This window comes from Nonomuraea sp. NPDC052116, from assembly GCF_040680035.1.
GTDB lineage: Bacteria > Actinomycetota > Actinomycetes > Streptosporangiales > Streptosporangiaceae > Nonomuraea > Nonomuraea angiospora_A.
Window position 1 is genome coordinate 1 of the sequence record NZ_JBFAWA010000018.1, and the last position, 57,235, is coordinate 57,235.

Annotated in this window: 45 protein-coding genes (1 of these 45 cut by a window edge); 19 read left to right on the forward strand and 26 right to left on the reverse strand. The window is 71.7% G+C overall.

Annotated features, from left to right (window positions below; genetic code table 11):
* Positions 1-1,346: thioesterase domain-containing protein (locus AB0L65_RS31065; protein WP_364252220.1), on the forward strand; the 1,346-nt coding region annotated here is incomplete at its 5' end.
* Positions 1,347-1,416: 70 nt separating this feature from the next.
* Here the strand turns inward: AB0L65_RS31065 and AB0L65_RS31070 are convergent.
* Positions 1,417-2,286 carry a TetR/AcrR family transcriptional regulator gene (locus AB0L65_RS31070; protein WP_364252223.1) on the reverse strand — a complete coding sequence of 290 codons (870 nt, stop codon included), beginning with the start codon at positions 2,284-2,286 and terminating at the stop codon, positions 1,417-1,419.
* Positions 2,287-2,575: 289 nt separating this feature from the next.
* Between AB0L65_RS31070 and AB0L65_RS31075 the strand changes: the two genes are divergently transcribed.
* Positions 2,576-4,096 (forward strand): MFS transporter, encoded by a 1,521-nt coding sequence (locus tag AB0L65_RS31075; protein ID WP_364252226.1) that lies wholly within the window; start codon positions 2,576-2,578, stop codon positions 4,094-4,096.
* Positions 4,097-4,323: 227 nt separating this feature from the next.
* Entirely contained in the window at positions 4,324-5,163 is an 840-nt protein-coding gene (locus AB0L65_RS31080) for a class I SAM-dependent methyltransferase (protein WP_364252229.1), read from the forward strand.
* 9 nt (positions 5,164-5,172) lie between these two features.
* Here the strand turns inward: AB0L65_RS31080 and AB0L65_RS31085 are convergent, their stop codons facing one another.
* Positions 5,173-8,016, reverse strand: a complete 2,844-nt coding sequence (locus AB0L65_RS31085; RefSeq protein ID WP_364252232.1) for an AAA family ATPase — start codon at positions 8,014-8,016, stop codon at positions 5,173-5,175.
* 1,456 nt (positions 8,017-9,472) lie between these two features.
* Between AB0L65_RS31085 and AB0L65_RS31090 the strand changes: the two genes are divergently transcribed.
* The 4 genes from AB0L65_RS31090 (at position 9,473) to AB0L65_RS31105 (ending at position 12,518) form a co-directional block, all read left to right on the forward strand.
* Positions 9,473-10,981, forward strand: coding sequence for an AMP-binding protein (locus AB0L65_RS31090; RefSeq protein ID WP_364252235.1), 1,509 nt, complete (start codon positions 9,473-9,475; stop codon positions 10,979-10,981).
* Between the two features lie 191 nt (positions 10,982-11,172).
* A complete protein-coding gene (locus AB0L65_RS31095) occupies positions 11,173-11,337 on the forward strand; it encodes a hypothetical protein (protein WP_364252238.1) in 165 nt (54 codons plus the stop codon).
* A gap of 141 nt (positions 11,338-11,478) precedes the next feature.
* Entirely contained in the window at positions 11,479-11,910 is a 432-nt protein-coding gene (locus AB0L65_RS31100; RefSeq protein ID WP_364252241.1) for a hypothetical protein, read from the forward strand.
* Positions 11,907-12,518, forward strand: coding sequence for a TetR family transcriptional regulator (locus AB0L65_RS31105; protein ID WP_364252244.1), 612 nt, complete (start codon positions 11,907-11,909; stop codon positions 12,516-12,518). Before AB0L65_RS31100 ends, AB0L65_RS31105 begins: the two co-directional genes overlap by 4 nt.
* A gap of 20 nt (positions 12,519-12,538) precedes the next feature.
* Here the strand turns inward: AB0L65_RS31105 and AB0L65_RS31110 are convergent, their stop codons facing one another.
* Both AB0L65_RS31110 and AB0L65_RS31115 read right to left on the reverse strand, forming a co-directional pair.
* On the reverse strand, positions 12,539-12,865 hold the full coding sequence (locus AB0L65_RS31110) for an AzlD domain-containing protein (protein ID WP_364252247.1): 327 nt from the start codon (positions 12,863-12,865) through the stop codon (positions 12,539-12,541).
* On the reverse strand, positions 12,858-13,577 hold the full coding sequence (locus AB0L65_RS31115) for an AzlC family ABC transporter permease (RefSeq protein WP_364252250.1): 720 nt from the start codon (positions 13,575-13,577) through the stop codon (positions 12,858-12,860). The genes AB0L65_RS31110 and AB0L65_RS31115 overlap by 8 nt, the downstream gene beginning before the upstream one ends.
* A 103-nt stretch (positions 13,578-13,680) precedes the next feature.
* On the opposite strand from AB0L65_RS31115, the gene AB0L65_RS31120 reads away from it, so the two are divergent.
* Positions 13,681-14,121, forward strand: a complete 441-nt coding sequence (locus AB0L65_RS31120; protein WP_364252253.1) for an Lrp/AsnC family transcriptional regulator — start codon at positions 13,681-13,683, stop codon at positions 14,119-14,121.
* Between the two features lie 3 nt (positions 14,122-14,124).
* Here the strand turns inward: AB0L65_RS31120 and AB0L65_RS31125 are convergent, their stop codons facing one another.
* Complete coding sequence (locus AB0L65_RS31125) at positions 14,125-14,952, reverse strand: aldo/keto reductase (RefSeq protein WP_364252256.1); 828 nt, start codon at positions 14,950-14,952, stop codon at positions 14,125-14,127.
* Positions 14,953-15,029: 77 nt separating this feature from the next.
* Between AB0L65_RS31125 and AB0L65_RS31130 the strand changes: the two genes are divergently transcribed.
* A complete protein-coding gene (locus AB0L65_RS31130) occupies positions 15,030-15,524 on the forward strand; it encodes a MarR family transcriptional regulator (protein WP_364252259.1) in 495 nt (164 codons plus the stop codon).
* 1 nt (position 15,525) lies between these two features.
* On the opposite strand, the gene AB0L65_RS31135 is transcribed toward AB0L65_RS31130, so the two are convergent.
* Complete coding sequence (locus AB0L65_RS31135; protein WP_364252262.1) at positions 15,526-15,978, reverse strand: helix-turn-helix domain-containing protein; 453 nt, start codon at positions 15,976-15,978, stop codon at positions 15,526-15,528.
* Between the two features lie 100 nt (positions 15,979-16,078).
* Between AB0L65_RS31135 and AB0L65_RS31140 the strand changes: the two genes are divergently transcribed.
* Entirely contained in the window at positions 16,079-17,437 is a 1,359-nt protein-coding gene (locus AB0L65_RS31140; protein WP_364252265.1) for an MFS transporter, read from the forward strand.
* The gene (locus AB0L65_RS31145; RefSeq protein ID WP_364252268.1) at positions 17,434-17,898 is read left to right on the forward strand and encodes a pyridoxamine 5'-phosphate oxidase family protein; all 465 of its coding nucleotides are present in this window, start codon (positions 17,434-17,436) and stop codon (positions 17,896-17,898) included. The genes AB0L65_RS31140 and AB0L65_RS31145 overlap by 4 nt, the downstream gene beginning before the upstream one ends.
* Before the next feature lie 9 nt (positions 17,899-17,907).
* Here AB0L65_RS31145 and AB0L65_RS31150 read toward each other — a convergent pair whose 3' ends face one another.
* The gene (locus tag AB0L65_RS31150; protein WP_364252271.1) at positions 17,908-18,921 is read right to left on the reverse strand and encodes an NAD(P)-dependent alcohol dehydrogenase; all 1,014 of its coding nucleotides are present in this window, start codon (positions 18,919-18,921) and stop codon (positions 17,908-17,910) included.
* Positions 18,922-19,036: 115 nt separating this feature from the next.
* On the opposite strand from AB0L65_RS31150, the gene AB0L65_RS31155 reads away from it, so the two are divergent.
* Positions 19,037-19,825 (forward strand): helix-turn-helix transcriptional regulator, encoded by a 789-nt coding sequence (locus tag AB0L65_RS31155; protein WP_355212710.1) that lies wholly within the window; start codon positions 19,037-19,039, stop codon positions 19,823-19,825.
* A gap of 2 nt (positions 19,826-19,827) precedes the next feature.
* Here the strand turns inward: AB0L65_RS31155 and AB0L65_RS31160 are convergent, their stop codons facing one another.
* Positions 19,828-23,082 carry a fibronectin type III domain-containing protein gene (locus tag AB0L65_RS31160; RefSeq protein ID WP_364252274.1) on the reverse strand — a complete coding sequence of 1,085 codons (3,255 nt, stop codon included), beginning with the start codon at positions 23,080-23,082 and terminating at the stop codon, positions 19,828-19,830.
* A gap of 125 nt (positions 23,083-23,207) precedes the next feature.
* Here AB0L65_RS31160 and AB0L65_RS31165 point away from each other — a divergent pair, with 125 nt between their 5' ends.
* Both AB0L65_RS31165 and AB0L65_RS31170 read left to right on the forward strand, forming a co-directional pair.
* Positions 23,208-23,369, forward strand: a complete 162-nt coding sequence (locus AB0L65_RS31165; RefSeq protein ID WP_364252277.1) for a hypothetical protein — start codon at positions 23,208-23,210, stop codon at positions 23,367-23,369.
* Complete coding sequence (locus tag AB0L65_RS31170) at positions 23,366-24,043, forward strand: hypothetical protein (RefSeq protein ID WP_364252280.1); 678 nt, start codon at positions 23,366-23,368, stop codon at positions 24,041-24,043. Before AB0L65_RS31165 ends, AB0L65_RS31170 begins: the two co-directional genes overlap by 4 nt.
* Positions 24,044-24,053: 10 nt before the next feature.
* On the opposite strand, the gene AB0L65_RS31175 is transcribed toward AB0L65_RS31170, so the two are convergent.
* Complete coding sequence (locus AB0L65_RS31175) at positions 24,054-26,816, reverse strand: poly(A) polymerase (RefSeq protein WP_364252283.1); 2,763 nt, start codon at positions 26,814-26,816, stop codon at positions 24,054-24,056.
* Positions 26,816-28,561 (reverse strand): RNA ligase family protein, encoded by a 1,746-nt coding sequence (locus tag AB0L65_RS31180; protein ID WP_364252286.1) that lies wholly within the window; start codon positions 28,559-28,561, stop codon positions 26,816-26,818. Before AB0L65_RS31180 ends, AB0L65_RS31175 begins: the two co-directional genes overlap by 1 nt.
* A 239-nt stretch (positions 28,562-28,800) precedes the next feature.
* On the opposite strand from AB0L65_RS31180, the gene AB0L65_RS31185 reads away from it, so the two are divergent.
* Both AB0L65_RS31185 and AB0L65_RS31190 read left to right on the forward strand, forming a co-directional pair.
* Positions 28,801-29,742 carry a glycoside hydrolase family 11 protein gene (locus tag AB0L65_RS31185; protein WP_364252289.1) on the forward strand — a complete coding sequence of 314 codons (942 nt, stop codon included), beginning with the start codon at positions 28,801-28,803 and terminating at the stop codon, positions 29,740-29,742.
* 124 nt (positions 29,743-29,866) lie between these two features.
* Positions 29,867-32,662 (forward strand): BTAD domain-containing putative transcriptional regulator, encoded by a 2,796-nt coding sequence (locus AB0L65_RS31190; protein WP_364252292.1) that lies wholly within the window; start codon positions 29,867-29,869, stop codon positions 32,660-32,662.
* An 8-nt stretch (positions 32,663-32,670) separates the two neighbouring features.
* Here the strand turns inward: AB0L65_RS31190 and AB0L65_RS31195 are convergent, their stop codons facing one another.
* Entirely contained in the window at positions 32,671-35,325 is a 2,655-nt protein-coding gene (locus AB0L65_RS31195; protein ID WP_364252295.1) for a SpoIIE family protein phosphatase, read from the reverse strand.
* A gap of 208 nt (positions 35,326-35,533) precedes the next feature.
* Here AB0L65_RS31195 and AB0L65_RS31200 point away from each other — a divergent pair, with 208 nt between their 5' ends.
* A complete protein-coding gene (locus AB0L65_RS31200; RefSeq protein WP_364252298.1) occupies positions 35,534-38,359 on the forward strand; it encodes a BTAD domain-containing putative transcriptional regulator in 2,826 nt (941 codons plus the stop codon).
* Positions 38,360-38,387: 28 nt separating this feature from the next.
* Here AB0L65_RS31200 and AB0L65_RS31205 read toward each other — a convergent pair whose 3' ends face one another.
* The 12 genes from AB0L65_RS31205 to AB0L65_RS31260 all read right to left on the reverse strand — a co-directional run bounded on the left by AB0L65_RS31205 (position 38,388) and on the right by AB0L65_RS31260 (position 50,633).
* Entirely contained in the window at positions 38,388-40,691 is a 2,304-nt protein-coding gene (locus AB0L65_RS31205; protein ID WP_364252301.1) for a penicillin acylase family protein, read from the reverse strand.
* An 8-nt stretch (positions 40,692-40,699) separates the two neighbouring features.
* A complete protein-coding gene (locus AB0L65_RS31210; protein WP_364252304.1) occupies positions 40,700-42,913 on the reverse strand; it encodes an FtsX-like permease family protein in 2,214 nt (737 codons plus the stop codon).
* Positions 42,910-43,602: an ABC transporter ATP-binding protein gene (locus AB0L65_RS31215; RefSeq protein WP_364252307.1), complete on the reverse strand. Its 693-nt coding sequence runs from the start codon at positions 43,600-43,602 to the stop codon at positions 42,910-42,912. The genes AB0L65_RS31210 and AB0L65_RS31215 overlap by 4 nt, the downstream gene beginning before the upstream one ends.
* The gene (locus AB0L65_RS31220; RefSeq protein WP_350733046.1) at positions 43,599-44,126 is read right to left on the reverse strand and encodes a PadR family transcriptional regulator; all 528 of its coding nucleotides are present in this window, start codon (positions 44,124-44,126) and stop codon (positions 43,599-43,601) included. Before AB0L65_RS31220 ends, AB0L65_RS31215 begins: the two co-directional genes overlap by 4 nt.
* A 79-nt stretch (positions 44,127-44,205) precedes the next feature.
* Positions 44,206-44,910 carry a GNAT family N-acetyltransferase gene (locus tag AB0L65_RS31225; RefSeq protein WP_364252310.1) on the reverse strand — a complete coding sequence of 235 codons (705 nt, stop codon included), beginning with the start codon at positions 44,908-44,910 and terminating at the stop codon, positions 44,206-44,208.
* A 13-nt stretch (positions 44,911-44,923) separates the two neighbouring features.
* Positions 44,924-45,868: an NAD(P)H-binding protein gene (locus AB0L65_RS31230; protein WP_364252313.1), complete on the reverse strand. Its 945-nt coding sequence runs from the start codon at positions 45,866-45,868 to the stop codon at positions 44,924-44,926.
* A 115-nt stretch (positions 45,869-45,983) separates the two neighbouring features.
* A complete protein-coding gene (locus AB0L65_RS31235; protein ID WP_364252316.1) occupies positions 45,984-47,279 on the reverse strand; it encodes a hypothetical protein in 1,296 nt (431 codons plus the stop codon).
* Between the two features lie 75 nt (positions 47,280-47,354).
* On the reverse strand, positions 47,355-48,131 hold the full coding sequence (locus tag AB0L65_RS31240; RefSeq protein ID WP_364252319.1) for an SDR family oxidoreductase: 777 nt from the start codon (positions 48,129-48,131) through the stop codon (positions 47,355-47,357).
* A gap of 38 nt (positions 48,132-48,169) precedes the next feature.
* Complete coding sequence (locus AB0L65_RS31245; RefSeq protein WP_364252322.1) at positions 48,170-48,607, reverse strand: carboxymuconolactone decarboxylase family protein; 438 nt, start codon at positions 48,605-48,607, stop codon at positions 48,170-48,172.
* A gap of 86 nt (positions 48,608-48,693) precedes the next feature.
* On the reverse strand, positions 48,694-49,173 hold the full coding sequence (locus tag AB0L65_RS31250; protein WP_364252325.1) for an Rrf2 family transcriptional regulator: 480 nt from the start codon (positions 49,171-49,173) through the stop codon (positions 48,694-48,696).
* Positions 49,174-49,327: 154 nt separating this feature from the next.
* Complete coding sequence (locus AB0L65_RS31255; protein WP_350733037.1) at positions 49,328-49,645, reverse strand: carboxymuconolactone decarboxylase family protein; 318 nt, start codon at positions 49,643-49,645, stop codon at positions 49,328-49,330.
* Between the two features lie 100 nt (positions 49,646-49,745).
* Complete coding sequence (locus tag AB0L65_RS31260) at positions 49,746-50,633, reverse strand: helix-turn-helix transcriptional regulator (protein ID WP_364252328.1); 888 nt, start codon at positions 50,631-50,633, stop codon at positions 49,746-49,748.
* 188 nt (positions 50,634-50,821) lie between these two features.
* Between AB0L65_RS31260 and AB0L65_RS31265 the strand changes: the two genes are divergently transcribed.
* Complete coding sequence (locus AB0L65_RS31265; RefSeq protein WP_350733034.1) at positions 50,822-51,802, forward strand: aldo/keto reductase; 981 nt, start codon at positions 50,822-50,824, stop codon at positions 51,800-51,802.
* Positions 51,803-51,818: 16 nt separating this feature from the next.
* Here AB0L65_RS31265 and AB0L65_RS31270 read toward each other — a convergent pair whose 3' ends face one another.
* A complete protein-coding gene (locus AB0L65_RS31270; RefSeq protein WP_364252331.1) occupies positions 51,819-52,967 on the reverse strand; it encodes an aminotransferase class V-fold PLP-dependent enzyme in 1,149 nt (382 codons plus the stop codon).
* Between the two features lie 82 nt (positions 52,968-53,049).
* Between AB0L65_RS31270 and AB0L65_RS31275 the strand changes: the two genes are divergently transcribed.
* Complete coding sequence (locus tag AB0L65_RS31275) at positions 53,050-54,453, forward strand: PLP-dependent aminotransferase family protein (protein WP_364252334.1); 1,404 nt, start codon at positions 53,050-53,052, stop codon at positions 54,451-54,453.
* Here the strand turns inward: AB0L65_RS31275 and AB0L65_RS31280 are convergent.
* The gene (locus AB0L65_RS31280; protein ID WP_364252337.1) at positions 54,443-56,473 is read right to left on the reverse strand and encodes a S8 family serine peptidase; all 2,031 of its coding nucleotides are present in this window, start codon (positions 56,471-56,473) and stop codon (positions 54,443-54,445) included. The two genes, AB0L65_RS31275 and AB0L65_RS31280, sit on opposite strands and share 11 nt — an antisense overlap.
* Before the next feature lie 138 nt (positions 56,474-56,611).
* Positions 56,612-57,235 carry the 3' portion of a phospholipase A2 gene (locus AB0L65_RS31285; protein WP_364252340.1) on the reverse strand. The gene runs 1,008 nt beyond the window's last position, so only the last 624 of its 1,632 coding nucleotides appear in the window; its start codon lies beyond the right edge, outside the window; its stop codon occupies positions 56,612-56,614.

A 57,235-nucleotide genomic window follows, 5' to 3' on the forward strand; every position in this document is an offset into this window, starting at 1 on the left:
AACTCCTCGACACCGCCCTCACCACACCCCAACCCCACCTCCTGCCCCTCCCCATCAACACCCACACCCTCAGCAACCGCCACGACGGCGTCCCGCCCATCCTGCGCGGGCTCGTCCGGGCCCCCGCCCGCCGCACCGCCCAAGCCGGGCAGGCCGTGGCCGACGGGTCGGCGGTGCAGCGGCGGCTGGCCGGGCTGTCGCCGGCCGAGCAGGTCGAGGAGCTGACCCTGATGGTGCGCGAGTGCGCGGCGAAGGTGATCGGCTACAGCGAGCCGGAGGCGATCCGGGCGGAGCAGAACTTCCTCGAAGCGGGCTTCGACTCGCTGACCGCGATGGAGCTGCGCAACGTACTGAACAAGGCGACCGGCGTGCGGATGCCTGCGACGGCGGTCTTCGACTACGGCACCGCCGCGGCGCTGGCCCGGCACCTCGCGGAGGAGATCGCGATCGACAACGGCGCCGGCTGGGACTCCGGTCCGGCGGAGCCGGACGGGGGCGGATCGCTCAGCTCGCTGGTGCGCGCCGCGGCTCCCGCCGGGAAGCTGCAGGAGGGGCTGGACCTGCTGGAGGCGGCGGCGCGGCTGCGGCCGGTGTTCCGGACGCTGGACGAGCTGGACCGCGCGTACCCGCCGCTGGCCCTGGCCTCGGGGCCGGCGCGGCCGAAGCTGTTCTGCTTCAGCACGCCGATGGCGCTGGGCGGCGCGGCCCAGTTCGCCCGGCTGGCCGTGCACTTCCAGGGAGTACGCGACCTGTACGCGCTCCAGGTGCCCGGATACGCCCCGGACGACAGCCTTCCGGACAACGCGGACGTCGTGGTGCGCATGTGGGCGGAATCCATCCGGGAGGCGGCCGGCGACGACCCGTTCGTGGTGATGGGCTACTGCGGCGGCGGCAACTTCGCGCACGCGGCCGTCTCGTACCTGGAGCGGAACGGGGTGCGCCCGGAGGGCCTCGTCCTGCTGGACACGTTCCTGCCGGACAGCGACGTCATCGACGAGCTCGGCGGCCAGATGCTGGAGGGGATGTTCGACCGGGCGGAGGTGTACGGGCCCTTCAGCGACACGAGGATGACGGCCATGGGGCGCTACTACCGGCTCTTCAGGGAGACGGTGGTGGAGGACATCGAGACCCCCGTGCTCTTCCTCAGACCGGACACCCCCCTGCCCTCCGGGCCCGACGGCGAGCGGTCCAGGGAAGGCAACTGGCGGGCTTCCTGGCACCTGAAGCACGACCTGTGCGAGGTCCGCGGCGACCACCTCACGATGCTGGAGGGCGAGGCGGGGTCCATCGCGAAGGCCGTCGAGGAATGGCTGAAGCCGTCCGGCGGGCGTTCGAACGGCGCGTGAGCGGCGAACCACGCACATGCCGAGGGGAGCGCCGTCAGTGATCCTCGGCCGAGGGCTGACCAGAGCGGGGTCACCGGTGAGGGGGAGCGGGCGACTCCCCCTCCAGGAACCGGGCGATGCCGTCCAGCAGGCGCTGGAGGCTGAACTCGAAGATCTCCTCCAGGTCCGTGAGGACCTCCGGGCTGTTGCGCAGCGCGGCCTGCCGCGGATAGCGGTCGGCGCCCAGCTCCTCGAGGATCGCGGGCACCTTCACCGATCGCCACTGGCTGAGCGAGATCCCGCCGCCCCGCCGTTCGGAGGCGATCTCGCTCACCCGCAGCAGGGCGAGCCCTTGCGCGATGCCGCTCACGCCCAGATAGATCCGATGGGTCATGACGGGGTCCAGGCCGAGGCCGTCGAACGCGCCCAGGCCGCGTTCGAAGCGGGCGAGCAGGCTGGGGACGAGCGGCGGCTTCACCGTCGCGATGACCTCGAGGACCCACGGGTACGTCGAGTACAGCGCCCACTCCCACCGCGCCGCGGCCTCCAGCTCGGCCCGCCAGCCTCGGAAGGCGTGGGGTTCGGTGTCTCCGCCTTCGCTGAACACCGCCTCGACCATGAGGTCGATCAGCGCGTCCTTCCCGTCGATGTAGTTGTACAGCGACATCACCTTGACGCCGAGCACGTTCGCGACGTGCCGCATCGACATGCTCTCCAGGCCCTCGGCGTTGGCGATCCGGATGGCGCTCCACACGATCCGCTCCCGGGACAGGCCGGCGTCGGTCCGCTGAGAATCGGCGCGCCCGCCGGTGACGGGCCGTGCGGGACGGGGCGGCGAAGGCCGCTCGTCCTTCTTCTCCCGCCAGGCTCCCTGGCCGGTCCGCGCGTCGAGGCGGGCCCGGTAGGCGCGGGCCTGGCACGAGCGCGAGCAGTAGCGGGGCTTGCGCCCGCGGGCAGGCACCGTGAGCTCTTTCCCGCACTGGACACACGTCAGCATGGTCGCCTGATTTCATCACGATCTTCCATTGTGATGAAATTATATCACGCGCCTGATGTGACGAAAAAAGAGGTGGAGCGGTTGTGACGAAAATATCTTTCAAGAATGGGCGTGAGTCAGGAGGTAATCGTGAGCAGCCATGACATGGAGCACCAGCATGTCGTGGCAGTCAATGTTTACTTGACAAGACCCTTTGGCAAGCTGACATATGGTGTACTGTAAATGTTACGTACACAGTATGAGAGGGGTGGGAATGGATATCGCCGAAAGAGGCGCCAAAGCGGGGTGGCGGGAGTGGACCGGCCTGGCGATCCTCATGCTGCCCGTACTGCTCATCTCCATCACGGTGACGGTGCTGTTCTTCGCGCTCCCGTCACTGACCGCCGAGCTGGAACCGAGCGGCACACAGCAGCTGTGGATCGTCGACATCTATGCCTTCCTGCTGGCCGGGCTGCTCATTCCGATGGGCAATCTGGGTGACCGGATCGGCCGCCGGCGGTTACTCCTGGTGGGCGCGGTGGTGTTCGGCCTCACGTCGGCCATCGCGGCGTACGCGCCCAGTGCCGAGCTGCTCATTGTGGCGCGTGGCCTGCAGGGGGCCGCCGCGGCGACGCTGATGCCGCCGACCCTCGCCCTCATCCGGGTGCTGTTCACCGACGGCCGCCAGCTCCACATGGCCATCGCCATTTGGGCCGCGATCTTCACCCTCGGCAGCGTGGCCGGGCCGATCGTCGGCGGGTGGCTGCTGGAGAGCTTCTGGTGGGGAGCGGTCTTCCTGATCAGCGTGCCGATCATGATCCTGTTACTCGCGCTCGGCCCGCTCCTGCCGGAATACCGCGACCCCAACCCCGGGAAGTTCGACATCCTCAGCGCGGTCCTCGTGCTGCTCGCCGCCCTGCCGATCGTCTACGCGGTGAAGATGGTCGCCGAGCAGAACTTCTCCGTGACGATGTGGATCAGCGCCGTGATCGGGCTGGTGTTCCTGAGCCTGTTCCTGCAGAGGCAGCGCAAGCTGCCCGACCCCATGCTGGACCTGGCGCTCTTCCGCCGGCACGCGTTCACCGTGTCCCTGATCACCGCCACCCTCGCGGTGTTCGCCCTCGTCGGGACGTTCTATTTCATCACGCAATATCTGATGTCGGTGCTCGGGATGCGGCCGATTGTGGCCGGGCTGATGACCGTGCCGACGGCCGTCAGCTCGGCGGCCGGCTCGGTGCTCGGGGCGGCGCTCACCAAATGGTTCCGGCCCGGCACCATCATGGGCTCCGGCATGGTCTTCGGGGCGATCGGCTTCCTGCTGATCTCCCAGCTGAGCACGGACGTCAACCTGCCGCTGCTGTTCAGCGGGCTGTTCCTGCTGGGCTGGGGGATCGGGTCGGTGCAGGCGCTGGCCTCCACCATGGTGGTCGCCACGGCGCCGCCCGAGAAGGCGGGATCCGCCTCGGGGCTGTTCGAGTCCTCCACCGAGTTCGGGCAGGCGCTCGGCGCCGCCATCCTCGGCAGCATCGGGGTGGCCGTCTACCGCAGCACCCTCGCCGCGCAGCTGCCGCCCGGCGTCCCGCCCGACGCCGCCGCGGTGGCGCACGAGACCCTCGGCGGCGCGCTGTCGGTCGCCGCCGAGCTCCCTCGGGCGGTGGGCGCGGCCCTGGCCTCCGTGGCCCGCGACGCCTATGTAGACGGAATGCAGATCGCCGCTTTCGCCGGCGCGGTCATCATGCTAGTAATGGGGATTCTCGCGTTCATCAAGTTGCGCGAGGCGCAAAATCCTTCGTGATGCGTCCGGGGCGCGACGTAAATGGGTGAGGCCGATGTACGGAAGACCGGACCAGAAAAGGGGGGATAGCACCATTGAGTACATGAGAGAATCCGGGCACTCTTCGAGGTATAGACAAGAGTCTTCGCGAGACGAACGCGATTGATCCTCGGTGCGTTCGCGTCGGCAGGCATCGGTGCGGTGCCACGACCGCGGGCCACCCTTATTGTCGGAGGGAAGTCGGAGACATGTACGACCAGAGCAGTCATACCTTTTTGAATGTGACGGGCTATGGCGTGGCACATGCAGCCGACCACCCGGCCGACGATTTCCGGGAGAACAGCCGGGACGACTATCGGACGACCGTCGAGCAGACCGCCGCGTTTCTCGCCGCCGAGGCGGGGATCGACGGTTCGAGCACGGTGCTCGAGGTGGGCGACGACTGTGAATGCCTGCTGGTCCACCTGGCCCAGTGGTTCGGCTGCCGAGGCGAGGGGATCTTCGAGAGCGAGGAGTACGTCAGGTTCGCCCAGGATCTGTGCACCAACCAGCGGCAACGGCTGGACGTCGGCTTCCGGCGGGCGTCGGTGCTGCGGCTTCCGTACGAGCCCGGCAGTTTCAGCCACGTCGTCAGCCACGGCGCGCTGCACAAGGCGCCGGACATGCCGCGCAGCTATGCGGAGATCCGCCGCGTGCTGCGCAGCGGCGGCATCTTCGCCTTCAGTGATTTCTACCGGCCGCGGACGAGAATCAGCGAGCGCACCCGGACCGAGGTCTACGAAAAGTTCGGGTGGAACGACGGCTACACGCTTCTCGAATACCATTCCGCGCTGGCGGAGGCCGGCTTTGAAATCAGTTCGGTGGTCAATGTGACCGGCTTCCTCAGGCGGACGTTCCAGGGAAACGCGGAGGCGGCCCGGGCGCGGGCCGGACAGATGGCCGACGCCGCGGCCCGGGACAAGATGCTCGCCTTCTCCGCGTCCTGCGAAGAAGTGCAGGCCGCCATCGACCGGGGGGAGGTCGGCTGGGCCATCGTCGTCGTCCGCAAACGGGACGCACCCGAAGGGGAAATCCCGCCTGATGAATGAAACCGGCCGTCACCCGGGCACGGACGCCGAGCCGGGTAGGTGCCGGGAATTCTCCGCGACGAGCACGTTTCCGTTCGAGGAGCCGAGCTCTTTCGACGAGAACAGACGCGGAAGGTCGTTCCGGCCGTTCACCCCGAGTTTGCGATATATGCGCGTGAGGTGCTGCTCCACCGTACTGATGGTGATATGAGCTCTCGTCGCGATCTCCCGGTTCGTGTAGCCGAGCGCCGCCATCGAGGCGACCCGATATTCGGCGGGGCTCAGGGCGTTCTGGTCGTTCCCGGCGGCCATCGCGCCGAATTCGCTGTCGAAGGCGTTCGCCACCGACCTGCGCAGGGGCTCGGCATGGCAACGCTGGCCGACCCGGTCCGCCTGCTGGCCGATGAGCCGGGCCTTGTCCGTCTCGCCCAGGGCGGCCAGGGAGTGGCTGAGGCGTGCCAGCGCGTGCGCCAGCTCCATCTTGTGGCCGGAGTCCTGGAGCATGTCGACGGCCTTGCGCAGCAGCGGCGGCCGGCGTCCGACCTCCTCGGCGGAGGCCAGCACCATCAGCGCGAACCCCCGGATCCGGGGACTGTGACCGTGCGGCGTGGCGTGGTGCAGTTCGAGGAACTTCCGGGCGCGGGCGTTGTTCTTCAGCACGACCGAGACCCCGGCCGCCCCGAGGCGCCACGGGACGAGCAGCGGCGTGTCTACCTCCCAGGACCGCATCAGCGTGCCGCACTTCAGGAAGTCGCTGAGGCCCGCGTGCGCCTGGCCGACCGAGGTTCTGTAGTGGCCCCGCGCGAAGAGGTAGTGCAGCCCGTACCGGGTCTGGTAAACGGTTTCAGGCAGGGGATGGCGGAGGTACTGTTCGGCCTTCTGATACTCGCCCATCTCGGTGTGGGCCTCGATGAGGCTGGCCAGCGGGAGCGCCGCGAGCACGCCCAGGCTCCTGGGGGGCAGGGTGCGCAGGGAGAGCTCACCCCATTCGACGGCCTCCAGCATCTCTCCCTTGTGCTCGGCGATGTGCGCGCGGAAGGCCGCGAGCACGCTCAGCCACGTGGGCGAGTTGCGCCGCTCCGCCACCGCGTACAGGTTCTCGACGAGGGAGGCCGCCTCGTGGGTGCGGTCCGAATAGACGAAGCAGAACAGGGCCGCCTCGACCAGCTCGATGTTGCAGCCTTCGAGCTGGACGGAGTGCAGGACCTTCTCCGCCGTCCGCAGGGCCGCCTCGGTCTCGCCGTCGCGCAGGTTGGCGGCGAGCGCGGAGATCGTCCGCGCGTACGAATGGGCCGGGTGCCGTTCGCTGCCCTCGCGTAGGGGGGAGGGCTTGTGCGTCCCCCGCAACCGGTGCAGGACCGGGGGGTGCGTGCCGGCCAGCCAGTGGTCGGCCGCGAGGCGCCACGCGTGGGCTCCGTCCGCCTCCTGGCCATCGCCCTGCTCGGCCTGCTCCAGCAGCGCGAACATCTCCTCGGCCTCGTCGTACTGGCCGTGCCAGAGCATGCACGTGAGCAGCCAGTGCACGTCCCTGGCGGGCAGCAGGCCGTCCCGCGCGGCCTGCACGAGCATCGGGAGGTGCATGGTGGCGGTGGAGGGGTTGATCCGCCAGGTGGCCTTGGCCAGCGCCAGGGTGACCTGGATCCGTTCGTCGGGCCCGGAGCACAGGTCCGCCGCGTACCGGAGATACCGCACGGCGAGCTCGTACTCGTCGGTGGCCAGCGCCTGGTCGGCGGCCTCCCGCAGCACGTCCAGGGCCCAGGGTTCGTGCTTGGCGCCGGCGGCGACGAGGTGGTCGGCGATCACGGTGGGCTGTACGCCGGTCGCGTGCAGCAGCTGGGCGGCGCGTGCGTAAAGCTCTTTGAGGAGGTCCGGTTCCATGGAGTCCAGGACGGCCTCCCTGGCGGCGGGGTGGCGGAAGCCGTCCACGCCAAGCAGGCCGATCTCCGCCAGCCATTCCAGGGTGCGGACCACGGCCGGCTGCTTGATGTGCAGCATCTCGGCCAGCAGCGGGGGAGAGGCCGACGCGTCCAGCACCGCGGTGGCGCGCAGGACCCGTAGGGGGGTGCTGCCGATGCGGTTCAGCAGCGTGCGGACGGATCCGGAGAAGCCGTCGTCGATCACCAGGCCGGTCCCGTCGCCGCCCGCGTTCTCCCGGTCCTCGATCAGCGAGCGCACCAGGAGGGCGTTTCCGCCGCTGACCTCGTGGATCGCCTCCGCCAGCGGATCGTCCGGCTCGGTCCCGAGGCGGACCTGCGCGATCCGGGAAATGGTGCCCGACGAGTACGGCGCCACTTTGATGCGGCGGCACTGCGGATGGTGCATGAGATCGCTCTGAATTCTGAGCGGCACCCCGTCCGGCCCTTCGTTCACCGTGAAGACCATGAAGACGTTCGCGGAATGGAGCCGGTTTATGAAATGCAGGAGAATGTCCAGCGAAACCGAATCCGCGTATTGCACGTCCTCGATGGTTATCAATACCGCGCCGCGCCGCGCGTGGTTGGTGATGATCTCCCACAGGCCGTGCGTGACGCCGATCCAATTGAGGTCTTCCGGCCGGATGCCGCGCGGTCCCGCGTTGAATACGGCCTCCTGCAACAGTTTCAACGCGGGGGGCATCTCACCCAGTGCGGCACTCAGGCTCTGCGAAACCTGGTGGATGACGCCCAGTGAGATGTTCTGCTCGTTCCGTAGGCAGATGGCGCTCAGATGAGTGGCGCCCGACCGCACCGCCGAATCGGCGAAGGCGTGCAGCACCCGGCTCTTGTCGAACCCCGGAGGGCCGGTTATCATCGCAATTCTTCCCCAACCATGCTCACTCTCCGCGAGCATGGTACTGAGGAGGGTGATTTCTGATTCGCGTTCGGCGAACTGCATCGACTCTCCTTCACCTGTTTGGTCGTAGAGGAAGCTCAGTCAGGAAGCGGACCGGGAGCAGTCCAGGGATCTTCGATTGCCGACTTCGTCACGTTCGAGCCGAGGTTTTCGGCGTGGCGTGGAAGACGCCCGGCCCCTCTCGCCCGCGGGCGGTGAAGGTGTGGCCGGCCGCTCGGAGGCGGCGCGGTGGCCGTGCTTCGGCGTGGCGGCGGGTGACGGCGGTCTGCCGAGCCACGACCGCAGGTCCTCGCGTGAGCCGGCCCCGGACCGGGACGGCTCGACATTCGCGCAGCTCGAAGCGCGGGCGGAGCCTGTCAGGATCCGCCCGCCGGGTCCGGGTGACGGACGTCCGAGGCACGACATGGTGCCCGCGCTCGAGTCGCGGGATACGGCCGGACCCCCGCCGGGGCGGGAGTCGCCCGGCGTGCGGTCCGCCGCTTCCGGGAAGCGGTCGGCGCGCACGACAAGGCCGCCACCGCCGGCGGCCGAGCCGGGGCGGTGGTCCGGTAGCTGGACGGCGTCCGCCGGGGGGCGGTCGCCATGGGTGAGAACGGAAAGGATTCCCTGCCCCCTTTGAAGTCGATGACCCGCGGCCACGCTACGACCGGGCGGCAGAACGCCATCCGGCGGCGCGACCGCCCGGCAGGGAAAACAGGGCCGGCGACGCGGGGACGGGTTTCCCGTGGTTCACCGCGATTTCACTGACAATCCGATAAAGATTGAGTGCGACAGCGCCTTTCGCGCTCTCGCCTGCGCCCGTGAATTCCTGTAACATGTGCGGCCACGTCTCCATCATGCGTATCAGCGGCTTGCGTGGTCGGTGTGCTGCGAAAACACACCGTCCGGCAGACCTTGCACCCCGACCGAATCGCAAACGGGCGCCAAACCGTCACGGTAATGTTGTGCGCCGGTCCGAGTCAAGGAAAGGCCGCCTTGACGGCACTGCCCCGGACGGGCGTGGATCACTGTAGTCCGGAATGCCAATAGCCGTAAACCGACGGCCGCATGATTCTCCGCCGCAACGGTGCTCAACTGGGGCGATGAAGCCCATCTCTTTTCGGGCGGCCGTTTTCTGGAACGTACCAAATAGGACGGCGGTAATCCGCCGCAACCGCTCCTCTTGCGACGTTGTCGCATCTGGAATCTCCGGAAACCCTCGCAGGTGAACAGTCCTCCTGCCCCCGAGGTTGTGAACATTGCACAGAATTCCAAGATCATCTATGGCGTGAGTTGGCCGCCCTGGTCGCGGGCCGGGAGGGCCGGCGGGATCCGCCGCTGCTGGGGGCCTACGCGGCCCCAGGGCCCCTAGATAGGGGTGGTATAGGGGGTCAGCTCGCCGGGGCCCGAGCGTAGCTTCGGAATCGGCCTGGCCGGCTTCCGGTTGCACGCGCATGCGTCCCGGCTGCCGGAGAATTTCCTTTCCCCGGCTCGGGGCTGGAGGCACATATTGAACGGGTTGATTTCCACGGCGTATTCTCCGCGGCCGCGGCTCATTCACGAACTGCTGGACGAGGCGGCCGCCATGAATCCGGACGGGATCGCGGTGCGCGACGCCCGCGGCGGCTGGAGCTATCGGCGGGTCGTCGAGCTCAGCCGCGCTTTCGCCGCCTGGCTGGCGGCCACGGGCGTCGAACCCGGCGACCGGATCATCGTGCAGCTGCCCAACCTGCGCGAGACCGTCCCCATCCTCTACGGCGCGTCGCGGCACGGTGTCGTCTTCGTGCCCCTGAACCCCGGGATGAAGGCGTACCACCTGCGGTCCGTCATGGAGGACTCCGAGCCCAAGCTGGTCATCGGGGCCGGCGAGGCGCTGCGGGAGACCGCCGACGTGCCCGTCCACGGGATCGACGAGCTCTGGAGGGAGGTGGAGGCGTTCGCCGGACGCCCCGTCCCGGGCGGGCCGGCCGAAGTCCGGCCGCAGGACGTCGCGGTCCTGATGTACACCTCCGGCAGCACGGCGGCGCCCAAGGCGGTGGTGGGCCCGCACGCGCAGGTGACGTTCGCGGCGTCGGCCATCAACGCCGTGCTCGGCTACCGTCCGGGTGACGTCGTCTTCTGCCGGTCGCCGATGTCGTTCGACTACGGCCTCTACCAGATCTTCCTGTCCGCCCTCGGGCACGCGGAGCTGGTGCTGGCGGGTGAAGGGTCCGACCTGGCGCTGCTGAGCCAGCTGCAGGAGTGCGGCGCGACCGTCGTGCCGATGGTGCCCTCGCTGGGCGCCATGCTCACGACCCTGGGCAGGCGGGCCCCCGGCTCCGTGCCCACCGTGCGGATGTTCACCAGCACCGGCGCCGCGCTGCCGGCCTCGACCATCGAGGGCCTGCGCGAGTGCTTCCCCGGCGCCCGGGTGGTGCGGATGTACGGGGTCACCGAGTGCAAACGGGTCACCATCATGGAACCGGAGCTGGAGCGGGAGCGCCCCGACTCGGTCGGCCGCCCCCTGCCCGGCACCCGCGTGCTGATCCTCGGCGACGACGGCTCGCCGCTGCCCGCCGGTGAGACCGGGGAGATCGTGGTGGCCGGGCCCAACGTGATGGCGGGATACTGGCGCGCCCCCGAACTGACCGCCCGCGTCTACCGCCGCGACGCGGCCACCGGCGAGACCCGCCTGCACACCGGCGACTACGGTTTCCTCGACGAGGACGGCTACCTCTACTTCGAGGGCCGGCGCGACGACATGTTCAAGCGCAAGGGCACCCGGATGAGCACCATCGAGATCGAGGCCGCCGCGATGGACATCCCGGGCGTCCGGGCCGCCGCGGTCGTGCCTCCCGGCGAGCGGCACGATCTCGCGATCATCGTCGAGGGCGACCTCGCCCCTCACGTCGTCCTGCGCGAGCTGGCGCACCGCCTGGAGGCCGCGAAGGTGCCCGCGATCTGCCGAATCCTGCCCTTCTTCCCCCTCACCCTCAACGGCAAGAACGAGCGCAAGGACCTCGTGCGGTTCCTTGAGGAGACGCCCTGAGGCGTCCTCGGAGGGCGGGGAGGGCTCGGGCCTGGGGAAGGCTTTGCCTCCTGCCGGGAGACGCCGCGGGACGCTCCCGCTAGCGTGAGAAGTGCTTCATGCGCCGTACTGGCGCTTCCCGGGAGCCCCGTGTCGACGCTCCGTCAGCCCGCATCAGCCGGGCCGTTCATCACCTCACGGAGTGATCTCTGATGCTCGAACGCCTGCTCGTCGCCGCCACCCTGGTGGCGTCCGCGCTCATCGGTTCGGTCTCGCTCTCCGCCCCATCGACCGGTACGGCCGACGCCGCCACGGTGGCGCAGGCCCCGGCCGCGATCCCGCCCGCCCCGGTCCCTCCGGATGACGACGACGGGTAGGAGGTCTGCCGCCGCACCGGCATCCGTCGCCCCGCGAGGCAGGTCCTCGCGGGGCGATCCCGTCCTCCGGCCCGGGGTTGTGCAGAGTTTGTGTACCACGTAAGCTTACGTGGTACACAAACTCCGGACCGGGAGGTCTCCGTGACCACGATCGCCATCGCACTCCCTCTCCTCTGGCTGGCCTGGCTGGCCCTGACCGAGTGGGTGCCGATGTTCCCGCTCAACGACCTGAAGACCGGCAATCTGCGGCCACGGCTGCTCGCCGCGTCGATCAACTACCCGTTCCCGCTGCTCATCGCCGCCGGCATCGCCCTGCGCCAGCCATGGTCGCTGATCGCCGCGTCGGCGTTATGCGGGCTGATCCTGGCCGGGCACCTGGCCAATTGGTGGCTGCCGTACTTCGGGCTGAGCTCCGCCGCCCAGCGGCAGGTCTACGAGCGCGACTACGCCCGCACCCTCAAGATCCTGCCTGCGGACGGGCACGCGGTCGTCCCCGACGTCCAGCACATGATCGTCGGACTGCTCAGTCTGGCCATGCTCGGCACCACATTGGCTGTCACACTGGCCGCATGAGCACCAAGCCACCACGCGGCCGGGGCGGGCGGCCGCCCCAGCTGACCACCGAGCAGATCGTCACCGCGGCCATCGCCCTCCTCGACGAGGAGGGCCTGGACGCGGTGACCATGCGGGGCATCGGCGCCCGCCTCGGGGTGGCCGCGATGTCGCTGTACCGGCATGTGCCCAACCGCGACGCCATTCTGGCCGCGATCGTCAATCGCCTGTTCGCCACCGCGCTCGCCGGGTTCGACCCCGGCCCGACGTGGACGGATGCGGTGACGCGGTTCGCCGTGGCGTACCGGCGCATGCTGCTCGACCACCCGCACGCCGTGCCGCTGCTGGCCACCTACCCGGTCGACGTCGAAAGCGCCCTGCCGCTGCTGGCGGGTGTGCTCGACCGCTTCACCGCCGCCGGCATCGAGCAGGACGAATCCCTGATCGTCATCCAGTCCGTCGGCGTCTACGTGCTCGGCCACGCCCTCGCCCAGGTGGGCACGCCGCCCGGCTCCGACGCCCCCGCTCCTCCGCCCGGCCCCGCCGCCCTCGACTTCTACGAACGGTGGTTCACCACGGGGCTGGACGCCATCGTCACGGGCTTCGGACAGCGGCTCCGTCCTCAGTAAGGACCTCAACGCCCTCTGACTCAGAAGGCGTTGACGAGGACGACGTAGGCCGCGGTGCCGATCCCGACGCTCAGGATCGTCCGGCGGCCGAACGCGAGATGGACGCCCGCCGTGACCGCGACCGCGAGCAGCGCGTACAGCGTCGCGCGCGGCTCGGCGACGATGGTGCCGTGCAGGGCGGTCACGGCGAGGATGGCGAGGATGCCGACCGGCATCCACGCCGACAGCTGCCGCACGATCGCCGAGCCGCGCAGCGTGCGCAGCACCGCGAAGGGGACGGCGCGCAGCGCGAGGGTGATGGCGAAGACGATCGCGAGGACGGCGGCGAGGTAGGCGGTGCTAGGCATCGGCGGTCTCCGGGGCGGATCGGCGGGCGGTGAGCGCGTGCCGGACCAGCAGCAGCGCCACGAACAGCAGCAGCGCCGTGAACATGGCGACCCCCGGGGTGAGGACGAGCGCGACGGCCACGCTCGCCCCCGCCAGCAGCACCGAGGGGATCTCCCGGCGGGAGCGGAACGCGTCCAGGGTGAGCACGGTGAACAGGGCGCACAGGGCGAACTCCAGGCCCTTGATCGGCGCGGGCAGAGCCACGCCGACGGCCACGCCGACCAGGCCGCCGCCGACCCAGTAGGTCTGGCAGGCGAGCTGCATCGCCAGCAGCCGGGGTGCCGAGCGCTCCGCCGCGGGAAGCGAGGCGTTGACGGCGTAGGCCTCGTCGATCATCGCGTAGACGGCGTACGCCTTGGCCAGCCGGTTCCTGACCAGGTGGAGCGGGAAGGAGAAGGCGTAGAAGACGTGCCGGAAGTTGACCACCAGGACGGTCAGCGCGACGGCGGCGAGCGGCGTGACGCTCGCCATCATGCCCACCAGCAGCAGCTCGAGCGATCCGGCGAACGCGGCCAACGACAGGGCGGGGGCCAGCCACCAGGAAAGCCCGGCCTGGATGACCAGCAGGCCGAGGGCGATCCCCAGCGGGAAGATCCCCAGCCCCGCGGAGAAGGAGTCGCGTACCCCCGCGATGATCTGCTCCTTCCGGGTCATCGGGGGTGGAGCGGTCATCTGGGGCGAAACTACATCTTGCACCCCTCCATGGTCTCGCAGAACGCGCGACATGTGGTTGCGAATATTGCTCCCGGAGGCCCTGACGGTGCAATCTTCTCCCATGGATGCGACCGACCGAGCAATCATCGCCGAGCTGGAACGGGACGGGCGGCTGACGAACGTGGAGCTGGCCCAGCGGGTCGGGCTCACCCCCGGCCCGTGCCTGCGGCGCGTCCAGCGGCTGGAGGCCGAGGGCGTCATCCGCGGTTACCGGGCGGTCATCGATCCCACCGCCGTGGGCCGGTCGTTCGAGGTCCTGGTCGACCTCACCCTCGACGCCCAGGACGCGGAGACCGTCGAGCGCTTCGAGCAGACCCTGGCGCGGGCCCCGGAGGTCATCGAGCTGCGGCGGCTGTTCGGCAGCCCCGACTACTTCGTCCGCGTGGCCGTCGCCGACCTGGCCGCCTACGAGACCTTCCTCAGCACGTACGTCATGACCATCCCGCGGATCAGGAACGTCACCTCGCACTTCACGATGAAGAACGTCAAACCGGCCCCCTAGGCCCTATGACGCCTGGTCCAGCCGGGCGAACTGCTCGTCGGTCAGCGTGAGACCCGCCGCCGCGACGTTCTCCTCCAGGTGCGCCACGGAGGTCGTGCCGGGGATGGGGAGCATGGCCGGCGAGCGGCGCAGCAGCCAGGCCAGGGCGGTCTGGGCCGGGGTCGCCCCGATCTCGGCCGCCACGGTGGCCACGGGGCCGCCCGCCTTGGCGTGGTCGCCGACGGCGATCGGGAAGAACGGGACGAACGCGATCCCGTGCTCGCCGGCGTATTCCACGACCTTCTCGTGGGTGCGGTCGGTGAGGTTGTAGAGGTTCTGGACGGCGGCGACGGGGGCGATCCCGCGCGCCTCCTCCAGCTGGTCCACCGTCACCTCCGACAGGCCGAGGTGGCGGATCTTGCCCTCCTCCCGCAGTTGCGCCAGGGCGCCGACCTGGTCGGCGAGCGGGACCTGGGGGTCGACGCGGTGCAGGTAGTACAGGTCGATCACGTCGCGGCGCAGGCGGCGCAGGCTCAGCTCGGCCTGCTGGCGCAGGTACTCGGGGCGCCCCAGCGGGATCCACTCCTCGACGCTCGGCCGGGTCACGCCGCCCTTCGTGGCGATCACGACGTCGTCGGCGTAGGGGTGCAGGGCTTCGGCGATGAGCTCCTCGTTCGCGCCCAGCGCGTAGGCGTCGGAGGTGTCGATGTGCCGTACGCCGAGTTCGACCGCGCGGCGCAGGACGGCCAGGGGGCCCTGCCGGTCGGCGGGCGCCTCCCAGATCGTGCCGTCGGCCGACAGCCGCATGGCGCCGAAACCGATGCTGCCCACTTCCAAGTCGCCGATTTTCATGATTTCTCCCTAAGGTTGAGCGTTCAAGTGTGGACGCTACACCTCAAAGGTTGAGAGTTCAAGCTAGGATGGGCGGCGTGGAGACACGGTGGCTCGACGACGACGAGCAGGGGACCTGGCGGGCGTATCTGTGGACGACCCGGTTGCTCGGCGACGCCCTCGACCGGCAGCTGCAGCACGACGCCGGGATGCCGTACACGTACTACATGATCCTGGCGACGCTCTCGGAGGTCCCCGAGCGGCGCATGTCGATGACCGACCTGGCCGCGCAGGTCTACTCCTCGCTCAGCCGCCTGTCCCACGCGGTGGCGCGGCTGGAGGAGCGCGGCTGGGTGCGGCGGTCACCGCACCCGGACAACCGGCGGGTGACCATGGCCGAGCTGACCGACGACGGCTTCGCCGCACTCGCGCAGGCGGCGCCCGCGCACGTGGAGGAGGTGCGCAGGCGCCTGTTCGACCCGCTCACCGGCGAGCAGGTGGCCCAGTTGCACGGCATCCTGCGGGCGCTGTGGAAGGGGCTCGATCCCGAGCCGGGCGGGGCGTATCCCGGGGTCTTCGGCCCCGAGGCGTAAATCAGCGCGCTGCGGGGGCTTGGAGCAGGCGCTCCTCCTCGGCGGTCCGGTCGTCGTACGCGGTGCGGGCGTCGGAGATCTCCCGCTGGTGCTCCTCGGTCCAGACGACCAGCGACTTGATCACCTCGTGCAGCGAGAAGCCGAGCGCGGTCAGCTCGTACTCCACCCGCGGCGGCACCACCGGATAGACGGTGCGGGTCACGAGTCCGTCGCGCTCCAGCTGGCGCAGCGTCACGGTGAGCATGCGCTGGCTGACCCCGTCGATGGCGCGGCGCAGCTCGGAGAAGCGCATCGTACGGCGGTCGAGCAGGGCGATGACCAGCAGCGACCACTTGTCCGCGACGCGGTCGAGGATCTTCCGCACGTCGCAGTCGGCCCGGGTGTCCCACTGGATGACCTGGTCGTCCATGGTTCCCGTGCAGTAACCGAGTGCCTTTGAAGTGCCGTCTTCCATTGCTTCCCCATGGTCACGCAAGATTCCTTTGTTACGAAAAAGAACCATAGGAGTCGTACCTGTGTCCACAACCACGCACTCTTCTTCGCCGTCGTTGCGCATGACTCCCAAGGCCTGGGGGATGCTGTTCGTCCTGTGCGGCGCGATCTTCCTCGAGGGGATCAACGTCGCGATGCTCAACGTGGCCCTGCCCGCCATCCGGGCCGACCTCGGGCTGTCCACGGGTGAGCTGCAGTGGGTGATCAGCGCCTACGTCCTGGGTTACGGCGGGTTCATGCTGGTCGGCGGCCGGGCGGCCGACCTGTTCGGCCGCCGGCGGATGTTCCTGGCCTGGCTGGCGATCTTCCTCGTCGTCTCCGCCCTGGGCGGGCTGGCCAGTGAGGGCTGGATGCTCATCGCCGCCCGTTTCGTGGCGGGCGTCGCCGCCGCGGTCATGACCCCCGCCGGGTTGTCCATCATCACCACGAGCTTCGAGGAGGGGCCGCGGCGCAACCAGGCGCTCCTGGTGTACTCGGGCACCGCCGCCGGAGGTTTCTCCCTCGGGCTGGTGCTCGGCGGTCTGCTCGCCGCCGTGGACTGGCGCTGGGTGCTGTTCGCGCCGGCGGTGCTGGCCCTGATCATCCTGGTCCTGGCGGTGCCGCTGATCCCCGCCAGTCCCATGGAACGTTCCCAGGAGCGCAGGCTGGACGTGGCGGGCGCGGTGACCATCACCGCCGCCATCATGCTGCTGGTGCTCGGTGTCGAGCGCGCCGCCCACGTGGGCGCCGGGTGGACCGCCGGCGCGCTGGTCACCGGGCTGGCCCTGGTCGCGCTCTTCCTCGTGATCGAACGCCGCTCCGCCGCGCCGCTGGTGCGCCTGGGCATCTTCCGCTCCGCGCCGCTCGTCCGCGCCAACCTCGCGGGGCTGCTGTTCTCCGGGGCCTTCTTCGGCTTCCAGTTCATCGCCGTTCTGTATCTCCAGGAGGTGCGCGGCTGGACCTCGCTGCAGACCAGCCTGGCCATGCTCGCGGTCGGCGCGGACGCCGTCCTCGCCCCGACCCTGACCCCGCGGCTGGTCAACCGGTTCGGCAACGCGAGGGTCATCCTGGCCGGGCTGCTGTTCGCCGTGCTCTCGTACGTGTTGTTCCTGCCCATCGGCATGGACACCGTCTACCTGGCGATGTTCCCCACCATGATCATCCTGGGGGTGGCGTTCGCCCTGGCGTACGGTCCGCTCACCATCGTCGCCACCGACGGCGTGGACGAGAGCGAGCAGGGCCTGGCCGGCGGGCTGCTCTACACCTCCTTCCAGTTCGGCGCGGCGCTCGGGCTGGCGGCCAGCACCACGGTGATCGTGGCCGTGGCGGACGCGGGGGACCTGCTCGGCGCCTACCGCACCGCGCTTGCCGTGCCGATCGCCGCCGCGGCCCTGGCCGTCGTGGTCAGCGCTTTCGGCCTGCGGAAGGGAGCCGCGCGATGACGTCGTTCGCGGAGATCGAGGCCGAGTTCAACGCCATTGTGGGCGCCACCGTGTACGCCACCATGGTCACCGTGGACGCCCGCAACCGCCCGCGCACCCGGGTGCTCATCCCCATCTGGGAGAACGTGGACGGGCGGCCGCTGGGCTGGCTGGCCACCTACCGGACCCCGGTCAAGGCGGCCCACCTGGCCGGCAACCCGCACACCTCGTTCTCGTACTGGAAGCCCGGCAACAACTCGGTCGCCGTCGACGCCGTGGCCGCGTGGGTGGACGACCTGGACGTGCGGCGGCGCGTGTGGGATCTCTACCGCGCCACCAGCCCCCGGGGCGCCGGGTACGACCTGGGCAGCTTCTGGCGCTCGCCGGCCGACCCCAAGCTGCACGTCCTGCGCCTCGACCCCTTCCGCGTCCAGGTCATCCGCGGCATGGACCTGCGCAGCCGCATCTGGACGGCCGGCTGAGCGGGCGGGTCAGGCGTGGCTGACGATCACCTTGCCGAAGCCGCCGCCTGACCCGCAGTAGGCGAAGGCGTCGGGCACCTGCTCGAACGGGAACACCCGGTCGATCACCGGGCGCAGCCGGTGCGCCTCGACGGCCCGGTTCAGCTCGAGGAAGTGGGCCCGGCTGCCGGTGGCGATCCGGCGCAGCACCGAACCGGCCATGAACAGGGTGGCGGGGTCGACGGGTGCGGCTCCTTCGGCGCCGGAGAGCCAGTAGCCGACGAAGGCGACCTCGCCGCCGGCCGCGACGGACCGCAGCGACTGCTCCAGCGGCCCCGTCGCGTCGACGACGCGATCGGCTCCCCGGCCGTCGGTCAGCGCGTGCACCTCCTTCCACCAGGCCGGGTTCTCCCGGTAGTTGATCACCTCGTCCGCTCCGAGAGCCCTCAGCCGCTCGGCCTTGGCGGGGCCGGACGTGGTCACGATCACTCTGGCTCCGGCCAGCTTGGCGAAGAGCAGCACGAACAGCGACACGGCGCCCGACCCGAGCGTCAGCACGGTCGTGCCGGCGTGCGGGGCGCCGCCGGAGGTCAGGGAGTTCCACGCGGTCACCGCCGCCAGCGGCAGCGCCGCGGCCTCCTCGTACGACAGGTGCTCGGGGATGGGCACGACGCCGTCCTCGCTCAGCAGCGCGTACTCGGTCAGCACGCCGTCGATCATGGTGCCGAGCTGGGCGGCGTCCTCGCGCCGGAACGGGCCGTCCAGCCAGCGCGGGAAGACGGTGGCCGCCACCCGGTCACCTGGCCTGACCCGGGTGACGTCCGCGCCGACCGCCACGACCTCGCCCACTCCCTCGCAGCCGGGCACCACGCCGGGGGTCACCGGCAGCGGATAGTCTCCGGACAGCACGCGCAGGTCGCGGAACCCGAGGGAGTTCGCGCGGATCCTGACCACGACCTGCCCGCGCCCGGGTTCGGGCTCGTCGCGGTCGTGCAGCGTCAGCCCGTCGAGGCCGCGTCCGGGCACGAGGCGGTAGCTCTTCATCTGATGTCCTCTCCGGTTCCGCATGAGTGGGGACGATCGTGCGGGGCGGCCAGGGTGGCCGGCAATTCCCCGGGGGGAATCGCGGGCCCGCACGGCGACCGGATAGAACAGAGCGGTGAGCAGCACAACCATGGAGAACGGCGTCGGCACGGAGCTGAGACGCTGGCGCGGGCTTCGCCGGGTCAGCCAGCTCGAACTGGCCACGCTGGCCGGCACGACCCAGCGCCATCTGAGCTTCATCGAGAGCGGCCGTTCCCGGCCGGGGCGCGCGATCGTGATCCGGCTGGCCGAGTCGCTCGGGCTGTCGCTGCGGGAGCGCAACGACCTGCTCACCGCGGCCGGCTACGCGCCGGTGTTCGCCGAGTCGGGCCTGGAGGAGTCGGCGCTGCGGCCGGTCCGCGCCGCGCTCGAACAGATCCTGTACGGTCACCTGCCGTATCCGGCCCTCGTCATCGCGCCGTACGGCCGGGTGGTGGCGGCGAACGACGCCGTCGAGGTGTTCACCGAGGGCGCGGCGCCCGAGCTGCTCGAACCGCCGGTCAACATGCTGCGGCTCATGCTCCATCCGGACGGGATGGCCCCCAGGGTGCGCAACCTGGGCGAATGGGGCCGGCACATCATCGAGAACCTCCGTGCCCGAGCCCGCCGGAGCCCGGACCCGCGCCTGGAGGACTTCGCCGCCGAACTGGCCGGCTACGTCCCCCAGGCGCCGGTCGGGCCCGAGCATCTCGGTTTCTCCGTCCCCATGAGGCTGGCCTCGGCGGACGGGGAGCTACGCCTGATCACCACGCTGACCTCGTTCGCGACGGCGACCGACGTCACGCTCGCCGAGCTGCACCTGGAGGCGTTCCTGCCCGCCGACCAGGCCACCGCCGAACTGCTCCGGCGCCGGGCCGAGCGTTGAGGTCAGCTCACCGAAAGGCGGTCGACGTTGGGGCCGCCGTTCGACGTGGTGGCGGTGGCTCTGATCTTGTTCACCCCCTGGGCGAGGTCGGCGGTCAGGGTGACGGTCTGCCAGGTGGTCCAGGCGCCGGTGCCGGTGAAGTCGCGGGTGACCGAGGTGCCGTTGACCGCGATGGTCATCGGCCGGTTGGCCGTGGTGCCGTTGGCGAAGCGGAGCTCCAGGGTGACCGGCCCGGCCGTCGCGGCGTTCACCGTCCACTCCACGTAGCTGCCCGTCACGTTGTCGTAGTTCACGAACCCCGTGCCGGTGTAGCCCGCGTGGTTGGACTCCACCACGCCCTGCGAGATCGTCGCGTCCTCCGCCTGGTAGACGGCGGGGCCGCTGCCGGTGGTCTCGGTGACGGCGTTCGACGGTCCTGAGGAGTTGCCCGCCGCGTCATGGGCCTTGACCGTGAACGTGTACGGCGTGCCGGCCGCCAGGCCGGAGACCGTGGCGGTGGTGCCGGTGACCGTTGTGGCCAGGGCGGTGCCGTTGTAGACGTCGTAGCCGGTGACGCCGACGTTGTCGGTGGAGGCGTCCCAGGCCAGCGTGACGCTGGACGAGGTCTTGCCGGTGGTGCGCAGGTTGCCGGGCACGGACGGGCTCTGGGTGTCGGGCGGCCCGGTTGGGACGGTGAGGGTCGCGGTGTTCCACCCGGACACCCGCACGCTCGGCGAGCCGGTCAGGTCGGAGGCCCGGTACGTGGCGGTGAGGGTCTTGGATTCCCCCGGCCAGAGGCTGGTCGCGTTGTCCGACCACTGGATCGGCAGGACGGGCTTGCCCGCCGCGTCCACCACGTCGGCGTCCAGCATGAAGGCGGGGACGGCGCCGGTGCCGGTGTTCTTGATCGTCACGGTGACCGTGCCGGGGGATGGCGCGGAGGCGGTGGCGGTGATCGGGGCCTGGGCCAGGTTGTTGAGGCCCTTCAGGTTGGCGTAGCTGGAGGTCGGTACGTAGTACCAGTCGTTGTTGTCCCAGTCGATCACGTCGTCCGAGGTGGACAGGGCGTAGACGTTGCGGTCGATCTCCTGGCCGTCGCGCAGCAGCGTCAGCCGTACCAGGTAGGTCGTGGAGAGACCGCTGACAGCCGGTACGGTCACCGCGGTGGCCTTGCCCCCGTCGGCGGGGACGCTGACCGTCGCGGTGTTGCTGTATTTGGCGGATCCGTCCATGTTGAACACGTCCGTCTTGACGGTCAGGCCCGAGGCGGCCGAGACGCCGGAGTTGACCACGACGACGGACTTGTTGTCGTACGAGTACTGGACGTGCAGCGGCTTGTTGGCCTCGCGGGCGCCCCAGTAGGAGCCGCCCTGGTCCAGGTAGTAGTCGAAGAGCTGCCAGTGGAGCGAGGACCAGCCGCTGTTGAGCATCCAGTAGATGACGCCGGTGGACGGGTTGCTCGAGTCGGTGAAGTTGCGGCCGTAGGCCTCGAACTGCGCTCGGACCGCCTCGTACTGGGCGAGCTGCGCCTTCTTCATGTAGTCCGTCAGGCCGGACGGCACGCCGTACCTGCCTCTGAGGGCGTTGTGGTAGATGGTCAGGTCGTCGAAGGTGCTCGACGGCGAGCGGTGATACTGCGTCGCGCTCGGGCTCTGCCAGAGCGAGTCGATCTGCGCGGAGGTCATCATCCGCTTGAGCGAGTCGAGCGTCGGGACGTCGGGGCCGGCGCCGGTCTCGGAGTTGAAGCCGAACGCCCCGCCTTCGCGCTTGTTGTACCAGTAGCTCGGCGGCACCCAGTCGTACGGGCCGGGCATCTTCATGCCCGAGTTGCCCAGTTGCGGGCTGGACTTGTCGGAGGCCACGGACACGATCGGGAGCTGCCACTCGGCCGCGGTGAGGGCGTCGAGGTAGTTGGTCTCCTTCTGGGCCGGCGGCGGGTTGTCCGAGCCGATCAGGAACGAGATCACGCTGGGGTGGTTGCGCAGCCGGGTGGCCTCCGCCTGCATGGACGCCTTGGCGATCGGATAGTCGGAGCTGCTGAAGGAGCCTTCCCACTTGTCGCAGCACTCCCAGCCGGGCAGGGTCAGGATGCCGTACTTGTCGGCCAGGTCGTAGAGCTCGTCGGTGTCCAGGTGGCCTTCGACGCGGATCGTGTTGAGGCCGAGGTCCTTGACGTAGCGGATCTTGTCTTCCAGGTAGCCCAGGTTCTTGCGGAGGAAGATGTCGGGAGACCAGCCGCCGCCCCTGATCAGGATCGGCCTGCCGTTGATCTTGTAGTAACGGCGCCCGCCGGCGTTCTTGCCCGACTCCACCTTGCGCACGCCGAAGCGCTGGGTCAGCGTGTCGCTCTCCGCGCCGCCGGCCGTCGCCGTGAGGTTCAGGTCGTAGAGCGGCTGGGCGCCCATGGTGTGCGGCCACCACACCTGCGGGCTGGCCAGCGTCTGGTTGAACGTGATCCGCTTGGTCTGGTTCGCGGCCAGCGCGACGTCCTGCGAGAACTCCAGCGAGCCGATCGTCCCCTTGACGGTGGCGTTCACGGCGCTGCCGGCGCCGTTGCGGACGTCGACCTTGATGGTGAGGTCGGCGCGGTCGAGCGCCGGCACCGCGAGGTTCGTGATCACATGCGCGTCGCGCAGCGAGACGTCGGCGCTGCGCCGGATCAGGACGTCGCGGAAGATGCCCATGTTGTCGTCGCGCGGCAGCTGCACCCAGTCGATCCAGCCGATCGTGAGGTGGTTGTTGGGGTTGTTCGGGTTGATGCGGAAGGCCACCGAGTTGGCGCCCGGGTGCACCAGGGCGGTGACGTCCCGTTCGTTGCGGGTGTAGGCCCCGGCCACCTGGGCGGCGGTGGCGACCTGGGTGCCGTTCACCCACACGTCGGCGCTGGAGATCACACCGCTGACGTCGAGGAAGGTCCGTAATCCGGACTCGTCGCCGAGGGTGAAGTCGGAGCGGTACCACCACGGCACGTCGAAGTCCGCGGTCGGGATCGACTGCATGTTCGTGGAGTAGAAGGGGTCCGGGTAGACGTTGTTCTGCAGCAGGCCGGCGAGCACGGTCGAGCGGGGGCCCACCGGATACCAGCCGGTGGCCGCGTAACCGGGCGTGGAGATCGCGGCACCGGAGTCGGACACCTTCGCCGTGGACTGGATCTTGTATCCCGTCAGGGCGGTCGTCGCCGGTACGGCCTGCGCGGAGGCGGGCAGGGCCACGCCCGCGGCGTTCACCAGCAGTACACAGGCCGATAACAGGATGAGGATGAGCCGAGAGCGCGCCATGGGGTCCCTCTCTAGGCTGGTCTATTCGTTAATAAACCTTCTTAACAAATAAACCGGATCCCGTAAATGGAGAATCCGCGGGAACCCTACGGCGCCTCGGCTACGACCAGAGCCCGGACGACTGGGTGCGGGAAGCGGGGATCCGGCTCGTCAGGGACGTTCCGGCGACCCCCGGCACCCGGGCGGCGGCCTACCGCATGCTGGCCGCCCTGCCCGGGGCCCGCGTGGTCGACGACGTCCGCGACCCGGCGAACCGATCTTCGGCGGCGTACGTCAAGAGGGCATGACATCACGCGTTCTCGCCCTGCTCGCCCTCGTGGCTGGGCTGGTCGTGTTCACCGGCGGCACGGCGTCCGCCTGCCAGTGTGTGCAGCGAACTCCGAAAGATCGGATGGACGGCGCGGCCGCCGTGTTCACCGGCACGGTGACGCGGGTCGCCACGGACCCGGATGAATCCGGCGGAGGGCACGTCATCGCCGTCCTGCGCGCCGACCACGTCTACAAGGGGGAGGCGCGCGAGTGGTTCCGGGTCTCCACCCGCAGCGAAGGGCCCGCCTGCGGGTACGACTTCGCCGCGGGCTCCCGCCACCTGGTGTTCGCCGGCGGACGCGACGCGGCGCTGACCACGTCCAGCTGCTCGGGCAACGCGTCGCTGCCGGCCGGCGACCGGCCGTTGCGGCGTGACGACGACGAAGGGCTCACCCAGGAGCTGATCGCCGCCCTGGGCACCCCCACGCGTGTCCGCCACACCGCCGCCACCGAGCCCGCCGCCACCGAGAGCGCGCCCGCGGAGCCCGCCACCGAGCCCGCGGATGCCGAGACCGTCGCCCAGCCCGCCGCCGACCAGACCGCCGGTCCGAACGGGGGCACCGGCGTGCTGGTGGCCGCCCTGGCGGTGCTGGGCGTCGTGGCGCTGGTGGCGGGAGGCGGTTGGGCGTACCGAAGGCGCTCCTCCACCTGACCGGCGTCCGTCAGGTCAGGGTCGGTACGCCGCCGCACTCGGCCCGTTCGACCGTGACACCGGGCAGGCCCCTGACCCATCGGCCGGTGATCTCGCCGAGCCGCGCGGCCTGCGGGGGAGTGCGGCCCAGTCCGATGGCGTAGCGGGCCGATCGAGGACCGGACTCGAACGGGCGCGGCCAGGCGTGGACGTCCCGCAACCCGGCCTCCTCCAGGGCGGCGAGCAGGTCCAGCATCCGCCCTCTGACGCGGCCGAGCGTCGCGTCAAGCTCCTCAGGGCGGTTCGAGCGCACGGTCAGGACCGCCCAGGCCGCGTGCCGCCGGTGGAGGGGCGGCGGTGCGGGCAGTTCGGCGGAGCGGCCGCTCTCGACGAGCTCCCATGCCTGGTAGAGCTCCTGGGTGAGCAGGTCCAGGCCGCCGGGGGTGACCTGGCGAGCGCAGTTGCGTACGGGGGCGCTGGGCGTCATCACCGCGATCGGGGCCGGCTGGGGCGAGGCGGGGCCGAGGGTTACCGGGTCTCGCCAGTCCCAGGCGGCCCACGTACTGAAGAAGAGGCTCAGCAGGTCGTCGGCAGGCAGGTCGCCGCTCTCCCGTACGGTGTGCGCGGCCATGACCGTCCAGGCCAGGCCGGGCAGCCCGCCGAACGGGGCCGAGTCCAGGCCGCGTGCCCGCGCCCACGCCTTCACCCGCCGGGCGAGCAGGGCGAAACGGGCGTGCTGCCCGCCGACGGCGGCGCGGATCGCGTCCGCGTCGCTGACCGCGCTCAAGGCGATCGCGGCCGCCTCGCCCAGCTCGGCGCGGCGGGCCGGCGCCTGCTCGGGGGGCAGCGATCCGGTGGGGACCACGGTCAGGTCCACCTCCAGCTCGTCGGTACGGAACCGCAGGCCCGGCACCCGCGCGCCGATCACCTGGCGCAGCCGGTCGAGGTCGGGCAGCGTGGCCCGCACCCGGGCCTCGACCTCGGCCATGTCCGGTTCGCCGGGCAGCGCGGCCACCAGGTCCAGGTCCGCGCCGGGGAGTTCGCAGCCCATGCGCCGGGACCCGGCGACGGACACGACACCCGGCCGCAGCGCCTCCGCCAGCCGCCGGGCCACCCGATCGGCCGAGTCGTCGGGCTGCTCCTTGCCGCCGGTCGCGGGCTCGGCGATCCTGCGGATCTCGCCCGTGCCCAGGGCGACCCGCGCTCGGGGGCGCATGGGCTCGTCCGCGCGGCGCGACAGCAGCACCAGCTCTCCCACCTCCGCCGTCATCCCCGCCAGCCGGATCGGGTCGTCCGTACGGCCGAGCGTCAGGTGCGGGGTGAAGCCCTCGGGGCGTCCCTCGCAGCGGGGGAAGCGCCGTTCGAGCGCGCGGCGCAGGCGGGCCCAGGGCGTCGGGTCGCCGGCGGCGGGGTCGAGCCAGGCCGTCGCGTGGTCGCGATGCCGGAACGTACGCACCCCTTCCAGCCTGGCGGTGAACGGCGCGACCTCGGCGGCGGCCGCGGCCACCAGGGACGCCGCCGCCTCGAACTCCGACTCCGGCACGAAGCCGAAGAGCAGGTTGACGTGCGGCGGCCAGCGGTCGATCTGCGGATCGTGCGCCCGGCGGACGGCCTGGATCGGCGGCCACAGCTCCCGCGGCGGTATCCACGCCACCGCCGTCCGCGCCGTCGGCGGCACGTCGAGTACCCCGCCGGGCTCCGCACCCTCGAGGTCCAGGACCGCCTCCACCCCGTAGTGGTCGGAGACGTACAGCCCGTCGGGGGTGGGCGTGTCGCCGCGCAGGGACACCGAGATCACCCTAGGCCGGCCGCGCAGCAGGATCCGGTCCAGGCGCGAGGCCCGGCCGGACAGGGAGGCGAGCGCCGCCAGCGGGTTGGCGTCCGGGTCGAAGGTGGGGGTCTGGTCGGGTCCGCGCGCCTCCGTCCAGGCGTCGCGCAGGCCGAGCGCGGACGCGGGGGTGTCGGTGCCGTCGTTGAAGTCGCCCAGCAGGATCAGGTCGCCGTCCACGCCGGCCAGCCCCTCGGCGATCCTGGCCAGCTCGGCCCGCCGCCTGGCCGCGCCGTCGGCGGAGTGGTCGCTGGTCAGGTGGGTGGCGGCGACGACGAGGACGCCGGTGGCGGTGTCCACGGCGATGGCCGCCACCGACTTGTGCGGGCCGAGCTCGTGCCGGGCCGCCTCCCGTACGGGCAGCCGGCTGAGCAGCAGCAGGCCGCTGTCGTCGACGTCCGGGCCGTACGGGTCGGTGCCGAGGGTGTAGCCGGCGCGTACCCAGGGGGCCGCCAGCAGCATCGACACCAGCTCGGGCTCGACCTCCTGCAGGGCGATGACGTCGGCGTCGGCCGCTTCGAGGGCCGCGAGGAGCAGGCGACGGCGCCGGGCCGTGTCGAGGAGATCGCTGTCGTAGCGGTCCCACAGCGTGTTCCACGTCAGCACGCGCGGAGCCGGATGCCCGGCGCGCCCGCGTCCGATGGCCGGGCGCCATCCGTCCACCGGATCCCAGGCGTGCGGGGTCCTGGCCGTGAAGAACGGCGGCCGCAGGCGGCGCGGGTCGCGTGCCCGGCCGGCCTCGCAGGTGTCGACGCGGTCCAGGCCCGTGGCGCGGTCCCAGACCAGCTCGCCGTCCGCCTCGACGAACAGCACCCGGTGCCAGGGGATGTCGCCTCCCGGGGTGAAGGCGGGCAGCGCGACGCGCTTGGGGGCGGCGTTGCGCTGGCCGACCCCCAGGACGAACCGGGACGGGTCGAACCGCGGGTCCCAGCGGATCCGGTGGTAGATCTCCTCACTGGTACGCATCACGCCTCCAAGATCCCGTCCACGTCGTCGACGGTGCCGCGCGCCCCGACGTACCAGGTGCGGTGGGCCTGCCCGGGATACGGCGGGACGAACCGGCGCGCCTGCGCGGCCAGCACGTGCGCGGGCACCGGATGGGCGCGGCGGGCGTTGCGCCGGTGCAGCTCGTCCTCCTCCACCAGCACGACCGCGTGCGTGGTCAGCGCGTCGCGGCGGCGCGCCACGGCGTGGACGAGGGAACGCTGGTGCTGGTTGAGCGAGGTGGCGTCCCACACCACGGTGCCGCCGGCGGCCAGGGCGGCGTCGAGCCGGTCGAGCCCCTCGCCGAGCACCTCCCGGTTGGCCCGCTGGTCCGCCCGCGAGCCCCGGGCCTGGCGCAGGTCGTCCAGCGACAGGTACGCGTCGGTCCCCGAAAGGCCCGCCGCGAACGTGCTCTTCCCGCTGCCCGACGGCCCGACCAGCTGCACCAGCCTGGGGAACGGCCTGGACCGCCACCGCCAGGTCGCGGCCACGGCCTCCTCGACCGTCGAGATCCGTCCCCTGGCCCAGGAGTCGCGGGCCTCCGCCCAGCACCGGTCGGCCGCCTCCGCGCCGAGTCCGGCCAGGGCCTCGCGCAGCCCGGCGCGGAACGGCTCCAGCGGCTCCGGGCCGAGCAGCCCGGCGTCCTCGGCGTGCAGGGCCGACCATTCGACCTGCTCGCGGGCCTGGTCGCGCTCGTCGTCCGCGCGCCCGGCCGGCACGGCCGCCGCGACGGCGTGCAGCACGCCCAGGTCGGCGGCCAACGCCATGCGCCCCAGCCCGGCCCGCCGCTCCTCGTCCGGGTACGGGCGGTGCAGCGCACCGTGCAGCCCGACCAGGTCCGCGACCCGCCGCGCCGACCGCATGCCCAGCGGCCCCGCCAGCCGCGCCGCCAACGCGGCCCGCGGCACGGCGTGCGCCACCACGGCCAGCACCCCCGCCAGCCGGGCATCTCCACACCGGTCGATCGCATCCAGCCGCGCCACCACCTCGGCCGCCGCCTCGGGGGCCACCGCGTCCGGGGTCGCTCCTTCGGTTCCGGGCAGGTCCACTGCGGCCAGCAGGGCGCTCACGTCGGGGTCCGCGCCCGAGCGCACCGACCACAGCGCCGCCGCCGGGCCCAGAGCGTTCGGCACGACGGTGGCGTGCATCCAGTGCGTGTCCGTCCGCACGTGCCGCGGCCGCACCCACTTGGCCACCCGCCCCGCGAACTCCGCCCGCCCGAACCCCTCGTCGGCCCGCACCACGTAGCCCTCCTGCCGGTCAAGGTCCAGCCGCAACCCCCGCAGCGCCCGCTCGTCGAAGACGCCGCGCCACAGCACCGGCGGCACCGGGATCCCCAGCCCGCGCAGGAAGCCGACCGTGCGGTCCCAGTCCAGGCACCGATCGCCGTCCCAGACCGAGAACCCGTAGAACCAGCTCTCCAGCCCCTGGTACGCGATGGAGTGCCGGGCGTACAGGTTCTCCCCGCACACGCGCCACCCCGCGGGGATCCGCCCGCCGATCCGCCCCTGCAGACCCTTCACCCACGCCCGGGACGGGTGGTGGGCCGAGTCCAGCGACCTGGCGTGCATCCCGTCGGCGTACAGGGTGGTGTTCTCCCCGTCGAGCTTCTCGGTGACGACGACCTCGCGCCCGCGCAGCCCGGACAGGTCGCCCGCGCGCACGTCGTCCGGGGTCGCACCGGGCGACCAGGGCAGGTGAGGGGTACGCGGATAGTGCACGCGCATGATCCCTCCCCCCGCTCGGCCGCAGTCACTGTACAAGCGGCAGGAATCACGCCTCCATCGAATAAACCGTCGTTTCGGAATATGTACGAAACTTTCACCGGCGCATCTCGTTCGCTGACCAGGCCGAATGGCTTCTGTTGGCCTGGTGGCTGACAAGGCTCGTTGACAGCCCTGTAAAGCCATGCCGATACTTTCGACACAAGGCCGATAATTTCGGAACCGTCGCGAGGAGGAAGCACATGCTCATCCGCCGTGCCTGCGCCTTGGTCGTGGCGCTGGTCGTCGCCATCGTGATGCCGCCCGGCATCGCCAACGCGGCCCCCATAACCTCCAACCAGACCGGCACCAACAACGGCTACTTCTATTCGTTCTGGACCGACAGAGCCGGGTCGGTGTCCATGAACCTCGGATCCGGCGGCAATTACAGCACCTCATGGAGCAACACCGGCAATTTCGTCGCCGGTAAGGGCTGGAATCCCGGCGGGCGCAGGACCGTGAACTACTCGGGTAGCTTCAACCCGTCCGGCAACGCCTATCTGGCCCTCTACGGCTGGACGAGAAATCCGCTCGTGGAGTATTACGTCGTCGACAACTGGGGCACCTACCGGCCCACGGGCACGTACAAGGGCACCGTGACCAGCGACGGCGGCACGTACGACATCTACCAGACGACGCGGTACAACGCCCCCTCCATCGAAGGCACGAGAACCTTCAACCAATATTGGAGCGTCCGGCAGTCCAAGAAGACAGGCGGCACCATCACCGCCGGCAACCATTTCGACGCATGGGCCCGCTACGGCATGAACCTGGGCGGCCACGATTACATGATCCTCGCGACAGAGGGATATCAGAGCAGCGGAAACTCCAACATCACGGTGGACGGCTCTTCTTCAGGAGGAGGCGGCAACCCCGGCGGCGGCTGCACCGCGTCGTTGTCCGCGGGGCAGCAGTGGAGCGACCGGTACAACCTCAACGTCGCCGTCAGCGGCTCCAGCAACTGGACCGTGACGATGAACGTGCCGTCCCCGGCGAAGATCATCGCTACCTGGAACATCACCGCCAGTTACCCCAGCGCCCAGGTGCTGACCGCCAGGCCCAACGGCAACGGCGACAACTGGGGCGTGACGATCCAGCACAACGGCAACCAGACCTGGCCGACGGTCTCCTGCGGCGCGGGCTGACCGTTGGCGACAGGCCGGAAAGATCTTTCCGGCCTGTCCCTCTCGACCATGAATGCCCGCTGGGTCACAATCGGCGCTGGTGCCACAAGCACGCTACAGAGCCACTACAGGCGAGGAGCGGGTCATGGTCGACGCGACCTTTGCAATCTTGGGCCCGGTACGGGTGAGCTGGGCCGATGGCAGGCAGGTGCATCTCAGCGGCAAGCCGCGCGCCGTCCTCGCCAGCCTGCTGCTCAACGTCAACACGCTGGTGTCCCGGGAGCGGCTGGTGGAGGCCCTGTGGGAAAACCCCCCTCCCTCCGCCATCCCCAACCTGCAGACCTACATCGGCCAGCTCCGCAGGAGCCTGTCGCTCGACACGCGGCTGCTCACCAGGGAAACGGGCTACACCTTCGAGGCGCAGGCCGAGGAGGTGGACCTCCTCCAGTTCGAACAGGCGATCCGGCTGGCGCGGAAAGAGTCCGAGGCGGGCGACATCCGCGCCGCCGTCGCCCAGTTCGAGAGGGCTCTGGGGATGTGGCGGGGCAAACCCGCCGAAGGCACCAAACTCTCCGGTCACATGCTCGCCCGCGTGACCGAGCTGGAAGAGCGGCTGGCCATGGTCAGGCTGGACTGGGCCGAGGCGAAGCTCGCCCTCGGCCGGCCCGCGGAGGTGATCGAGGACCTCCGCGCGTTCGTCGCCGAGCAGCCGCTGCGCGAGCGCGCGTGGCGGCTGCTCATGCTCGCGCACTCGCGAGCGGGACAACGGGACAAGGCGCTGGAGGCCTTCCAGCACGCCCGCTCGGTGCTCACCGACGAGCTGGGCCTGGAGCCCGGCGAGGAGCTCCAGCAACTGCAGGCCGCCATCCTGGCCGGCACCACGCCGGTGAGCGAGCCCGCACCGTGGACGCCGGTCTGCCGGCTCCCCTCGGACGTCAAGCATTTCAGCGGCAGGGAAGCCGAGCTGTTCGAGCTGGACGGGCTCCTCCCGCTCCCGGACGAGGCCCCGCCGCGTACCGCCACGACCTGCGTGATCGCCGGCACCGGCGGGGTCGGGAAGACCGCGCTCGCCACCCACTGGGCCCACACGGCACGCGACCGCTTTCCCGACGGCCAGCTCTACGTGGACCTGCGGGGATTCAGCCCCGGCGCGACGCCCATGCCACCGTCGGAGGCGGTGCGGATCCTGCTGGGGTTCCTCCACGTGCCCCACCACCGGATGCCCTCCACCTTCGGCGAGCAGATCGGGCTCTACCGGAGCCTGCTGGCCGGCCGGCGGGTGCTCGTCCTCCTGGACAACGCCCGCGAACCGGACCAGGTGCGCCCATTACTACCCCCGTCTCCGGAGGCCCTCACCCTGGTGACCGGCCGGACCGCGCTCACCGGCCTGATCGCGGCCGAGGGCGCCCACTTACTGCGGCTCGCGCCGCTCTCCGACGCGCAGGCCGGCCAGCTGCTGAGGCGCCGCCTGGGCCAGGACCGCATGGCGGCCGAACGCGAGGCGGTGGACGGCATCATCAAGACCTGCGCGGGGCTGCCGCTGGCCCTCGGGATCGTCGCCGCGCGGGCCATCATCAACGCCGGCCTTCCGCTCACCGCGCTGGCGGACGAGCTCCAGGCGGAGCCCACCCGGTTGGACGCCCTGCAGACCGACGAGCTGAGCACCGACCTGCGGGAGATCTTCGGCTCCTCCTATCGCGTGCTGGCCCCCGAGGCGGCCGGGACCTTCGCCCATCTGGGCCTCGTGACGGGCCCGGACACGAGCCTGCTCGCCGTCGCCGGCCTCATCGGCCGCCCGGTGGCGCACACGCGTATGCTGCTGCGCACCCTGGAAACCGCCCATCTGCTGGACCAGCACGTTCCCGGCCGGTATCGGATGCACGACCTCGTCCGCCTCTACGCCATCGACCGCGCCCGCCTCGACCTGAGCGCGGAGGCCCGTGCCGCCGCCGTGCGCCGTCTCGTGGACTTCTACCTGCACACGTCGTACGCCGCCGACCGCCTGCTCTCCCCGCGCCGGCGCAGCGCCATCCGGATGGAGCCGCCCGCTCCCGGCTGCCTGACGGACGCCCTGGCGGACGTGGCGGCGGCCCAGGCCTGGTTCAAGGCCGAGCACGCCTGCGTGCTCGCCGCCCAGCGGCTGGCCGCCGAGCACGGTCTTCATGGCGCCGTATGGCAGCTGGCCTGGACGCTCGACACCTTCCACCTGGGCCACAACCTGCTCCAGAACTGTGTCTCGGCCTGGCGCCTGGCGTCCGGCGCCGTCGAACACGTGGCCGATGTGACCGCCCATGCCATGGTCCACCAGCTGCTCGGCCGCGCCTGCACCCGGGCGGGGCTGCACGCGGAGTCGCTGTCCCATTTCGCCGAAGCCCTCGCCCTGTACGAGCAGTCGGGAGACATCGCCGGCCAGGCCCATGTCCGCCATACGCTCGGGCTGGCGTGGGGCCACCGGGAGGAGCCCGCGCAGGCGCTGGTCCATCTGGAGCACGCCCTGCGGCTGTACAGGGACATCGACGACGCCATGGGGGAGGCCAACGCGCTCAACTCCCTGGGGTGGGGCACCGCGATGCTCGGCGACTTCGCCAGGGCCCGGGAGTACTGCGAGCAGGCGCTGGCCCTGCTCCGCAGCCATGGCGACCGCAACGGCGAGGCGGCGACCCTCGACAGTCTCGGCTACATCGCCCACCACACCGGCCGTCACGCCCGGGCCCTGGACTTCTACCGCGAGGCCCTGACGCTGCGGCGGGAGACCGGCAACGCCAGCCAGGAGGCCGACACGCTCTTCCACCTCGGCGACACCCACCACGCCCTCGGCCAGGACGGCGAAGCCGCCCGGGCCTGGGGCCAGGCCCTCGCCATCTACCAGGACCAGCACCGCACCGAGAAGGCGAAGCACGTGCGGGAGAGGCTCGACGCCTTGGGAGCGAGATCCTCCTAGAGGGCCGGCTACGCGGGCTGGAGGGGCTGTTCGGTCCAGATGCACTTGCCGGTGTCGGTGTAGCGGGTGCCCCAGCGATGGGAGATAGCGGAGACCAGCTGGAGCCCGCGGCCGCCCTCGTCGGTGTCGGCGGCGCGGCGGATGCGGGGCGTGGTCAGGCTGCCGTCGGAGACCTCGCAGGTGAGCACGTCGCTGCGGAGCAGGCGCAGGTGGATGGGGCCCTTGGCATGGCGGACGACGTTGCCGACCAGCTCGCTGGCCAGCAGCTCGGTGGTCATCGACAGGTCGTCCAGGTGCCAGGCGCTGAGCTGGGCGCGGACGTGTTCGCGGGCCTCGCCGGCGGCCTTGGGGTGTTCGGGCAGCGGCCAGGTGGCCATGTCGTCGTTCGGCAGCGCATGGGTGCGGACCACCAGCAGGGCCGCGTCGTCGGCGGTGCCCTGCCTGCCGGGCAGCAGGGTGGCGGTGAGGCTGTCGCACAGGGATTCCAGGCATGCGGCGCGGTGGAGCGGGGTCGCGTCCCGGTCCGGGTGCCGGCACGTCGCCGCGGGCGGGATCCTGGGGACCGTGTCGCCCAGCGCCTTGGCGAGATCGGCGATGCCCTGGTCGATGTCGAGGGTGGCGGATTCGACCAGGCCGTCGGTGTACAGCACCAGCAGGCTGCCTTCGGGCAGCTCCATCCGTACGGTGTCGAAGGGCGGGGTGGCGGCGCCGAGGGGCGAGTTCGGATCGGCGTCGGGGAAGTGGACGGCTCCGTCGGGGTGAACGACGGCGGGCGGCGGATGGCCGGCGCGGGTGACCACGCAGGAGCGGGTGGTGGCGTCGTACACCAGGTACAGGCAGGTGGCGTAGAAGTCGTCGCCGAGGCCGCTGACCACGTCGTTGAGGTGGGTGAGCAGCTCGTCGGGAGGCAGCTCCAGGTCGGCCAGGGTGCGGACCGCCGTACGCAGGCGGCCCATGGTGGCCGCCTCGGCCACGCCGTGTCCCATGACGTCGCCGATGACGAGGGCGACCCGGTCCGCCGACAGCGGGATGACGTCGTACCAGTCGCCGCCCACCTCCATGTCCTTGCCGGCGGGCAGGTAGCGGGCCGCGGCGGTGACCGCGGGCACGTCGGGCAGCCCGCGGGGGAGCAGCCCGCGCTGCAGTTCCTGGGCGCGCGTGTGCTCCCTGTCGTACAGGCGGGCCCGTTCCATGGCCTGGGCGACCAGCCCGCTGAGCGTGGTGAGCAGGTTGCGCTCCTCGCCCGTGAACTGGCGCGGCTCGGCGAAGGAGACGACGCAGCTGCCGACGGGGCGTCCCGAGGCGATCATCGGGAGGAAGGCCCACGCCTTCTTGCCGCCCGCCGCCGGCAGGTCGGCGGTCTCGGGGTAGCGCTCGATGTACTCCTCGACCGAGTTGATGAACATCGGCGTGCGATCCCGCAGGGTTTGAGAGATCGGGAGCCCCGTGGTGGCGGGGATCCGGGTCACCCGGTCGACGAACTCCTGCGAGTACCCGGTGAATCCGACCGGCCGCAGGTGGTCGCCCTCCAGGAAGGTGAGCATGAGACCGGCGGCGCCGAACGCCGGCAGGATGTGCTCGGCGGAGGCGTCGAAGACGTCCCGCACGGTGACCGCCTCGGCCAGCGCCCTGGTCAGCTGCTTGATGCGGGCGGACCGCTCCTGGGCCGCGCGCTCGGTGTGATCCGTGCGCTGCTCGGCGACCGCCTCGAGGTCGTCGTGGGTCTTGGTGATGTCCCACAGCGTGCCGACCATGCGCGCCGGCTCGCCGTTCTCGTCGACCAGCAACCGGCCGCGGGCGCGCACCCAGACGTCCGTCCCGTCCGGGCGGCACACCCGGTACTCGGTGCTGTACATCCTGCCCGCGCGGATCGCCTCGTCGATGTCGGTCAGCACCCACGGCAGATCCTCGGGGTGGACCAGGGCCATCCAGGTCTCGATGCGTCCGTCGAAGGTGCCCGGCTCGATGCCGAGCAGCGTCAGCATCGCGTCGTTCCAGATGGCGTCCCCGGTCCGGATGTCCCAGTCCCACGTGCCGATGGTCTCCAGGTGCCGCGGCAGGTGAGAGCCGGCGGACCGGCTCTGCCCGCCCATGGGGCCCGAGCCGGGCGGTGGCGCGGAGGGCCTGCCCAGGCGCCCGCCCACCCATCGGCTCAGCAGGTCGAGGAAGGCCCGCCGGCCGGGCGACGGCTCGTGCGAGGAGGCCGTCACGATCGACAGCGCGCCGACCGGCCCGCCGGGGCCGAGCAGCGGGACGGCCGTCATCGCCGTGCCGACCGGCCAGGACCGGGTCTCGGCCGTGGCGGAGCCCTGCTGGGGGATGCCGGCGGCGACGTTCGCCATGGAGACCCGGACGGACGCGGCGTCGCGGAAAGCGCGGGCCGGGGCGAGCGGACCGTTGCCGTCGACGCGCTCCCACGTGTGGGTGAGCGCGGGGGGTAGTCCGCTGGTCACGACGAGACGCAGCCCGCCGCCGTGGCCGGGGCTGCCGAGGTGCACCATCCCGCCCAGCCCGCCAAGATCGGCCACCGCCTGTTCGAGCGCGAACCGCAGGAGCTCGATCCCCCACAGATCGTCACCGACCTCCGCGAGCAGCCGTCTTCGCTCCTCGGAGATCTGGTCCGCCGACACGGTCCGCGGACCCTGCGCACGCTGTTCGCCCATCCCATCCCCTTCACCACGTCGCCGGGGTCATCAGCGTCGATCTGGGGGGAAATTGTTCATATTGGGGTATATCTACCGAGTATAACTACCCAGAGCGCACGACCCCTTGCTCCACTCGCGCGAGCGGTGGTGCGGGGCGCCCCGCGGCATGCGAGCATCCAGACGGGGTCGCGACCCCCGGATGATGAGCCGGTCTCTGGAGGGCTGAGTGCTACGAGTCGATTTCGGCGTGCTGGGGGAGATCTGCGCCTGGGCCGACGGCCAGGCGATCGAGCTGGGGCCGGCCAGGCAGCGAAGCGTGCTGGCGGCGCTGCTGGTGAAGGTCAACCAGCCGGTGTCCCTCGACCAGCTGACCGACTGCGTGTGGGGGGAGGATCCGCCCCGACGGCCGACCGCGACCCTGCAGAGCTACCTGTCGCGGCTGCGCACGTCCCTGCCGGCGGCCTGGGACGGCGGCATCCGCCGCAGCGGCGGCGGCTACCTGCTGCGGGCCGACGAGGGTGCGGTGGACCTGCACCGCTTCCGTGACCTGCGGAACCGGGCCCGCACGAGCGACGACGCCACCGCCGAACGCCTGTACGAGCAGGCGCTGGACCTGTGGCGCGGCGAGCCCTTCGCCGACCTGGACACCTCGTGGGCGGGGGCCCAGCGGCACGTCCTGCAGGGCGAGCGGCTGGCCGCGCGCCTGGCCTACCACGACGTACGGCTGCGCCGCGGCGGCCACGCCGCGCTCCTCGGCACCCTGGAGTCCCTGGCGGCCGAGCACCCGCTGGACGAGCGGCCGGCCGCCCAGCTGATCCTCGCCCTGTACCGCAGCGGCCGCCAGGGCGAGGCCTTCCAGCAGTACGAGCGGATCCGCAAGCGGCTGGCCGCCGACCTCGGTGTGGATCCCGGCCCCGACCTGCGGCTCCTGCACCACCAGATGCTCACCTCCGCGGTGGCGCCCGCCCCCGCCGAGTCCGCCCCCGTGTCTCCCGCGCCTCCCGCGCCCACGCCTCCACCCGCCGGGATCATGGTGCCGCGCCAGTTGCCCGCGCCGCCGCCGGTGTTCGTCGGACGCCCGCGCGAGCTTGCCACCCTGGACGACGCGCTGACCGGCGACGGCAGGGACCGGGTGGCGATGATCTCCGCCATCGGCGGGTACGGCGGCATCGGCAAGACCTGGCTGGCCCTGTACTGGGCGCACCACCATGTGGACCGCTTCCCGGACGGGCAGATCTACCTGGACCTGCGCGGATTCGACGCCGGGAACGCGCCGATGCCGGTGGAGACGGCCCTGCGCCTGCTGATCGGCGCGCTCGGCGCGGATCCCGCCGCCGTCCCGCAGCGGCCGGAGGAGCAGACCGCGCTCTACCGCAGCCTGACGGCCCGCAAACGCCTGCTGATCGTGCTCGACAACGCCCGCGACACCGCTCAGGTCGTCCCGCTGCTGCCGGGCACGCCCTCCTGCACCGTGCTGGTCACCAGCCGCAACCAGCTCCCCGGGCTGATCGCCGGCCATGACGCCCGCCACGTGCCGCTGGACGTGCTCGACGCCGCCGAAGCCCGCCGGCTGCTGGTGCACCACCTGGGGCCCGAGCGGGTGGACGCCGAGCCGGAGGCCGTGGCCGCCCTGGTGGAGCGCTGTGCCGGGCTGCCGCTGGCGCTGAGCATCATCGCGGCCCGCGCCCTGATGAGCCCGTGGCTCCCGCTCGCGTCCCTGGCCGAGGAGCTGCGCGCGGAGTCCACCCGGCTCGACGCGCTGGACGCCGGCGAGCTGTCGGCCGATCTGCGGACCGTGTTCGCCGCCTCGTACCGCGCGCTGGAGCCGGAGGCGGCCCGGCTGTTCCGATTACTGGCCCTGCACCCGGGACCGGACATCCCGCCGCCCGCCGCGGCGGGCCTCCTGGGCACCGACGCCCGGCGGCCCATGGCCGGGCTGGTCCGCGCGCACCTGGTCACCGAGCACGCTCCCGGCCGCTTCGCCCTCCACGACCTGCTGCGCGACTACGCGGCCGAACGGGTGTACGCCGAGGACACCGAGGCCGAGCGCGACGCGGCGCTGCGCCGCCTGCTGGACCACTACCTGCACACCGCGCACGCGGCGGCCCTGCTGTTCTACCCGAACCGGCGGGCGATCCAGCTGACCGAACCCCTGGCCCCCGGCGCCGCCCCGGTCGTCCTGCGCGACCACCAGCAGGCCGCCGACTGGCTCGCCGCCGAGATCCAGGCGCTGCTGTGGGCGGTCAGGCGGGCCGCCGACGCCGGGCTGGCCACGCACGCCTGGCAGCTGGCCTGGTCGCTGGCCGACTATCTCAACCGTCAGGGGCGCCGGCAGGACATCCTCACCACGCAGCAGGCCGCCCTGGACGCCGCCCGGGACCAGGACGACCTCGTCGGGCAGTGCCGGGCGCACCAGATCATCGCCCGCACCCATCTGCGGCTCGGCCGCTACGACGACGCCCGCGTCCAGCTCGATCACGCGCTCGACCTGTCCACCCGGCTCGGCGACCTGGCGCTCCAGGCCCGCGCGAACCACAGCCTCACCATGGTGTTCAGCGCTCAGGAGCGGCACGGCGAGGCCCTCGCGCACGCCCAGCGGGCACTCGAGCTCTACCGGGACCTGGGCGACAAGAGCAGCACCGCCGACATCCTCAACTCCGTCGGCTGGGAGCACGCCGAACTCGGGCACCACCGCGAGGCCGTCGACCACTGCGAGCAGGCCGTGGCCCTGTTCGAGTCGCTCGGCGACCCGTACGGCCAGGCGGCCGCCCTGGACAGCCTGGGCTACGCCCACCACCGCGCCGGCGACCACGACCGGGCCGCCGGCCGCTACCGGCACGCTCTGCGGCTGTTCCGGGAGGTGGGGGACCGCGGGGAGGAGGCGGCGTGCCTGCTCAACCTCGGCGACACCCACCGGTCCGCCGGTGACGAGGCGGCGGCCCGCCGGGAGTGGCGGGCCGCGCTGGACATCCTCGACGAGCTCGACCGGCCCGGCGACGATCCGGTACGGAGCAGGCTCGCCGCCCGCCTCGGCCTCACCGAGGACCGCTGAAGGCTCGGTGAGGTCCCCGCCGGCCGGATCACCCGCGCACGGTGGAGGTCCTCAGCTTCGGGTCGGCGGCGATCTCGGCCTCGGTGAACCGCTCGGTGACCCACTGGCCACGCGAGAACAGGACCGTCTGGTCGGTGTGGTGCGGCGAGCTGGGATCGGCCGAGAGCGAATAGGTGAGGATGGTCCGCGTACGCGGCCCGGCGGGGGTGAGCTCGACGGCCATCATGAAGGTCGAACCGGTGTCCACCTCCGGGTAGCGCCCGTCCGCGCCGAGGATGCCGCGCATGCGTACCCGGTCGAAGCAGCCCTCCCCTTCGGTGCAGCCGGGGATCGGGATCGAGGAGTAGCGCTGCGCCTGGCCCGGGGTGAGCGTCAGGGGGATGCCGCCGGCCTGGAAGGCGGCCACGGCGTCGGCCAGGGCTCGCCGTACCACCGGGTCGTCGCTCTTGAGACCCCGGGGGGTGGCCAGCGGGCGCGCGGGATCGAACGGCACCCGCCACGGGCTGTAGACGGGCTCTCCCGGCTTGGTGGGCTGCCCCAGCCGCTCGAAGAACTCGCGCCACAGGATGGCCCCCTGGCCGTCCAGGGTGGCCCGCCCGTTCCACTTGAGCAGCGTCCGGCAGGCCTCGCGCACGTCCACCGGCTTGCCGCCGGACGTGGTCAGGGTGCTGTCACGGCACAGCTTCGGCAGGTCCGGGCGCATGAGCTCGAAGGTGTGATTGCGCTTGCCCTGCACGCTCGCCTGCAGCGTCTCCAGGGTGAAGCCGGGAGCGCCGAGCCCGTCGGCGCCGGACAGCCGCTGGGCGATCATGTCCAGGCTGACGCGCGGGCGCGGCTCCAGATCGGTACGCGCCTTGCCGAACGCGCGCGGGTAGCCGGTCAGCGGCGCCGACGGGTTCGTCATCCAGAAGGTGTTGTTGGAGTTGGCCACGTAGTCGGCGCGGGTCAGCCTCGGCCGGCCGCCGGGCCCGAAGACGCCGGGCACGACGGCGTCGCGGTCCCTGCCCCACAGGCACGCGGAGGTCGAGCCGTCCAGGACGTACTCCTCCAGGCCCGGGATGGGGGAGGGCTTGCCGCAGCGCTCCGCCTGGGCGTCGGTGACGTGGGGGACCATCGAGGTGTCGGCGAAGTAGGCGCTCCCGCCGACGTCGGTGGCGAGCGTGTGGACGAACGGCATGCCCTGGTAGGTGTTCTGGGCGGCGCGCAGCTGGGTGAGGTTCCGGGCCCTGGCCATCGCCAGCCACTCGTCGGCCGCGCGCAGGTTGTCGGCGTTGGCGTCGGCCAGCGCGTAGGCGACCTTGCCGGTCTGCCCGGCGGCCAGCACCGGGCCGTAGCGCGAGGTGTAGAGCGTGTGGTCCACGACGGTGCCGTCCTGGAGGGTGACCTGCACCTCCTGGCGCCCCATCGGCTCGGTCCGGCCGTCCACCCGGTAGCTGGTGCGGTCCACGAGGTCGAGCCGGTAGAGGGTGAACCGCTGGGCGTGGGAGACCGTGTGGGTCCAGGCCGTGGTCGCGTTGTGGCCGATCTCGACGACCGGCGTGCCGTACAGGCTGCCGCCGGAGACGTCGAGCACGCCGGGGATGGTCAGCTGCACCTGGTAGAAGCGGCGGATCCCGTTCCAGGGGAAGTGCGGGTCGGCCAGCACCATGCCGTGGCCGTCGCGGGTCGCCCGGCGGCCGAGCGCCCAGGCGTTGCTGCCCGCGGCGGGCCTGCGCTCCGGCCCTTCGGCCTCGGCTTCCCCGACGACGTACTCCTTCATCCCGGCGATGCCGGTCATCCGGCTGAGGTCGAGCAGGTTGTTCCACAGGTCGGTCGCGGTGATGGGGCCGACCCAGGCCTTGCCCCGGCAGGTGGGATCCGGCAGGTTCGCCACGCCGGTCTGCTCCAGGTAGCGGTTGTATCCGGCGACGTAGCCGTCCACGAGCCGGCGCAGCTCGTCGGTCGGGCCCAGCGGCGATCGCCGGGCCAGCAGCCGCGGCACCGCGCCGGTGTCGGCGACGCTCTTGTAGTAGACGTCGCTGACCAGGTTGGCGACCGGGCGGACCGGGTCGTCGGACTTCGCCTGGGGGCCGAAGTACCGGGACCGCTCGCCCCGTAACGTCACCACCCAGGAGGCCAGCACGCAGAGGTTGTCCTGCGCGAAGGCGTAACCGTATCCGAATCCGAGCCCGCCGTAGTCCTTGGCGGATATGTGGGGAATGCCGTACTCGGTGCGCCGGATCTCGGCGGCGTAGCGGCCGTCGTCCGCCAGGGCCGGCGCGTCGGTGCGCACCACCACCATGACGGCGGCGACCAGGGCCAGCGCGATCAGCGCGGCCGGTTTCAGCTTCATCGCAACTCCTATTCGAAACGCGCGTTGTCGGGCGCGGTCATGCGCCTGAGCAGCGGGAGGGCGGTGAGGATCACCAGGAGGGAGGCGGCCAGGCCGCCGCCGAGGGAGGCGAAGTAGACCGGCCCGGGCATCGCGAGCGAGGCGCCCTTCATCGCGAGCTGGCCGATGAGCGGCTCGGCCACGGCGAAGCCGGCGCCGGCGGCGAGCACGGCGGCCAGGACGAGCGGCAGCGCCGACTCCAGCAGCACCACCGTGGCGAGGGTCCGCGTGGGCGTGCCGGCCAGCCGCAGCAGCGTGAACGGCTGCCTGCGCTCCACCAGGCCGCCGCCGACCGCCACCACGAGGCTGCACCCGCCCGCGACCAGGGTGAGCGCGACCATGGCCAGCGCGATGCTCTCCGCCCTGGTGTACAGGTCGGCCCTGACCTGGGCGACCTCGGCGAAGGTCATCGGCGCCTGCGCGGAGTAGCCGGCCACCAGGGTGCGCAGCCGCTCCAGCGTCGCCGCGTCGCCCGTACGGATCATGACTGCCATCAGATCGAGCCCGGCGGCGGAGGCGGACTCGCTGGCCGGTCCGGCCAGCGGGAGGAGCTTGTCGATGGTGAGGGGATTGTCGGCGCCGACGACGCGGTCGAACCGGCCCAGCACGGCCTGCGCGCCCGCGGGGCACCGGCCGAGCACGGGGAAGCGGGCCAGGTTCGAGCACTCGACGACGGAGGTCGCGGGCGGCGAGCCGTCGGGCGGCGGGCGCAGGCTCTCCAGGTCCGCCCTGGCGTAGATCGGCAGCACGTCCACGCCGGGCTGGGCGCGTACCTGGGCGAGCAGGTCCGCCGCCGCCCGCGGTGACAGGCTCGCGATGCCCGGCCGCCAGAGCGTGGCGCCCAGCACGTCGTTGAGCGTGCCGCCGGCCACGGCCCGCTGGCCCGCGACCACCGTGGGCACGAGGGCCGCGATCGTCGTCCCGATGAACACCGCCAGCACCAGCCCGCTCACCGACCTGAACGCGGTCTTCGGGTCGGCGGCCAGGCGCTGCGCGGCCAGCAGCGTCGCCGCGCCGCGGGTCAGCCGGGCGGCCAGGCGCGCGCCGAGCATCGTCAGCCACGGCCCGGCCAGCACGAGCCCGGCCATGGTGAGCGCGATCCCCGCGTTGGCGAGCAGGGTATCGGGTTTGCCGTCCTTGAACGCCGGACCCGCGAGCAGCCCCAGCCCGGCGAGCAGCGGGATCACCCGCCACGCTCTCGGCGGCGGCGGGGCGGCCTTCCTGGCCACGCCGAGCGGTGAGATCCGCACCCGGCGCAGCGACCACAGGGAGGCGGCCGCCGCGACGACGGGCACGCAGGCGAGCACGGCCGCGTACTGCCAGAGGCTCGGGACGGCCAGCTCGGGGAAGAAGCGCGAACCGGTGATCCGGATCCCGGCCACGACCGGCCGTACGAGCTGGAAGAGCACGACGCCGGCCAGCGCGCCGAGCAGCGCGCCCAGCGCGGCGTCCACCGCGGCGAGGATGTTGATCTGCCGGGAGGTGGCGCCGACCAGCCGGATCGCCGCGAAGCGCGTCTCGCGGCGGGCGGCGGCCAGCCGGGTGGCGGTGCCCACCAGCACCAGCAGCGGGACGATCAGCCCGACGGCGGCGATGCCGAACCCGAACCGGTAGACGTCCGCGCTCTGGTCGACCGCCGGCTCGGTGGCGAGAGTGTCGACCCGCCGGGTGCCGATCATGGCGGCGACCTGCTGCGGCGTCCCGCCCACCACGATGACCAGCTCGTCGGGCCCGGCCAGCGCGGCCCGGCCGATCAGGCCCGCCCGCGTTCCGGGGAAGCGGGCGGCGAGTTGCTCGCGCGGCGCCGAGTCCAGGAGCCGGGCCAGCGCGGGCGAGGCGTAGTACTGGCCGGGGCCGGGCATGCGGGACAGTCCGGGGATGACCGGCGCCCGGCCGCCGAGCGCGGCGGCGTCGAGCCTGGTGATCGTCCGGCCCGCGTAGAAGTCCTCGCGGAGGTTCCACAGGGCGCCGTCGCCGGTGGCGTCCAGGGCCCAGCCGCTGGGCGCCGTGCCGCGCGCGCACTCCCAGCAGGGCCGGTCACCGGTGGCCTGGAAGGCGTTGAACAGCGACAACGTCGCCAGCAGCACCGCGACGCCGACCGCCACCCCGGCCACGATCAGCGCCAGCCGGGCCGCCGTCTCCCTGCCGCTGCGCAGCGACAGCCGCAGCCCCAGCGAGATCATCGGAGGACCCCGCCGGCGTACGGGTCGGTCACCTTGCCGTCGCGCACCACGACCTCGCGGTCGGCGCAGGCGGCCACCCGGGCGTCGTGCGTCACCACGATCACGGTGGCGCCCTCCTCGCGGGCCAGGCCCACCAGCAGGTTCATCACGTGCTCGCCGGTGAGCGAGTCGAGCGCGCCGGTCGGCTCGTCGGCGAAGATCACGCGCGGCCCCGTCACCAGCGCCCGCGCGATGGCCACCCGCTGCGCCTGCCCGCCCGACAGCTCCCCGGTACGCCGGCCGCCCAGCCCGGCCAGCTCCAGCCGCTCCAGCCAGGCCGCGGCCCGCGCGTACGCCTGCTTGCGTCCGGTACGGCCGAGCAGCAGCGGCAGCGCCACGTTGTCGGCCACCGTCAGCTCGGGCACGAGCTGGCCGAACTGGAAGACGAACCCGAAGGCGGTGCGCCGCAGCTCGCTGCGGCGGCCGTCGTCCAGCGTGTCGAGCCGCCGCCCGTCGAACCACACCTCGCCGGTGTCCGGGGTGAAGATCCCGGCCAGGCAGTGCAGCAGCGTCGACTTGCCGGAACCGCTGGGCCCCATGATGGCCAGGACCTCGCCCGCGGCCACCGACAGGCCGGCCTCCCGCAGCGCGGGCGTGCTGCCGAAGGAGCGGCTGATGCCCTCGGCCCGCAGCAGAGCGTTGACGATCATCGTTCGCGCACCGTTTCCGCCAGCGCCCCCAGCCTGGCCTGGGTGACGTCGATCCACCGCAGGTCGGCCTCCAGCCGGAACAGGGCATGGTCGGCGAGGAGCGTGTCGATCAGCGCGCCGCCGCGCTTGATCTCGGACAGCTCCCGCATGCGCCGCAGATGCGTGGCGCGCTGGGCGTCGAGGTAGCCCGCCGCGTCGCGGCCCAGCATCAGAGCCAGCACGACCTTCGTGAACAGCACCGTCTGCAGGTACGGCTCGGCCTCGACCGGCTCGGCCAGCCACCTCTCGACCTCGCTCCGGCCGACCGGGGTGATGGCATAGCGCTTGCGGTCGGGGCCGTCGCCCGGCTCGCTCTGCCCGGCGGCGATCTTGCCGTCCCTGACCAGGCGGGCGAGCGTGGAGTACACCTGGCCGAACGGCAGGGACTTGCCCCCGCCGAAGTAGGTGTCGTAGTCGCGTTTCAGGTCGTAACCATGGCTCGGCTCCCGCTCCAGGAGTCCGAGCAGCGCAAGGGGAACGCTCATGCCCGGAGACTATACTCTGAGGGTATATCCGCGGCGTATAAACGGCCGAGCTCGCCGGATCTTCGGTTCGTGGGCGGTCCTAGAGGCGGATGCTGATCTGCGCGCCGTGCTCGCGGAAGCCGAGCGCGCGGGCGACGCGCCGCGACGGCTCCGGACGTGCCCGCCACTGCGGCAGCAGCCCGATCGCCAGCGCGTCGGCGACCGCCGCGGAGGCCGCCAGGCGGGCCAGCCCCCGGCCGCGCCACCGCGGCGCGGTCAGCACGCTCACGTGCGCGGCCGTGTCCAGCCAGGGGCGGAAGCCGGCGGCGGCGATGACGTCCCCGCCCTCGCGGACGGCGTAGGCGGCCGAGGCGATCTCCTCCAGGCCTGACTCGTCCGCCTCCTCCTCCGGCACCGAGGCCAGCAGGGCCCGGACCGCGGGGTGATCGGCCGGCAGGCGTTCGACCTCGGCGACGGGTGGGGCGGCGACGAAGTCACCGGCGTCGAGGTAGGCGAGTGTCGCCGGGCCCAGGACGTCCAGGACCGGCAGGAGGTCCGGGAGCCGGGCGAGGCCCGCGTCGCCGAGGTTGAGCAGGGCGCTCCGCACCGACTCGGCCAGGCTGGCGCCGGGCACGGTGGCCAGGATCGCCCCGCTCAGCGCGACGACGCCCGTCCAGCCCGGTGGGCACAACGACGACCCGGGCGAGATCACGACCTTCACGTCCCCGCCCACGGGGAACGTGACGGGGGTACCGGCCAGGGCCGCCCACAGGTCACGCGCCCGGTCCAGCGCACTTCTCGGCATCCTCCGATGATCGCTACCGCAGGCCCCCTGGGCCAACCCGGGTGCCGCCGAAGAGGGCCGCGTGACCGGCGACGAAGTTCTTGACGCTCGTCGCCGGCCGTCCGGTGATGGTCTCGACGTCGTGGGTCACGCGGGCGTAGCGGCCCCGCGCGTGCAGCCGCGCCATGGTGGAGATGTGCTCGGCCACGTGGTTCGGCAGCTTCGCCTTGCGGAGGTCCCGCTCGATCCACTCCTTCAGCGGCATGTCCACATACGTGATGCGCCGCCCCAGGGCCTCGGAGTACTCGGCTGCCACGGCGTTCATGTCCTCCGAGCGCGGGCCGGTGAGCTCGTACACCTTGCCGACGTGCGGCGACGGGGCGGCCAGGATGGTCGCGACGACCTCCGCCACGTCGCCCGCCGCGACCGGAGAGGTCCGCGCGCCCCCGAACGGCAGCCGGATCTCGTCCCGCTCGGCTATGGAGGCGGCGGCGAAGAGGGTGAAGAACGGGTGTTCGAGGAAGACCGTGGGCCGGACGACGACCAGCGGCAGCCCGGACCAGGTGAGCGCCTGCTCGGCGAGCCAGTGCAGCCGCTGCTGGCGTGACTCCTCCGCGCTCGTGGTGGTCATCCCGGAGACGGTCATCTGCGAGAGGTTGACGAACGCCCCGATGCCGGCGGTCTGGCGGGCCACGGTCGCCATGGTGACCGCGCCCTCCAGGTACGACGGCGAGACGCTCATGCTGAAGAACACCCGGCCGACACCGTGCATGGCGGGGACGACGTCGGCGGCGCGCGTCATGTCGGCGACGACGACCTCGGCCCCCGTGGCCCGCAGCGCCTCGGCGCGCTCGTCCTCGCAATGGACGAGCGCCCGGACCGGGAGCCCCTGACGCCGCAGCGTCTCCACGACGGTCCGGCCGACCGCTCCGACGCTGCCGGCGGCGCCCGTGACGAGAATCGGTCTGTCCTGGGGCATCGGTCACCTCCCGGACCCACCCCAGCAAACTCGGGACGATTCCTCCACCGGGACGCCCGGCGGATGGCGATGTCGTTAATCCGGGACCATCAAGATTTCGCCAGTGGTGCCGAGTTCAGGAGGGATCGACGTCGGCGATGGCGACGGAGAAGACGACCCGTTCCTCCTCGCCCTCGGTGAGCCCCCACAGCTCGCCGGTGGCGTACCACTGCGACAGGTCCTCCGGCCGGTACGCCCAGCTCGTGTGGGCGCTGATCGTCCGGGGCGTCGTGGCGACGTTCACGGTGGCGAAGCGTCTCCTGGGGTCGGGGCCGGGGTGCGCGCCGGCCGCCATGTTGATGTAGAGGAGGTCGCCGTCGGACTGGACGCCTTGCACGTCGCTGATGGCGTCGGCCGGGTCGGCCGGGACGGTGGACACCCAGGCCTGCACGGGCGCGTTGATGAGCCGGTAGTCGCCGTCCGGGGGCGGCTGGAACCGGTAGCGGACCAGTTTGGTGCCGGCCGGGGAGCCCGTGGAGCCGCTGGAGGCCTTGTAGGTTCCGGTGATCAGGCTGGCGCCGCCGGAGCTGTGGCGGTCCAGGGAGACGTAGTCCAGGCGGATGGGGGTGATGTAGTGGCGCACCTCGGGGATGACGTACTTGTAGTCGCCGCCGCTCCCGTCCCGCTTGCGGTAGATCTTGCGGGTGTCGAACACCCGGATGGTGTTGTACGTGGAGTCGGGGCCCGAGTAGCCGTTCCAGTTGGTGCTGGAGGTCATGAACAGGTAGGGGCCGTACCAGGCCAGGCCGCCGCCGTGCCCGTACACGCGCCGCAGCTTCCCCTGGCCGTCGACCCACACGGGCAGGACGTTGCGGTAGCGGCGGTCGTCGAGGTCGACCACCGACAGGTTCACGGAGTTGGTGCGGTAGTCGGGGTTGTCCGGGTCGGGGGAGTTCAGCCAGACCCAGCTGGTGATGAGCGCCCGGTGGTCGCCGCCGATCGGGGTGCCGTCGAGCTGGGCCTCGCCCGAGGTGGCCAGCCCCTGCGGCACCCAGGGGGAGTGCGGGAGGTCCGCCTTGTCGCCCTGGGCGGCGGTGGGCCAGCAGAACCAGGAGCGGACCGGCACGCGCGGCAGATAGGCCGCCCGGGCGGCGCAGCCGGGGTCCTCGTTGCCGGGCAGCGCGACGCGGTCGGTCCCGGTGAGCGCCCCGCCGATGCCCACCTGCTCGTACTCCGCCGTGAGCGGCACGGTGTACGGGTCGGATCCGGCGCGCAGGTCGAGGCCCGTCAGGCTCAGGGGCTGGAGTGGTGCCGTGGCCGTTGCCGTTGCCGTGGCCGTGGTCAGGGCCGACGCGGCGCCGGGCGACAGCGCGGGCGCGGCCAGGACGCACGCGGCACCTATCCGTACGAGCCAGGTCAAAGGGGTGGTCATGGAGGTGCTCCTCGTTCGACGCCGGGCTTCGAACCTGAGTGTGATCACTTCCGGGGCCACAGACAAGATCGTGTTTTACGTGAACAGCTGGCCGCCGTTGACGTCGATGGTGGCGCCGGTGAGGGCCTTGGCGTGGTCGGAGGCGAGGTAGAGGACGGCGCGGGCCACGTCCTCCTCGGTGGCGATGCGGCGCAGCGCCATCGCCGAGACGTCGCGGGCGAGGATCTCCTCGAACGGCACGCCTTCCGCCGCGGCCCGCGCGCGCATCCAGTCGTCGAGCACGTCACTGGCGATCCAGCCGGGGGCGACGCAGTTGACCCGGACCCCGTGCGGGCCGAGCTCGTCGGCGAGGCAGTGGGACAGCAGGTGCGCGGCGGCCTTGCCCGCGGCGTAGTCGCTGCGGCCCGCGTAGCCCGTGCGGGAGGACATGGAGGTGATGTTGACGATCGAGCCGGAACCCTGGGCCACCATGTGCGGCGCGATGAACCTGCAGGCCAGCAGGGTGCCGTAGCCGCCCGTCTCGACGGCCGCGCGCCAGGCCTCGAGGTCGTCGTCGGACATGTCGAGCACGTTCCTGCGGTGCGATCCGGGGAAGGCGGCGTTGACCAGCACGTCCACCCGGCCGAAGCGGTCGATCACGGTGCCGGCGAGCCGCCGTACGTCCTCCGTCCTGGTCACGTCGGCGGGCACGGCCAGCGCGCCCGGCACCTCGGCGGCGGTCCGCTCGACGGTGGCCGCGGTGCGGGCGGCCACGACGACCCTGGCGCCCTCCTCGCTCAGCAGGCGCGCCAGGGTCCGCCCCAGCCCGGGGCCCGCCCCGGTGACGACCGCGACCTTGTCATCGAGCAGCACGCCCTGACTCTACCAAGCGTTTGCTCAATAGCTAGGCGCTAGGCCGGGGCGTTGCGGAGGGTGATGTTGATGCGGTTCCAGGCGTTGATCGCCGAGATCGCCATGACCAGGGCGGCCAGCGCCTCCTCGTCGTAGTGGGCCGCGGCCTCCTGCCACACCGTGTCGGGGACGCCGTCGGGGTTGTCGGCGACCCGCGTGGCCGCCTCCGCGAGCGCGAGGGCGGCGCGTTCCCCGTCGGAGAAGAACGGCGTGTCCCGCCAGGCCGCGACCGCGTTGACGCGCCGGTCCTGCACGCCCGCCTCCCGGGCCTCGCGGGCGTGCATGTCCACGCAGAAGCCGCAGCCGTTGATCTGGCTGACGCGCAACCGCAGCAGGTCGAGGGTGGCGCGGGGGACGGGGGCGGCGTTGATGTACGCCTCCAGCGCGTACATCGCCTTGAGGCCGTCGGCGGCGGGCTTGCGGATGCTCATGCGCATTGCTGGATCTCCTTATATCTGGATGGTCTGGATATTTGATATCCAGAATTACCCGAGCGGCAGGGCTGCTCAGGGGACAGGGCTGTTCAGGGGCGGCGGCTCGCGAACCAGTCGCGGGTGGCCGCGGGCGTGCCGGGGGAGTGGCGCTCCACCGTCGCCTTGATGTCGGCCAGCGTCTGGCCGGCCAGCTCCTTGCGCCAGGCGAGCTCGGCCCGCCGCATGGCCTGCGAGACGAAGCACGCCTTGCGGTAGTCGACGTCCGGCCGCCCGTCCGGCCCCTTCCGCAGCACCTCCTCGCAGCGGAAGGCCTCGCCCGGCCCCTCGATCGCGGTGACCACGTCGAGCAGCGTGATGCGCTCGGGCGCGCGGGCCAGCCGGAACCCGCCCCGCGGGCCGGGGGTGGAGGTGACGATGCCCGCCCGCGCCAGCGCCTGAAGCTGCTTGTTCAGGTACGCCGTGGGCAGCTCGTAGAACGCCGCCAGCCGGGCGGCGGTCATGGCCTCGTCCTGCTCGACCCACGTCAGGTTCAGGCAGCTGTGCAGGGCCCACTCCACGCCCTCGCTCATCCGCATAATCCTGGATATTAAACGTCTAGATCTGGATGGGCAAGTCAGGAGCCGGGCACGAGCCTGATCGTCGCGGCGCGGTCGCCGCGCCTGGAGGCCAGATCCAGTTCCTCCGCGTTCTCGATCGCGGTGAGCTCGTCGCTCGTCCAAGCGGTCATCGGTGCATCTCCTTCAGGGTGGTGATCGCCGTCATGGCGTTGGGCCAGCCGGCGTAGAACGCCAGGTGGGTGATCGCCTCGACGAGCTCGTCCTCGGTCAGGCCGTTGTCCAGCCCTCGGCGCAGGTGGGATTCGAGCTGGCCGGTGCGGTACAGCGCCACCAGCGCGGATATGGTGATCAGGCTGCGGTCGCGGGGCGACAGGCCGGGACGTTCCCAGACGTCGCCGAACAGCACCTCGTCGGTCAGCTCGACCAGTTTCGGCGCGAAGTCGCCGATCAGGCGCTGGGCGGGTGTGGGCTCAGCGGACATCATGTTCTCCTCACGAAGGTTCGCTCGTCGCGTCCACCCTGGCGTTCGTGCCGGCCGGGTGGCAGACCGCGCTGTTCGGGGGAGTGACAGGGCCTCCCTCGGGTCACATGGAGGGGAGCGTGGTGGCGCGCTCGGAGGCGAGCAGGTCCAGCAGGACGATCGCGTCGTACTCGGGGGTGCCGGGCTCGGCGTAGTAGGTCATCAGCCGGTGGCCGGGGGTGCCCTCCAGCAGCATGGACTGGTAGCCGAGGGTGAGGTCGCCGACCTCGGGGTGGTGGAAGGTCTTGCGCCCTTGTACGTGGCCGCGCACGTCGTAGCGTTCCCACAGGCGGGCGAACTCCGGGCTCTTGAGCAGGAGCTCCCCGGCGAGGTTGGTCAGGTCGGGCGCGTCCGGGTCGGTGCCGGCCAGGGCCCGCAGCCTGGCGACGCAGCCGCGGATCTGGTTGTCCCAGTCGTGGAACAGCTCGCGGGCCGAAGGGTGGAGGAAGACGTAACGGGCGATGTTGCGCTGCCTGGCCGGCCAGCTGTCCATCCCGGCGAACAACCGCAGCCCGGCGGGGGTGTGGGCGAGCAGGTCGCCGGTGCGGCTGCCCACGTACGCGGGGTAGGGCCGCAGGCTCTCCAGCAGCAGCTTGACCCCGGGCCGGACGGTCCGGCCGGGCGCGGCCGGCGGCTCGGGAGCGGTGCGGGCGGCGCGCGCGGCCAGGCTGCGCAGGTGCTCGTGCTCGATCTCGTCCAGCAGAAGCGCGCGGGCCAGGGCGTCGACGACGGCCGGGCTGGGCCGGGTCTCCCTGCCGCGCTCCAGCCTGATGTAGTAGTCGACGCTGACCCCGGCCAGGGTGGCCAGCTCCTCGCGCCGCAGGCCGGGGGTGCGCCGCGGGCCCGGGCCGACCGTCAGGCCGACCTCGCCCGGGGTCACCTGGGTGCGGCGTGCGCGCAGGAAACGTCCCAGCTCGCTGCCGCCGCTGCCGTCCCGCTGCTCACGTGCCATACCTTCCAGTCTGCCGGGCACTGACCTGCGCGGCGGCTGCGTTGGGGGGCCCTGTCACACCCCCGAACAGCCCGCCCTGCCAGCGCGCGCCCGCCGCGCGCAGGATGGACGGTCGAGGAGGTGTCCTCCCCCGGTGGGGGCGGCCGCCTCCCCGTCGAACTGCGGTTTCGCGAGGAAAGAGATAGCAAATGGAGTACACCCGTCTGGGGTCGTCGGGCCTGAAGGTGAGCCGGATCGCGCTCGGCTGCATGAGCTTCGGGGTGTCCGGGGAGTGGACGCCGTGGGCGCTCGACGACGAGGGGGCCGAGCCGATCTTCCGGCAGGCGGTCGAGCTCGGCGTCACCTTCTGGGACACCGCCAACGTCTACGGGATGGGCGCGTCGGAGGAGATCGTCGGGCGCGCGCTGAAGAAGTACACGCGCCGCGACGACATCGTCCTGGCGACCAAGGTGTTCTTCCCGATTCACCAGGGCCCCGGCGGCGCCGGGCTGTCCCGTAAGGCGATCATGGAGCAGATCGACGCCTCCCTGAGCCGCCTCGGCACGGACTACGTCGACCTCTACCAGATCCACCGTTTCGACCCGGAGACGCCGGTGGAGGAGACGATGGAGGCCCTGCACGACGTCGTCAAGGCCGGCAAGGCCCGCTACATCGGCGCCTCGTCGATGTGGGCCTGGCAGTTCGCCACGATGCAGCACGTCGCGCAGGCGAACGGGTGGAGCCGGTTTGTCTCCATGCAGGACCAGTACAGCTTGGTCCAGCGGGAGGAGGAGCGGGAGATGTTCGGCCTGCTCGCGGACCAGGGCGTGGGCGGCATGCCGTGGAGCCCGCTCGCCGCGGGGCTGCTCGCCCGTCCCTGGGGGGAGAAGGGCACCAGCCGCGCCGCGACCAACCCGACGACCGACCGCCAGGGCCGGCCGCTGTTCCTGGAGGGCGACAAGGCCATCGTGGACGCCGTCCAGCGGATCGCGCAGGCGCGTGGCGTCTCGATGGCGCAGGTGGCCATGGCCTGGGTGCTGAACAACCCGGTCGTCAGCGCGCCCATCGTGGGCGCCACGAAGGCGCGCCATCTGGCGGACGCGGTCGCGGCGCTGGACGTCAAGCTCACCGACGACGAGGTCACGTCACTGGAGGAGCACTACACGCCCCGCCTGCCCACGTACTTCTGAGCGCGGGCCCTCGGCCTCACCGCCGGGCGGCGGTGAGGCTGAGCTCGGCGACCGCGGCGGCGACCCGGTCCACCTCCTCCTCGGTGTTGTAGTAGTGCGGTGACAGGCGAAGGGCCCACTCCACGTCCTTGTCGCCGAAGTCGTACTGGGCGAACTCGCGGAAGCTGAGGGCGGAGTTGATCCCCCGCGCGTCCATGGCCTCCTTGAAGGGCTGCGGCTGCCAGCCTTCGATCTCGAAGGTGACCAGGGCCGCCGGTCGCGTGCCGCCATCGAGGAGCCGGACGCCGGGGACGCCCGCCAGCCGGTCGCGCAGCCGGGCCGCGAGCGCGGGCGTGCGCTCGGCGATGCGGCGCACGCCTACCTGGAGGGCGTACCTGGTGGCCACCGCGCTGCCGATCACGGCCGAGTAGGGGAACTCCCAGTCCTCGAAGCGCGCGGCGGTCTCGACCGGGCGGTAGCGCCCCGGCTCGACCCAGCGGGCGCCGTACATGTCGATGAACAGCGGCTCGTAGCCGGCGCGCAGGACCCGGTCGGAGACGTACAGGAAGCCCGAGCCGCGCGGGCCGCGCAGGAACTTGCGGCACGTGGCGGTGAGCAGGTCGCAGCCGATCTCCTCGACGTCGATCTCGTACTGGCCGACCGTCTGGCAGGCGTCCACGAGATACAGCAGCTCCAGCTCTCGGCAGTGGCGGCCGATCTCGGCGACCGGCTGGACCAGGCCGGAGTTGGTGGGCACGTGGGTCACGGCGACCAGCCGGGGCCGCCGCGCGCGCATGAGCGCCGCCATCTCCTCGACGTCGACGCCGCTGCCGTCGGCGTGGTCCGGCGCGTGCACGATCTCGACGCCGAACCTCTTGCGCAGGGACAGGAAGGCGATCTGGTTGGAGATGAAGTCGTTGCGCGTGGTGAGGATGACGTCGCCACGCTCGAACGGGATGGCGGACAGCGCCCTGGTGTAGGCGTCGGTCGCGCTCCCGGCGAAGGCGACGTTCTCGGGGGAGCAGTTGAGGAGCCCGGCCGTCGCGGCGTAGAAGTCGCGGACCTCCGCCTGCCGGGCCGCGGCCGCCTCGTATCCGCCGATGGCCGCTTCGAGCCGCAGGTGGGAGAGCATCGCCTCGAGCACCGGCCTGGCCAGCAGGCCGCAGCCGGCGTTGTTGAAGTGCACCACCGATTCGCAGCCCGGGGTGTCGGCACGAAGGGACCGAAGCGTTTCCGGGGAAAAGTGAAAAGCGTTACTCTTGTCTCTCATGTCCGAGAGTAACATTACTGAGGCTCTCGTCACGAGCCTGCGGGCGGAGATCGCCGGGCTGGCCGCGGGCGACCGGCTGCCCAGTGCCCGCGACCTGGTGCGCCGTCACGGAGTGAGCCCCGTGACGGTGACGCGGGCCTTCGCCCTGCTGGCCGCCGAGGGGGCGGTGGTCACCCGGCCGGGCAGCGGCACCTTCGTCGCGGCGCGCCGCGACCGGTCCGCCGACGGCGTGGGGGACACCTCCTGGCAGACGGTCGTGCTCGCGGACCGCAGCATGCCCGCGCTGACGGCGGGCGAGCTGCTCGGCCCGCCGCCCGGCGCCATCACGATGGCCGGCGGCTACCTGCACAGCTCCCTGCAGCCGGTCAAGGCGCTGGCCGCCGCTCTGGCCCGCGCGGCGCGCCGCCCGGACGCGTGGGATCGCGCTCCGGTGGCCGGCCTGGCGCCGTTGCGTACGATCTTCGCCAGACAGGCCGGCGGCGACGTCGGCTCCGACGACGTGCTGATCACCAGCGGCGGGCAGAGCGCCCTTTCCATGGTGTTCCGTGCCATCGCCGCGCCCGGCAGCCCGATCCTGGTCGAATCGCCCACCTATCCGGGCGCGCTGGTGGCCGCCCGCGCGGCGGGGCTGCGCCCCGTACCCGTGCCTCTGGACGGCGACGGCATCCGGCCCGACCTGCTGGCCGACGCCTTCGCCACGACCGGGGCCCGGCTGCTGTACTGCCAGCCGACCTTCCACAACCCGACCGGCGCCGTTCTCTCGCCCGAGCGTCGCCGGCAGGTGGTCGACGTGGCCCGCGCGGCCGGCGCCTTCCTGGTCGAGGACGACTTCGCGCGCCACCTCGGGCACGGCGCGCCGGTGCCCCGCGCGCTCGTCGCCGACGACCGCGACGGCACCGTGGTCCACGTGAGCTCCCTGACCAAGCCCGCCTCGCCCAGCCTGCGCATCGGCGCGGTCATCGCCAGGGGCCCGGTGATGGAACGGCTGCGCGCGATGCGGCGGGTCGACGACTTCTTCATCGCGCGCCCCCTCCAGGAGGCGGCCGTCGAGCTGCTCAGCACCCCGGCCTGGGACCGGCACCTGCGTGCCCTGGCCCACGCGCTGCGCGAACGCTGCGCCGCGCTGGTCACCGCGCTCGCCCGCGAGGTCCCCGGCTGGGTGCCCGGGCAGATCCCCACCGGAGGGCTGCACCTGTGGGTGCGGATGAGCGCGGGCCACGACCACGCCGCCGTCGAGGCGGCGCGGGCGCGGGGTGTGGTCATCAGCGCGGGCGGCGACTACTTCGCCGCGGAGGCTCCGGGCGGCTACCTGCGGCTCGGCTTCGCGGCGGCCGCCGACGTCGCCGAGCTGGTCGAGGGTGCGCGGCGGCTCGGCGGGCCGCCGCGTTCCCTCATTGGGTGAGCGTCCATCCGTTGATGTAGCCCTTGTCGCCGGATGTGACGTCTTCGACGCGGAGTTTCCAGCTGCCGCTGGCTGGTGATGTGCTGGCGTTGACGTGATAGGTCTCGTTCAGGACGTCGGCGTCGTCCTTGGGTGCCGGGGCCCGTAGCGGGTAGACCTTGCCGTCCGGGGCGACCAGGTCGAGCTTGAGGTCGCCGCGCCAGGTGTGGTTGATCTCGACGTAGACGGTCACGTTGGAGGGGGCGTTGCCGGAGAGCCAGCCGACCACGATCTGGGAGTCCGCGCTGCCGGGATCGGGGATGGGCACGTCGTCCCACGCGCCGAAGCAGGGCAGCCTGATGGTCCAGCTGTCGATGTAGCCGGTGTCGAGCCATTCGACGTCCTGGGCGCGCAGTTTCCAGGTGCCCTTCACCGGGGAGGCGCTGGCGTTGATGTGATAGGTCTCGTGGATGATGTCGGCGCTGTCGTTGGGGGCGGGCGCCCGCAGCGGATAGACCTTGCCGTCCGGGGCGATCAGGTCGGCCTTGATCTCGCCGCGCCAGGTGTGGTGGATGTCGATGTAGACCTCGATGTTGGCGGGTGCGCTGCCGATGAGGTCGTTGACCACGATCTTCGATTCCACGTAGCCGTGGTCGGGGATGGCGTAGTCGGTCCCGTTGGTGTAGTTGGGCAGCGGCCAGGGGTCCGCGTCGGGGTCCGGGGTGGGGTTGGTGGTGCCGAGCACGGCGGTGTCGAGCTGGATGCGGGGGGTGGTGGCGCCGGTGTAGGTGATGACCTTGCCGGTGGTCTTCAGGGTGGTCACCAGCTGGGAGACGGCGGTGGTGGGCTGGGCCTGGCGCATCACGGCCAGGGCGCCGGTGACGTGGGGGGCGGCCATGGAGGTGCCGCTCATGGAGGCGTACTTGTTGCCGGGGATGGAGGAGACGATGTCCGTGCCCGGGGCGAACAGGTCCAGCAGGGTGCCGCGGTTGCTGAACGTGGACGGGGTGTCCGTGTCGGTGGTGCTGCCGACGGCGATGGCCGAGGAGACGCAGGCCGGCGCGCTGATGCCGTCGCCGTAGCCGTTGTTGCCGGAGGCGATGACGGTGGCCACGCCGGCCGCCAGGAGGGCGTCGATGGCGGGTTTGCGGGGGTCGGAGTCGCAGGCGGCGGTGTAGCGGCCGCTGCCGAGGCTGAGGTTGGCGGCCACGATGGGGGTGCCGCCCTCCTGCAGTTCCAGGACCTTCTCCAGGCCGGCGATCTGGGCGCTGGTGAAACTGAGCACGCAGGGGGCCGCGCCGGCGCCGCAGAAGTCCTCGGAGGTGAACTTGCTGAAGACCTGGATGGCGACGAGTTCGGCGGCGGGGGCGACGCCGGCGGGCGGGGCTCCGGTGACGTTCTGGCCGTTGCCGATGGCGATGCCGGCCACGTGGGTGCCGTGGTCGCAGTCGAGGGCGACGTCGGCGCAGGGGCCGGTGTCGGTGTCGGCCGAGCCGGGTCCTTCCTGCTCGGCGTTGCCGTCGGGGCACAGGCTGGTGGCCGAGTAGTCGGCGTCGACGGGGGAGAAGCAGGCCTCTTCGAGGACGCGGCTGCCCAGGAAGGGGTGGTTGACGGCGACGCCGGTGTCCAGGACGGCGACGACGCTGCCGGCGCCGGTCATGCCCGCGGCGCGGGTGCGGTCCCCGCCGATCAGGGGGATGCTCTGGGCCAGCACCGGGGGTACGGGCTTGTCCTCGGTGACGCTGACCACGTTGGCGAGCTTGGACAGGCGGTCCACGGCCGCCGCGTCCACGCGCAGGGTGACCATGGGGAAGCGGGAGGAGGTCTGCAGGACCTGGCCGTTGGCGGAGGCGTCGGGCAGGTCGGTCCGGGACTTGGTGACCACGTTCACCCGGAGTTTGCCGCCGGCGGCCAGCTTGGTGCGCAGCTCGGGCTCCACCGTCGGCGCCGCCGCGGTGGTCTGCTGGGTGGTCTGCTGCTCCAGGTTGGCCGAGGCCGCGTGGGCCGGCACGCTCACGAGCGTCGTGGCCGCGAATGCCACGATGACACAGGATAAGACCGGAAATTTCATGACATATCGCGCCTTACGTGAAGAGTTCCATGGTGACGACGCCGACATGAGGGGGTGGCCGGACGGCGATCGATCCCGCCGTCCGGCCTCTGGGGTCACAGCGAGTGGTTACGTCGCGTTCGCGCCGTTCTTGGGGTTGCCCTTGACGCGGACGGCGGCCCAGTAGACGAGGGCGATCCGCCGGCAGGCCCCGCGGACCAGGATGAAGTAGCCGCCGCACACCTTGTCGCGCAGCGTGATGTAGAACCTGTTGTCCACGTCGGCCTTGCGGCTGCGGTCGAGGTAGTACTTGTACTTCTTGTACGTGTTGCCGATCAGCCCGTACCCGTAATCGTGGGAGTCACAGGCCGGCCGGTAGTCGAAGCCGCTGGGGCGGTCCGGAGCCTGCGTGCAGTGATCGTGGTTGATGCCCATGACCTTGAAGCCGCTGGCGGTCCGCTTCCAGCTCGGGCTGTGCCAGCCGTAGTGCGCCGCGTAGGCCATGCAGCCGATCTTGGTCCACCACATCCAGTCCTTGGCCGTGGGGCAGTACTTCGGATAGGCCTGCGTGCCGTCGATGCCACCAGGGATGAAGTCGCCCGGCGGCGGCTCCGGGGTCACGGGGCTGGGGATCCCTCCCGAGCCCTCGATCGGCGTGTCGGCGGTCGGCCGGTCGGCGTCGACGGAGGTCGCCTGGGGGACCGCGCTGCCCGCCGGGAAGCTCAGCTGCCACGCGCCGTTGCTGCGCGAGTC

Bases quoted from the DNA above. Each gene is read 5' to 3' on its own strand.
- AB0L65_RS31075 (WP_364252226.1), top strand. From the start codon at position 2,576: ATGGATATCGCCGAAAGAGGCGCCAAAGCGGGGTGGCGGGAGTGGACC.
- AB0L65_RS31080 (WP_364252229.1), top strand. From the start codon at position 4,324: ATGTACGACCAGAGCAGTCATACCTTTTTGAATGTGACGGGCTATGGC.
- AB0L65_RS31085 (WP_364252232.1), bottom strand. From the start codon at position 8,016: ATGCAGTTCGCCGAACGCGAATCAGAAATCACCCTCCTCAGTACCATG.
- AB0L65_RS31095 (WP_364252238.1), top strand. From the start codon at position 11,173: ATGCTCGAACGCCTGCTCGTCGCCGCCACCCTGGTGGCGTCCGCGCTC.
- AB0L65_RS31105 (WP_364252244.1), top strand. From the start codon at position 11,907: ATGAGCACCAAGCCACCACGCGGCCGGGGCGGGCGGCCGCCCCAGCTG.
- AB0L65_RS31110 (WP_364252247.1), bottom strand. From the start codon at position 12,865: ATGCCTAGCACCGCCTACCTCGCCGCCGTCCTCGCGATCGTCTTCGCC.
- AB0L65_RS31115 (WP_364252250.1), bottom strand. From the start codon at position 13,577: ATGACCGCTCCACCCCCGATGACCCGGAAGGAGCAGATCATCGCGGGG.
- AB0L65_RS31120 (WP_364252253.1), top strand. From the start codon at position 13,681: ATGGATGCGACCGACCGAGCAATCATCGCCGAGCTGGAACGGGACGGG.
- AB0L65_RS31125 (WP_364252256.1), bottom strand. From the start codon at position 14,952: ATGAAAATCGGCGACTTGGAAGTGGGCAGCATCGGTTTCGGCGCCATG.
- AB0L65_RS31135 (WP_364252262.1), bottom strand. From the start codon at position 15,978: ATGGAAGACGGCACTTCAAAGGCACTCGGTTACTGCACGGGAACCATG.
- AB0L65_RS31140 (WP_364252265.1), top strand. From the start codon at position 16,079: ATGACTCCCAAGGCCTGGGGGATGCTGTTCGTCCTGTGCGGCGCGATC.
- AB0L65_RS31145 (WP_364252268.1), top strand. From the start codon at position 17,434: ATGACGTCGTTCGCGGAGATCGAGGCCGAGTTCAACGCCATTGTGGGC.
- AB0L65_RS31150 (WP_364252271.1), bottom strand. From the start codon at position 18,921: ATGAAGAGCTACCGCCTCGTGCCCGGACGCGGCCTCGACGGGCTGACG.
- AB0L65_RS31160 (WP_364252274.1), bottom strand. From the start codon at position 23,082: ATGGCGCGCTCTCGGCTCATCCTCATCCTGTTATCGGCCTGTGTACTG.
- AB0L65_RS31170 (WP_364252280.1), top strand. From the start codon at position 23,366: ATGACATCACGCGTTCTCGCCCTGCTCGCCCTCGTGGCTGGGCTGGTC.
- AB0L65_RS31175 (WP_364252283.1), bottom strand. From the start codon at position 26,816: ATGCGTACCAGTGAGGAGATCTACCACCGGATCCGCTGGGACCCGCGG.
- AB0L65_RS31180 (WP_364252286.1), bottom strand. From the start codon at position 28,561: ATGCGCGTGCACTATCCGCGTACCCCTCACCTGCCCTGGTCGCCCGGT.
- AB0L65_RS31185 (WP_364252289.1), top strand. From the start codon at position 28,801: ATGCTCATCCGCCGTGCCTGCGCCTTGGTCGTGGCGCTGGTCGTCGCC.
- AB0L65_RS31190 (WP_364252292.1), top strand. From the start codon at position 29,867: ATGGTCGACGCGACCTTTGCAATCTTGGGCCCGGTACGGGTGAGCTGG.
- AB0L65_RS31195 (WP_364252295.1), bottom strand. From the start codon at position 35,325: ATGGGCGAACAGCGTGCGCAGGGTCCGCGGACCGTGTCGGCGGACCAG.
- AB0L65_RS31205 (WP_364252301.1), bottom strand. From the start codon at position 40,691: ATGAAGCTGAAACCGGCCGCGCTGATCGCGCTGGCCCTGGTCGCCGCC.
- AB0L65_RS31210 (WP_364252304.1), bottom strand. From the start codon at position 42,913: ATGATCTCGCTGGGGCTGCGGCTGTCGCTGCGCAGCGGCAGGGAGACG.
- AB0L65_RS31215 (WP_364252307.1), bottom strand. From the start codon at position 43,602: ATGATCGTCAACGCTCTGCTGCGGGCCGAGGGCATCAGCCGCTCCTTC.
- AB0L65_RS31220 (WP_350733046.1), bottom strand. From the start codon at position 44,126: ATGAGCGTTCCCCTTGCGCTGCTCGGACTCCTGGAGCGGGAGCCGAGC.
- AB0L65_RS31225 (WP_364252310.1), bottom strand. From the start codon at position 44,910: ATGCCGAGAAGTGCGCTGGACCGGGCGCGTGACCTGTGGGCGGCCCTG.
- AB0L65_RS31230 (WP_364252313.1), bottom strand. From the start codon at position 45,868: ATGCCCCAGGACAGACCGATTCTCGTCACGGGCGCCGCCGGCAGCGTC.
- AB0L65_RS31235 (WP_364252316.1), bottom strand. From the start codon at position 47,279: ATGACCACCCCTTTGACCTGGCTCGTACGGATAGGTGCCGCGTGCGTC.
- AB0L65_RS31245 (WP_364252322.1), bottom strand. From the start codon at position 48,607: ATGCGCATGAGCATCCGCAAGCCCGCCGCCGACGGCCTCAAGGCGATG.
- AB0L65_RS31250 (WP_364252325.1), bottom strand. From the start codon at position 49,173: ATGAGCGAGGGCGTGGAGTGGGCCCTGCACAGCTGCCTGAACCTGACG.
- AB0L65_RS31255 (WP_350733037.1), bottom strand. From the start codon at position 49,645: ATGATGTCCGCTGAGCCCACACCCGCCCAGCGCCTGATCGGCGACTTC.
- AB0L65_RS31260 (WP_364252328.1), bottom strand. From the start codon at position 50,633: ATGGCACGTGAGCAGCGGGACGGCAGCGGCGGCAGCGAGCTGGGACGT.
- AB0L65_RS31265 (WP_350733034.1), top strand. From the start codon at position 50,822: ATGGAGTACACCCGTCTGGGGTCGTCGGGCCTGAAGGTGAGCCGGATC.
- AB0L65_RS31275 (WP_364252334.1), top strand. From the start codon at position 53,050: ATGTCCGAGAGTAACATTACTGAGGCTCTCGTCACGAGCCTGCGGGCG.